The organism is Algoriphagus aquaeductus, assembly GCF_003253485.1.
Classification (GTDB): Bacteria; Bacteroidota; Bacteroidia; order Cytophagales; family Cyclobacteriaceae; genus Algoriphagus; species Algoriphagus aquaeductus.
In genome coordinates, this window is the sequence record NZ_QKTX01000001.1 from 466470 (window position 1) to 524140 (window position 57671).

General features: G+C 45.8%; 42 protein-coding genes (2 of these 42 cut by a window edge). 20 read left to right on the forward strand and 22 right to left on the reverse strand.

Features of this window, described 5'->3' with window-relative positions; translation table 11 throughout:
• Nucleotides 1-1868, forward strand: partial view of a family 20 glycosylhydrolase gene (locus CLV31_RS02025; protein WP_111391193.1) — the 3' portion only. It extends 658 nt beyond the left edge of the window; only the last 1868 of its 2526 coding nucleotides appear in the window; the start codon falls outside the window, past its left edge; the stop codon is at nucleotides 1866-1868.
• A 141-nt stretch (nucleotides 1869-2009) separates the two neighbouring features.
• Here the strand turns inward: CLV31_RS02025 and CLV31_RS02030 are convergent, their stop codons facing one another.
• Genes CLV31_RS02030 through CLV31_RS02045 form a run of 4 tightly spaced genes read right to left on the reverse strand, consistent with a single transcriptional unit; the run spans nucleotide 2010 to nucleotide 8668 of the window.
• The gene (locus CLV31_RS02030; RefSeq protein WP_111391194.1) at nucleotides 2010-2750 is read right to left on the reverse strand and encodes a sugar isomerase domain-containing protein; all 741 of its coding nucleotides are present in this window, start codon (nucleotides 2748-2750) and stop codon (nucleotides 2010-2012) included.
• A gap of 22 nt (nucleotides 2751-2772) precedes the next feature.
• A complete protein-coding gene (locus CLV31_RS02035) occupies nucleotides 2773-4887 on the reverse strand; it encodes a c-type cytochrome domain-containing protein (protein WP_111391195.1) in 2115 nt (704 codons plus the stop codon).
• A gap of 9 nt (nucleotides 4888-4896) precedes the next feature.
• Complete coding sequence (locus tag CLV31_RS02040) at nucleotides 4897-6351, reverse strand: DUF1501 domain-containing protein (RefSeq protein WP_111391196.1); 1455 nt, start codon at nucleotides 6349-6351, stop codon at nucleotides 4897-4899.
• A 1-nt stretch (nucleotide 6352) separates the two neighbouring features.
• A complete protein-coding gene (locus CLV31_RS02045) occupies nucleotides 6353-8668 on the reverse strand; it encodes a PSD1 and planctomycete cytochrome C domain-containing protein (protein ID WP_111391197.1) in 2316 nt (771 codons plus the stop codon).
• 285 nt (nucleotides 8669-8953) lie between these two features.
• Here CLV31_RS02045 and CLV31_RS02050 point away from each other — a divergent pair, with 285 nt between their 5' ends.
• From CLV31_RS02050 to CLV31_RS02065, 4 genes are all read left to right on the forward strand, one after another.
• Entirely contained in the window at nucleotides 8954-11578 is a 2625-nt protein-coding gene (locus tag CLV31_RS02050) for a TonB-dependent receptor (RefSeq protein ID WP_111391198.1), read from the forward strand.
• The gene (locus CLV31_RS02055; protein WP_111391199.1) at nucleotides 11575-12627 is read left to right on the forward strand and encodes a DUF4249 family protein; all 1053 of its coding nucleotides are present in this window, start codon (nucleotides 11575-11577) and stop codon (nucleotides 12625-12627) included. Before CLV31_RS02050 ends, CLV31_RS02055 begins: the two co-directional genes overlap by 4 nt.
• Nucleotides 12624-14537, forward strand: coding sequence for a hypothetical protein (locus tag CLV31_RS02060; RefSeq protein ID WP_111391200.1), 1914 nt, complete (start codon nucleotides 12624-12626; stop codon nucleotides 14535-14537). Before CLV31_RS02055 ends, CLV31_RS02060 begins: the two co-directional genes overlap by 4 nt.
• A gap of 190 nt (nucleotides 14538-14727) precedes the next feature.
• Nucleotides 14728-15156 (forward strand): hypothetical protein, encoded by a 429-nt coding sequence (locus CLV31_RS02065; RefSeq protein ID WP_111391201.1) that lies wholly within the window; start codon nucleotides 14728-14730, stop codon nucleotides 15154-15156.
• Nucleotides 15157-15208: 52 nt separating this feature from the next.
• Here CLV31_RS02065 and accC read toward each other — a convergent pair whose 3' ends face one another.
• The 7 genes from accC to pdxA form a co-directional block, all read right to left on the reverse strand.
• A complete protein-coding gene (gene accC / locus CLV31_RS02070; protein WP_111391202.1) occupies nucleotides 15209-16558 on the reverse strand; it encodes an acetyl-CoA carboxylase biotin carboxylase subunit in 1350 nt (449 codons plus the stop codon).
• Nucleotides 16559-16582: 24 nt separating this feature from the next.
• Nucleotides 16583-17062, reverse strand: a complete 480-nt coding sequence (gene accB, locus CLV31_RS02075) for an acetyl-CoA carboxylase biotin carboxyl carrier protein (RefSeq protein ID WP_111391271.1) — start codon at nucleotides 17060-17062, stop codon at nucleotides 16583-16585.
• Nucleotides 17063-17158: 96 nt separating this feature from the next.
• Entirely contained in the window at nucleotides 17159-17722 is a 564-nt protein-coding gene (efp, locus tag CLV31_RS02080; RefSeq protein ID WP_111391203.1) for an elongation factor P, read from the reverse strand.
• Between the two features lie 22 nt (nucleotides 17723-17744).
• Nucleotides 17745-18743, reverse strand: coding sequence for a beta-ketoacyl-ACP synthase III (locus CLV31_RS02085; protein WP_111391204.1), 999 nt, complete (start codon nucleotides 18741-18743; stop codon nucleotides 17745-17747).
• 231 nt (nucleotides 18744-18974) lie between these two features.
• The gene (gene rpmF, locus CLV31_RS02090; protein ID WP_111391205.1) at nucleotides 18975-19166 is read right to left on the reverse strand and encodes a 50S ribosomal protein L32; all 192 of its coding nucleotides are present in this window, start codon (nucleotides 19164-19166) and stop codon (nucleotides 18975-18977) included.
• A gap of 12 nt (nucleotides 19167-19178) precedes the next feature.
• Nucleotides 19179-19760, reverse strand: coding sequence for a YceD family protein (locus tag CLV31_RS02095; protein WP_111391206.1), 582 nt, complete (start codon nucleotides 19758-19760; stop codon nucleotides 19179-19181).
• 92 nt (nucleotides 19761-19852) lie between these two features.
• Nucleotides 19853-20875, reverse strand: coding sequence for a 4-hydroxythreonine-4-phosphate dehydrogenase PdxA (gene pdxA, locus CLV31_RS02100; RefSeq protein ID WP_111391207.1), 1023 nt, complete (start codon nucleotides 20873-20875; stop codon nucleotides 19853-19855).
• Nucleotides 20876-20980: 105 nt separating this feature from the next.
• Between pdxA and rsmA the strand changes: the two genes are divergently transcribed.
• The 5 genes from rsmA (at nucleotide 20981) to CLV31_RS02125 (ending at nucleotide 25132) form a co-directional block, all read left to right on the forward strand.
• Nucleotides 20981-21766, forward strand: coding sequence for a 16S rRNA (adenine(1518)-N(6)/adenine(1519)-N(6))-dimethyltransferase RsmA (gene rsmA, locus CLV31_RS02105; RefSeq protein ID WP_111391272.1), 786 nt, complete (start codon nucleotides 20981-20983; stop codon nucleotides 21764-21766).
• On the forward strand, nucleotides 21753-23120 hold the full coding sequence (gene mgtE / locus CLV31_RS02110; protein ID WP_111391208.1) for a magnesium transporter: 1368 nt from the start codon (nucleotides 21753-21755) through the stop codon (nucleotides 23118-23120). The genes rsmA and mgtE overlap by 14 nt, the downstream gene beginning before the upstream one ends.
• Nucleotides 23121-23122: 2 nt before the next feature.
• Nucleotides 23123-24052 carry an NAD(P)-dependent oxidoreductase gene (locus CLV31_RS02115; RefSeq protein ID WP_111391209.1) on the forward strand — a complete coding sequence of 310 codons (930 nt, stop codon included), beginning with the start codon at nucleotides 23123-23125 and terminating at the stop codon, nucleotides 24050-24052.
• Between the two features lie 159 nt (nucleotides 24053-24211).
• Nucleotides 24212-24685, forward strand: a complete 474-nt coding sequence (gene greA / locus CLV31_RS02120) for a transcription elongation factor GreA (RefSeq protein ID WP_111391210.1) — start codon at nucleotides 24212-24214, stop codon at nucleotides 24683-24685.
• A gap of 54 nt (nucleotides 24686-24739) precedes the next feature.
• Nucleotides 24740-25132, forward strand: a complete 393-nt coding sequence (locus CLV31_RS02125; RefSeq protein ID WP_111391211.1) for an HIT family protein — start codon at nucleotides 24740-24742, stop codon at nucleotides 25130-25132.
• Between the two features lie 89 nt (nucleotides 25133-25221).
• On the opposite strand, the gene CLV31_RS02130 is transcribed toward CLV31_RS02125, so the two are convergent.
• Nucleotides 25222-25971: a 3-keto-disaccharide hydrolase gene (locus tag CLV31_RS02130; protein WP_111391212.1), complete on the reverse strand. Its 750-nt coding sequence runs from the start codon at nucleotides 25969-25971 to the stop codon at nucleotides 25222-25224.
• Between the two features lie 92 nt (nucleotides 25972-26063).
• Here CLV31_RS02130 and ypfJ point away from each other — a divergent pair, with 92 nt between their 5' ends.
• A complete protein-coding gene (ypfJ, locus tag CLV31_RS02135) occupies nucleotides 26064-26963 on the forward strand; it encodes a KPN_02809 family neutral zinc metallopeptidase (RefSeq protein WP_111391213.1) in 900 nt (299 codons plus the stop codon).
• A gap of 14 nt (nucleotides 26964-26977) precedes the next feature.
• Here ypfJ and CLV31_RS02140 read toward each other — a convergent pair whose 3' ends face one another.
• The gene (locus tag CLV31_RS02140) at nucleotides 26978-28204 is read right to left on the reverse strand and encodes an NRAMP family divalent metal transporter (RefSeq protein WP_111391214.1); all 1227 of its coding nucleotides are present in this window, start codon (nucleotides 28202-28204) and stop codon (nucleotides 26978-26980) included.
• A 79-nt stretch (nucleotides 28205-28283) separates the two neighbouring features.
• Between CLV31_RS02140 and CLV31_RS02145 the strand changes: the two genes are divergently transcribed.
• From CLV31_RS02145 to CLV31_RS02160, 4 genes are all read left to right on the forward strand, one after another.
• Complete coding sequence (locus tag CLV31_RS02145; protein ID WP_111391215.1) at nucleotides 28284-29300, forward strand: alpha/beta fold hydrolase; 1017 nt, start codon at nucleotides 28284-28286, stop codon at nucleotides 29298-29300.
• Complete coding sequence (gene rmuC, locus CLV31_RS02150) at nucleotides 29290-30531, forward strand: DNA recombination protein RmuC (RefSeq protein ID WP_111391216.1); 1242 nt, start codon at nucleotides 29290-29292, stop codon at nucleotides 30529-30531. Before CLV31_RS02145 ends, rmuC begins: the two co-directional genes overlap by 11 nt.
• A gap of 162 nt (nucleotides 30532-30693) precedes the next feature.
• Complete coding sequence (gene trkA, locus CLV31_RS02155) at nucleotides 30694-32040, forward strand: Trk system potassium transporter TrkA (RefSeq protein ID WP_111391217.1); 1347 nt, start codon at nucleotides 30694-30696, stop codon at nucleotides 32038-32040.
• Between the two features lie 3 nt (nucleotides 32041-32043).
• The gene (locus CLV31_RS02160; protein WP_111391218.1) at nucleotides 32044-33495 is read left to right on the forward strand and encodes a TrkH family potassium uptake protein; all 1452 of its coding nucleotides are present in this window, start codon (nucleotides 32044-32046) and stop codon (nucleotides 33493-33495) included.
• On the opposite strand, the gene CLV31_RS02165 is transcribed toward CLV31_RS02160, so the two are convergent.
• Both CLV31_RS02165 and CLV31_RS02170 read right to left on the reverse strand, forming a co-directional pair.
• On the reverse strand, nucleotides 33496-35952 hold the full coding sequence (locus CLV31_RS02165; protein WP_111391219.1) for a ligase-associated DNA damage response DEXH box helicase: 2457 nt from the start codon (nucleotides 35950-35952) through the stop codon (nucleotides 33496-33498). It abuts the gene before it with no gap.
• Complete coding sequence (locus tag CLV31_RS02170; protein ID WP_111391220.1) at nucleotides 35942-37534, reverse strand: ATP-dependent DNA ligase; 1593 nt, start codon at nucleotides 37532-37534, stop codon at nucleotides 35942-35944. Before CLV31_RS02170 ends, CLV31_RS02165 begins: the two co-directional genes overlap by 11 nt.
• A 128-nt stretch (nucleotides 37535-37662) precedes the next feature.
• Here CLV31_RS02170 and CLV31_RS02175 point away from each other — a divergent pair, with 128 nt between their 5' ends.
• Complete coding sequence (locus CLV31_RS02175) at nucleotides 37663-38169, forward strand: hypothetical protein (RefSeq protein WP_111391221.1); 507 nt, start codon at nucleotides 37663-37665, stop codon at nucleotides 38167-38169.
• Nucleotides 38170-38521: 352 nt separating this feature from the next.
• Here CLV31_RS02175 and CLV31_RS02180 read toward each other — a convergent pair whose 3' ends face one another.
• From CLV31_RS02180 to CLV31_RS02205, 6 genes are all read right to left on the reverse strand, one after another.
• A complete protein-coding gene (locus tag CLV31_RS02180) occupies nucleotides 38522-39118 on the reverse strand; it encodes a hypothetical protein (RefSeq protein ID WP_111391222.1) in 597 nt (198 codons plus the stop codon).
• Nucleotides 39119-39130: 12 nt separating this feature from the next.
• Nucleotides 39131-41425, reverse strand: a complete 2295-nt coding sequence (locus CLV31_RS02185; RefSeq protein WP_111391273.1) for a TonB-dependent receptor — start codon at nucleotides 41423-41425, stop codon at nucleotides 39131-39133.
• A gap of 177 nt (nucleotides 41426-41602) precedes the next feature.
• A complete protein-coding gene (locus CLV31_RS02190) occupies nucleotides 41603-42037 on the reverse strand; it encodes a hypothetical protein (protein WP_111391223.1) in 435 nt (144 codons plus the stop codon).
• Nucleotides 42038-42106: 69 nt separating this feature from the next.
• Nucleotides 42107-43288 carry a class I SAM-dependent rRNA methyltransferase gene (locus CLV31_RS02195; RefSeq protein WP_111391224.1) on the reverse strand — a complete coding sequence of 394 codons (1182 nt, stop codon included), beginning with the start codon at nucleotides 43286-43288 and terminating at the stop codon, nucleotides 42107-42109.
• Nucleotides 43275-44672 carry a sodium:solute symporter family protein gene (locus tag CLV31_RS02200; RefSeq protein ID WP_111391225.1) on the reverse strand — a complete coding sequence of 466 codons (1398 nt, stop codon included), beginning with the start codon at nucleotides 44670-44672 and terminating at the stop codon, nucleotides 43275-43277. Before CLV31_RS02200 ends, CLV31_RS02195 begins: the two co-directional genes overlap by 14 nt.
• An 11-nt stretch (nucleotides 44673-44683) precedes the next feature.
• Entirely contained in the window at nucleotides 44684-46303 is a 1620-nt protein-coding gene (locus CLV31_RS02205; RefSeq protein WP_111391226.1) for an ABC-F family ATP-binding cassette domain-containing protein, read from the reverse strand.
• Nucleotides 46304-46546: 243 nt separating this feature from the next.
• Between CLV31_RS02205 and CLV31_RS02210 the strand changes: the two genes are divergently transcribed.
• From CLV31_RS02210 to galE, 4 genes are all read left to right on the forward strand, one after another.
• Nucleotides 46547-49606, forward strand: coding sequence for a PKD domain-containing protein (locus tag CLV31_RS02210; RefSeq protein ID WP_245943300.1), 3060 nt, complete (start codon nucleotides 46547-46549; stop codon nucleotides 49604-49606).
• Between the two features lie 111 nt (nucleotides 49607-49717).
• A complete protein-coding gene (locus CLV31_RS02215; RefSeq protein WP_181452550.1) occupies nucleotides 49718-52786 on the forward strand; it encodes a PKD domain-containing protein in 3069 nt (1022 codons plus the stop codon).
• 92 nt (nucleotides 52787-52878) lie between these two features.
• Nucleotides 52879-55956: a PKD domain-containing protein gene (locus CLV31_RS02220; RefSeq protein ID WP_181452551.1), complete on the forward strand. Its 3078-nt coding sequence runs from the start codon at nucleotides 52879-52881 to the stop codon at nucleotides 55954-55956.
• A 62-nt stretch (nucleotides 55957-56018) separates the two neighbouring features.
• Complete coding sequence (galE, locus tag CLV31_RS02225; RefSeq protein WP_111391230.1) at nucleotides 56019-57029, forward strand: UDP-glucose 4-epimerase GalE; 1011 nt, start codon at nucleotides 56019-56021, stop codon at nucleotides 57027-57029.
• Nucleotides 57030-57446: 417 nt separating this feature from the next.
• Here galE and CLV31_RS02230 read toward each other — a convergent pair whose 3' ends face one another.
• Nucleotides 57447-57671: the end of an ATP-binding protein gene (locus CLV31_RS02230; protein ID WP_111391231.1), read on the reverse strand. 984 nt of this gene lie beyond the right edge of the window; 225 of the gene's 1209 nt are visible here — the last part of the coding sequence; the start codon falls outside the window, past its right edge; the stop codon is at nucleotides 57447-57449.

Sequence of the window (57671 nt, forward strand, 5' to 3'; positions counted from 1 at the left end):
TGCTTTTATCACTTAGGAAAGGTTATAAACCCCAAGTGGATAGAAGTCAGGCTCCAATCAATATTAAAATCACCAAGGTAGAAGGCATGGCCGAAGAAGGATATTCCCTGAAAATCTCCAATCGAAGAATCGATATTCTCGCCTCCACACAGAAGGGAGCCTTTTATGGAGTTCAATCCTTTTTGGCTTTGATGAAGCCGGATTTTTGGGACCAACCCAGCAGTGAGATCACACTTCCTCAGGTGGAAATCGAGGACGAACCTGCCTTTGGATACCGGGGATTTTTCCTGGATGTAGCCCGAAATTTCCAAAGCAAGGAGCAGGTCAAGAAGACCTTGGATCTGATGGCTTTTTACAAACTGAATGTGTTTCACTTCAATTTGGCCAATGATGAGGGTTGGAGGATAGAGATTCCGGGATTGCCCGAATTGACAGAATATGGAAGTCGGCGCGGATTTTCTACGGACGAATCGGATTTTCTTTGGCCATACTATGGATCCGGGGCTTTACCTGAGAAAAGCAAAACCGGGACAGGTTACTACAGCGTCGCTGATTTTCAGGAGATTTTGGCCTATGCCAAGGAAAGGCAAATCGAGGTCATTCCTGAGTTGGGGGTTCCAGCCCATTCCCGTGCAGCGATTTTGGCGATGGAAAAAAGGTACCGAGAACTCATGAAGGCCGGCAAAACCGAACAGGCCCGGCAGTATCGCCTGGCAGATCCGGAGGACCAATCCAACTACCTCTCGGCTCAGAATTTTAAGGGAAATACCATCTGCGTCTGCCAAGAATCAACCTATGCCTTTTATGAAAAGCTAGTGGTAGAAATCCAAAAAATGTACACAGGGGCAGGTATGGAACTCAAAAACTGGCATACAGGTGGGGATGAGGTGCCTAGGGGAGTTTGGACTGAATCCCCGATTTGTAAGGGTTTTTTGGTTGAAAATCCAGAGCTAAAGGTGGAGGATTTGAATGACTACTTCAGGTATCGTGCGGATCAGATTCTGAAAAAACATGGCCTGGCAATGGGGGGATGGGAAGAAATCGGTCAAACCCATAGCGGAAACGAAGTAATTCCCAACCCGAAATTTGCCGACCAAAACTGGAGGCTCTATGCCTGGAATGCAGTAGCCGGATGGGGAGGAGAGGATATGGCCTATCGATTAGCCAATGCCGGCTATCCTGTGGTCATCTGCTCCAGTGCCAATTTTTATTTTGACTTGGCCTATGATTGGGATCCGGATGAGCGTGGACACACATGGAGTGGGGTGGTGGATATGTATCAATCCTGGAAAACAGTACCCGGAAAACTTTACCTCTCTCATGATAAAACCATCGAAGGGAACGCTTGGGATTGGTCAGAAGCTGAAAAGCGATTCACGCCACTAACTGAGTTAGGTAAAAGGAACATTTTGGGAGTTTCTGGTCAGCTCTGGACGGAAACGGTCAAGGGTCCGGAAATGATGGAATATTACCTTCTACCCAAAATGCTGGGCTATATCGAGCGGGCTTGGCAAGGAGATCCAGACTGGTCCAAGGCAGGTTCTGAGTCAGAAATGAAAGCCAAACGAGAAGTCGAATGGAATCAGTTTGTGAATTTGGTCGGGCAAAAAGAGCTGCCCCGATTGGAGTCAATTTTTGGGGGATTTAATTACAGATTACCCAGGCCGGGTGTGATGATTAAAGATGGCAGAGTTTTGGTCAATTCGGCGTTTCCTGGTCTTTTGATCCGATACACTGACAATGGTTCTGAGCCAGATGAGAATTCTCCCATCTACCGGGAACCCATACCTTATTTCTCCGGGTATTCTCCTCGGTTTAAGCTGTTCACTCAAGGCGGAAGTAGTGGAAGAAGCGCGGGATTGGAATAGAGGAAGGAGATTTAGAGATTAAGCACTAGATCGATGGTATAGGTAACTTTTCCAAAGTTTGGAACTTTGGAAAAGTTCTTAATCCGATCCTAGAGGCTAAAATACAGAAGCGGACTGGTGGAAGAAGATGACTTCTTCAGTCTAAAGAATCTTAACCTCATGCTTGTATTTGGAGAGAAGTGCTTCATTGTGAACTTCACCTGAGTCCGAATTGGAACTGATGAAAACTTCAGGTTTGATACCTTCTTCCAAAATCAGTCCCACCGCCTGCACCATAATGGCTTGAAGTAGCGCAGCGCCGATGACCGTGGAGGTGGCCCCTACTTTTCCTTCCAGCCCTTCGAATGCTATTGCGGCATCGCCGATGTCACCAAAATTGTCCAAAAAGAGATCGCAAACCTGGAAAAGCTTCATTCCGGAGGAGTGTCGAGAATCCACCGATTTGCTGTGCTGATAATTGGTGAGAACAATGACTTTTGCACCTTTTTCCTTCGCGATTTGCGCCATTTCGATACTTACCGGATTTCGGCCGGAATTGGATGATATGATAAATACATCATTTGGTCCGATGGGAAAAGGGGAAAGAAGTGTTTGGGCATAGCCTTCTCTTCGCTCCACTTCGGTGCTGCCGGAAGCGTCCTCATGCAGCATGAGTGCAGGGTCCAAAATGGGCTGAACTCTTGCAAATCCTCCTGCCCGATAGAATATTTCCTCCGCAAACATGTGCGAATGTCCTGTGCCGCTGGTGTAGATCCAGCCTTCTTTTTTTAGCGCATTAGCAATCCATTTTGCAGAAAGTAGGATTTCTTTTTCTTGTCGAAAAGCCTTTTGAAGTTTCTCAAATATGGCTTCCCGATATCGCTTGTAAGGTTCAGAATTCATCTTTAGATCTTTGGGTGATCACTTAATATAGGACAATTTCATCAACAAACACCCAGCCTTTTGCCCCGGCTCCCGGATGCCATTTGGGTAAAGAGGCTATCGGTTTGAGACGGACTCTTAGTTGGTCAATTGATCCTTCCGGTAAGCTATAGGCAAGCAAACCAAACCTTACCTCCTCAATTTTGGTAGGTGGAATAGGGGCTGGAATCTCAACCTTACTCCATTTTCCGGCTGATCCTGTCCAAATTTCAACCGACTCCGGAGGAAAAATATAGGCCCCTTCATGGAGCAACAGGCTCAATTCAACAGATTTTGGCTTTTGATTATTTTCAAGGAATATCTCGATCTCCATGGGAGAGTCAGTGAAGCCCAACCAATCTCCCGAGGTATGATTGGCTTTGCCCTTGACTCCATCAAAAAGGCTAGTGGCACCTTTCGCTTTGTATCGGTTATGCGGCTCATTTGCCAACTTGTAGGATAGGGGTTTAAGGCCTTCCTTGAAAAGCAAGGTTTTGGATTCTTCGCTGCCTATCCATCCTTGGGCAAAGGCTTTGGCTCGGATTTGAGCCGTTTTGGTCAAGGCGATCGGCTGGGAATATACTGGAGACCTGATGCTATCGGGTTCGCTTCCATCGAGGGTATAGCGGATTTCGACAGTTCGTATAGGATGAGAGAGCTTGACCTCCGCCTTCTCCTTAAACATCACTTCCTCAAAATCAATCTTTGGAGGATTAAGCGGGTAAATGATGCCTTGGTCATCAAAGCCAAAATCGATTTGGGTGTTGGGCAAAGACTTTTTTAGGCCATTTTTGGCGTCCGCACTCAGTCCGGACTGCCAGAGGTAAAGTCTTTTGACTTGGGTTAGATTTTTCAATTCCTCCATGCCGGATTCTCCCAAAGGATTGCCAGAGACCGCCAGACTTCTTAGACTTTTGATTTTGCTCAGTCCTTTGAGATGCGCTGATGTAATTCCAGTGAAGTTGAGCTGAATTTCCTCAAGATTTTGAAAATCAGATAGAAATGAAAGGTCCACTTCTTCCAGAGGCATTCGGTTCAGGTTGATTTTCACGACTTGGTCTTTTACTTTTTTCAGATCAGATAGAGCGTTGGGATCAAAAGTTGACGAACCAAAATAAGCGACTTCCAGAGCCGGTGAACCGGGGAATACCGGTTTTACTTTTCTGAAGAAATTGTTCAGTTTTTCGATTTGGTCTGAGTCTGCAGCTTCGAAGGTGTAGGCTTTTTCTGTGGAAAAACGATTGGAAGCCAACTGGAAAAGAGGTTCTTCCTGTGAAAGCTCCAATACTTTTTGCTCGAAAGAAGCACCACTCGCTACCCAAAACCTAAGGATATCCAATTCATCATCGGTGAGCTGAAGTTTGTTTTTAGGAGGCATGTGTTCCTCGTTTTCCAAAGGCAGGTGTATCCGTTGGATAAGAAGAGACTGGTCTGGATTACCTGCAAGAATAAAGGGTCCGGATTTGCCTCCTTTTTGAATTCCTTCCAGATGGTCCATACGGAGTTCACCTTTGATTTTACCCTCTTTGTGGCAGGAAATGCATTTGGTCTCGAAAATGGGCTGTACCAAATCCCGAAAGACTTCTGCATCTTCCAAGGCCACAGTTTTCACTTCTTTTGTCAAGAGTGGGGCTAGGAGGAAGTCCTCCCCATGGGTCAGATTGGCTCCGAAATGCCCTGTCAGCAACAGCATGATGGCCAACAAAGAACCGATAAGTCGGAGGGAGTTTTGTAACTTTTTGATAAAAAAATAAATCAAAACGGAGAAGCCCAGAGAGAGAACTCCCAGCCATTTGTGCCAGGAAAGCGCCTCGCCCTCATAATCTTCTGTAGCGAGAATCAAGCCTGCCACGACAGTAATTCCGGCAAAATTGGCTCCTATAAGCAGGATTATCCGCCCCATTTTTTCCCATTGGTCTTCCCCAAGCCAGAGCAGTACTACGGCCATTATTAACAGGACGATAGGGAAGTGCAAGATCAAGGGATGTAATCTTCCGGCTACCTGAAGCCAGGCAGGAACAGCTAAAGATTCCCCTCCGATTAATAAAATCAGGGTAAGGCCACACCAAAAGAAAAGCAGGTTTTCCAGCCAGGAAATACTCCGGGAAAATCGAGACATAAATCGGAATTAAGCGATGAGATCTTTGACTACGTGACCATGTACATCGGTCAGGCGATAGCGCCTACCCAAATGTTTGTAGGTGAGTTTTTCATGATCTATGCCCATGAGGTGCATGACTGTGGCTTGGAAATCGTGCACATGAACCGGGTTTTCGGTAATGTTGTATCCAAAATCATCCGTTTCGCCATAGACCATCCCTGATTTGACCCCGCCTCCGGCCATAAAAATGGAAAAGGCCCTTGGGTGATGGTCTCGGCCATAGTTTTCCGGAGCGATTTTTCCCTGACAATAATTGGTTCGGCCAAACTCTCCTCCCCAAATGACCAAGGTTTCATCCAAGAGTCCTCGTTGCTTCAAATCAGTAATCAAGGCGGCAGAGGCTTGATCCACGTCTTTGGCCTGTCCGATCATCTGATTGGGCAGGTTGTCATGCGCATCCCATCCTTGATGATAGAGTTGGACAAATCGAACGCCATTTTCCGAGAGTTTCCTGGCCAGAAGGCAATTGGCAGCGTAGGTTCCCGGTACGAGACAATCCGGTCCATAGAGCTTGACTACACTATCGGGCTCCTTGGTGACATCAGTGATCTCGGGCACCGCAGTTTGCATTCGGAAGGCCATTTCGTATTGCTGCACTTTGGTAGTGATCTGAGGATCGTTGAATTCCCGGTAATTGAGGTCATTCATGGCAGCCAGTTGATCCAGCATTTTTCTTCGCTGGTCACGGGTCATCCCGTTTGGATCGGAGAGGTAAAGAACGGGGTCTTCTGAATTGGAAAACTGGACGCCTTGATGTTTGGCATCCAAAAAACCATTGGACCAAAGTTTGGAATAAACACCCTGTCCGTTGCCTTTTCCTCGGCTCAATAGGACACAGAAAGCAGGAAGATTTTCATTTTCACTACCCAACCCATAGCTCAACCATGCTCCCATACTGGGCCGATTTCCGACCTGAGCTCCAGTTTGGAAAAAAGTGAGTGCAGGGTCATGATTGATGGCTTCGGTGTGCATGGACTTGACAATGCACAGGTCGTCGACCACACTGGCGATATGCGGAAAAAGCGAAGAAATCCAGGCTCTGCTTTGCCCGTATTGGTTGAAATCAAAGTAGGAACCTACTAATGGGAAAGAACTTTGACCTGCTGTCATCCCTGTGAGACGCTGTCCCATCCGAATAGAGTCGGGAAGTTCTTGGCCAAAGTTGGTTCTCAGGAGGGGTTTGTAATCGAATGTTTCCAACTGGGAAGGAGCGCCATTTTGGAAAAGGTAAATAATCCGTTTCGCTTTTGGAGCAAAGTGAGGCAATGCCCGCATCAAAGAATCCTCCGCTTCTTTTTTTCCGGAAAATAAATCCGGGATAAGCAGCGAACCCAAGGCTACACTGCCAATGCCCAAGCTCAGTCGGGAAAGGAATTTTCTCCGGTTATGATTTAGTCCCTGCTCTAATAGTTCCTTCTCCATATCAACTCTTGGTAATTGTTTCTTCTAAATTGTACAAACTCACGATGACTTGCATCAGGGCGGCGTTTTGAGGGGTTAAGGCCGCTTCGTTCATGGGATATTCTCCTACGTCCAAGGTTTTCTTTGCCTCCTCAGGATGGTTTTGATAGTGTTCCAATTCGCTTTTGAAATAGTCAAGCAGCAAACTCTTCTCTTTGGATTTCATTTCCCGACATACAATCCGCTTGAATGCTTCTTCAATGGCCTTTTCCGGATCTGGATGTTTTTCGGTCAGTTTGGTCGAGAGAACTCTGGAGGCTTCCAAGATCATGGGGTCATTCATCATGACCAAAGCCTGAAGTGGAGTATTGGTCCGGTTTCGGGAAATTTCACACCTATCCCGATTGCTGGAGTCGAAAATAATGGCTTTAGGAGGAGGAACAGTCAGCTTGATAAAGTTGTAAATTCCCCTTCTATACAGCTTTTCTCCGCTGTCTTGAACATAGGTTGCCAAGGTACCCCGTCCGGATGTGGCTGCTTCCCAAAGTCCTGAAGGCTGATAAGGTTTCACGCTCGGGCCACCGATTTGATTGACCAAAAGTCCGCTACTAGCCAAAACCAAATCTTGGATATTTTCAGCAGGTAGTCTCAGCCTGGGAGCTCTGGCGAGGTATAGATTATCCGGGTCGATTTCTAAATGTTTATTGGAAATCGCTGCAGATTGGCGATAAGTGGCCGAGGTCATGATCAACTTTAGCAGGCGTTTTATATCCCAACCGCTTTCCATAAAATCGGCTGCCAGCCAATTCAGCAACTCGGGATGGGTAGGAAGATCGCCTTGCATGCCAAAGTCTCCGGCTGATTTGACTATTCCTCTTCCAAACAATTCCTGCCAGATCAGATTGACAAATACCCGAGAGGTAAGCGGGTTGTCGCGGTAGGTGGTCCACTTGGCCAGTCCAAGTCTGTTTTTTTCAAAAGTTTCAGGGAATTTCAAAACCGAGGAAGGAGTGGAAGCTTCTACCGGAATGGTGGGTGCATCATACACTCCTCGGTCGAGGATATAGGTGGTTCGCTTTTCCTCCGGACCAAGTTCACCCATGACCGATACCATCAGTTTGCTGGTGTCCTGATGGTTGATAAATTTCATGATACCATCCAAATCCTCCCGCTCTATCCAAAGAATCGGGGTTTTGGCGGGCTTGGTCTGACTGATGTCGCCCTCAAAACCTTTCTCTTTGGAATTGTTGAAAAAGGCATACAGCTCAAAATACTCTTTTTGGGAGACCGGATCGTATTTGTGGTCATGGCACTGGGCACATTCCATGGTTAGGCCTAGGATACCTTTGCTAAAGGTGTTGGTTTTGTCCAGTACATATTCCACGCGATATTCCTCGGGAATTACGCCTCCCTCTTCGGTGTATTTGTGATTTCTGTTGAAAGCGGTGGCAAGAATCTGTTCTTTGGTCGCATTTGGCAAAAGGTCACCAGCCAATTGCCAAGTGAGAAATTGGTCGTAGGGTAAATTGTTGTTGAATGCGTGAATCACCCAGTCGCGGTAAGGCCATTGGCTTCGGACTTCATCATCCTGATAGCCGTAGCTGTCCGAATACCGGGAGATGTCCAGCCAGAGAATTGCCATTTTTTCCCCGTAGGAAGGCATGGCCATCAGTTCGTCCAAGAGTCTTTCATAGGAATTAGAACCGCTGAAACCCGCGTATTTGTCCAATAGCTCTGGAGAGGGGGGAAGACCTGTCAGATCCAGACTTGCCCGCTTGATCAATTCATATGAACTTGCCTCGGGATTGGGCTTGAGGCCTTTGGATCTGATTTTGGCATAGACAAAGGCATCGATTTCACCGCTTCCCCAGTCGCTTTTTGGCACATTTGGCTTATCCACTTTCATAAAAGCCCAATGCGGCTCATATTTGGCACCTTGCTCAATCCAGCGTTTAATTAATTCAATTTCTTCCGAAGTAAGCGAAAGATTAGACTCAGGAGGGGGCATCAATTCGGCTGGATCTGTGCTGATGATCCGATGGTAGACTTGAGATTCCAGCGGCTTGCCTGAGACCAAGGCGAATTTTCCCGGACTTTCTTTCAAAGCTGCAAAAGCTCCTTCCTCCGTGTCTAGTCTCAAATCAGCTTCCCGCTTATTGGCGTCGGGGCCGTGACAGGCAAAGCATTTATCCGAAAGAATAGGCCGGATATGGAAGTTGAAGCTGATTTGGTCCCCCTCAGCTAAAGAAATACGATTTGTCTCCTTGGTGGAGCAGTTTGATAAGATAAAGGCCGAAGATAAAAGTCCCCCAAAAAGAAGGAGTCTGCAAAAGGTCATTTGGGTTACGTTTTAAGCTGGAATTAAGTTATGGAAAAAATTTAAAAAAGTTGAAGTAACTTTTTTGATAAAAAGAAAGGGAATGGATTTGTTTGGTCAAGTTGGATCTAGACAGATGATCATTTTTTCTGGCGTTTCAGAAGACAGGTTTTTCCAAAAACTTCCAGGCTAAATGGGCTTGCCTTTCAAATCAATAAAAGACCAAAAAACATAAGAAACGGCTTCTTTTCACATTTCCGAACCTTCTTTGTAGCAAGTGTTGATTTTGCCTTCGTTCTGTTCCAGATGAAATATTTGATTGTTTTTTTACTCTTGGTCAGTTTTGCCACCCCGTCCCTAGCTCAGAATGAGGATTCTTTTCTTCGATTAAAACTCCAACTCGAGCAGTATACCAGTCAAACCGGAAAAAGGATCTTGATTTTAGATAAGGACATTTCCCTACTCAATCAACCGGAGCAAGTGGTGCCCATCACTTCCTTGCCAGATCAATTGATCCAAGGTACTGCCTATTCTTTTTTTGAGTTTAATCAAAAATATGTGGTCATCTATCCTTCTTCTCTGAGGGAGGATTATTTGGTGGCCCAAGAATCTGCCGCGGTCAATACGGAAAAGAAATCCTATCCGATCAATGGAATCATTCGGGACAATGAAATGAGGACGACGATAGCTGGAGCGCTTTTTTCAATCCCTCAATTGGAAACGGCTACGCAGACTGATGATAAGGGAAGATTCGAATTGACCCTTCCCGAAGGGACCTACATCGCCTATGTGAGCTCGATGGGAAAAGAGACCGAGCGGAGAATCCTAAAAGTGTACGGGGACGTCAGTTTGGATATCACTCTTTTTGAATCGGTTCGCGAACTGGATTTGGTGACTGTATCCGATCGGGCGATTGATGCCAATGTGATGAGTACGTTGCCCGGAGCTACTCGGATGCCTCTCGAAGATCTCAAACTTTTACCTCCCTTATTGGGTGAGGTCGATGTGGTCAAAAGCATCATGCTTTTACCGGGAGTTTCTACCGTTGGTGAAGGGGCCTCAGGTTTCAATGTCCGTGGGGGAGGGGTAGATCAAAATCTGATTCTTATGGATGGGGCTCCCGTTTTCAATTCCTCCCACATGTTTGGATTCTTCAGCATCTTCAATCAGGACGCGATCAAGGATGCAGAACTTTTCAAAGGAGACATTCCTGCCCAGTACGGGGGAAGGATGAGTTCGGTTTTGGCCATCAATACCAGAGCCGGAGATACCGAAACTTGGTATTTCGGCGGAGGGATTGGCTTTTTATCCAGCAGATTGGGGGCTCATGGGCCGATCGGAGAGCGTACTCAGCTGATGCTCACTGCGCGGGCCGCTTATCCCAACTGGATTTTGCAGCGCATTCCTAACCCGCAGATAGTAAATAGTAAGACTGAATTTCAGGACGCCAATCTTAGAATAGATCATCGGATCAATGATCGGAATACTGTGATGCTCAGCCTGTATTCCAGTTCGGATTATTTCCGATTTGGAGCTGATACCGCCTACTCTTGGCGTACCAACTTGGCTAGTTTGAAATGGAATAGCTATTTCGGAGAAAAAATCGGCAGTGAACTGACCATGGCCTACTCCGGATATCGCAACTCGATTTTGGGAGAGGCTTTAAACAACGAGTTTGACCTTCGGTCATCCATCAATTACCTAAGCATCCAGCAGCAATTGAGCTGGGAGGGAGAAAAATGGGAAGGAATCGAAGCGGGTTACCAGATCAACCATTATCGCATGGGAATGGGAGATTTGATTCCCCTCAGGGAGGAAACGCTAATCAACCCCGTGACGATTCCCGATGAGCAAGGAATCGAAGGAGCTGCATATCTTCAGGTTCCATTGAAATTCAGTGAAAAACTTCAAGGACAGGCAGGGCTCCGATATTCTCATTTTGCAGCGATTGGGCCTAGATCCGTGTATCAATATGAAGAAGGAGAACCCAGAACACCGGGTAGTCTGGTGGACACCTTGCAGTTTTCCAGCGGGGAAGTGATTCGACAATATGGAGGATTCGAACCACGCTTGGCGCTGAGGTATGCTTTTTCGGATGAGTTTTCGATCAAGGGCTCGGTCAACCGGAACCTTCAGTACCTCCACCTGCTGACCAATAATTTCGCCTCCGCCCCCGTGGATTTGTGGAAGCTGAGCGATTCTTACCTTGGACCTCAGGAATCTTGGCAATATGCCATGGGGCTTTATCGCAATTTGAAGCAAAATACAATCGAAGCCTCCTTGGAGCTGTATTACAAGGATATGCCCAGAATTGTGGAATATCGGGAAGGAGCCAAGTTGTTTTTGAATCCTACTTTGGAAACTGATTTGGTGATGGGTGAGGGCTATGCATATGGTTCTGAATTTTTACTCAGAAAGAATACAGGCAAGCTGAATGGGTGGGTTTCCTATACATTTTCGCGATCCTATCGCAAAGTGGATTCACAATCCGGAACAGAAATCAATCAGGGAAATTACTTTCCTTCCAATTGGGATCAGCCGCATGACTTGACCATCGTGAGTAGTTACCAGCCTATTCGAAGAGTTTCCTTCAATGCTACATTCAATTACAGAACTGGACGTCCGATCACCTTACCAAGTGGTATTTACGATGTAGGAGGAAATTTGGTGATTGATTACCAAGAGCGAAATCAAGCTCGCATTCCCGATTATCACCGCATGGATTTGGGAATGACCTACTATTTCTACCAGAAGAAAAACAGCAAGTACAAAAGCCATGTGACCTTTTCTGTCTATAATGTCTATGCGAGGAGAAATGCCTTTTCTTGGTTTTTCCAACCCAGTCCTGAAAGCGGAATTCCCAAGTCTTACCGATTGGCAGTGATTGGCACGGCCATCCCTTCTGTCACTTATAATTTTTCTTTCAGATGAAGCGACTAAACCAACTTTCGATCCTTTGCCTCTTCGCTTGGTCGATGCTTTCCTGTGTCGATGAGATCAATTTGAACTTGCCCAATTCCAATGAAATCCTCGTGGTGGATGCTTGGGTGGGCAATCTTACTTCAGATACCTACATCCGGGTTTATCGGGCGAGACCCTTTGTCTCATTTTCTCCCTCCGGCAGCGAACCCCAGGTAAAACTCCAAGAGTTGGTGGTAGAGCGGAAAGACGGGACCTTATTCCCCTTCCAATTACTGAATGAAACCATCTATTCCCCTGTCCGGAGATTCAATTTGATGGAGGGAGAGGAATACCGATTGAGGTTTACCACCTTGGAAGGGAAGAAGTTTGAAAGCAGTTGGGAAAAGGTACCTCCCAAAGTAGAGCCGTTGGATTGGAATACGAAAGCGTTTGAACGGCAAATATTGGTTCGAACGGGTACCACCTCATTCTTCCAGCCCGGTACTTTTGCCGATATTAATTTGAAAATCAAAGATCCGGGAAAAGGTCCGATTGGCTATTTGATCAAAACTTCAGGGATTTCAGAACAATTTACCACCTCTGAAAGAGATAATTGTGAATGTGTCTGTTATTTGCCGGACCCGAATATTTTTCCTGGAATGAACATCCGATCCAATGAAGCCTTTGAAGGCAAAGAGATTGATTTAAAGGTTGGGGAAATCCCACTTAGTTCATTGGGGAGATATCTTGCCATGACGGAAGTAATTACCCTTACTGAGTTTGGGCAGCAATACCTCAGTCAGGTCGACCTTCAACAGCGAAATACCGGGAGTATTTTTGATCCTGCGCCTTTTCGAATCAAAGGAAACATCCAATCCGTCGATTCTGAAGAAACCGTTCTGGGCGGCTTTTTCCTTTTTCAAAAAACAGCAACAGAAAAATTGTTTTTCAGAACCCAAATCCGAAATGAATCCAGAGAGCTCAATCATTACTTCGAGCCTTTAGTCATGGTAGGAGGAACCTGCCGGACCTATTACACCGATGCTTTGCCTACCATTCCCAATTCTTTCAGACCATGAGAAAAGTATTTTTGATTTTGTGGATGGCAGCTTGGAGTAGTGAGTTAGTCGCTCAGGAACCGAAACACGAGCGGGAATTGGAAAATTTTGTAATTCTTACCGATCAGGATTTTTATCTGTCGGGCGATCGCTTATGGTTTGGAGCCAAGCTGCTCAAAAACCATGAATCCTATCGATACAGCAAGCTGGCATATCTGACTTTATTGGATCACCAAGGCAAGGAGGTTCATTCGGAAAAGATGCTGCTCAGTGGCCAGGACATGGTTTTTGGAGATATATTTCTGCCAGAAAATGCCTCTACAGGTGTTTATTCTTTGCTCTTGTACACCAAATGGATGTCAAGCTACAGGGATTTTCCCATAGCGCGACGGGATTTTTTGGTCGTCAACTCAAGGGCTCCTCAGGCCCCAGGCCAACCCAAGCTTTGGATGCAAAAGACTCCCTTTGAAAAACTTCCCGTAGCCCTGTTTCATACTTCCTCTGAGCCGGAACTGATTGAGGTCCAAGACCTGCAGGGCAAGACTCTGGAAGTTTTGGAGCGGGTGCCTCCTTTTGAAAAATTTCTGATCAATGTAGACCATTCTCAGCGCTATCAAGTGATTTTTAGAAATGAAGTATTTCAGGCATCTCCCTCTCCCTGGCTTTGGGATCCTTCAGATTTTAGTATCCAAAGTCAACAAGAATCAGTCTCTGGCCATAAAGTTCTAGTCCATACAGATTGGGAGATTTTAGAAGAGCTAAAACCTGTCGGCGGTAGAGTAGAACTGGACAGGACTCGCTATCAAGGGATTTCCTATTTTGACATCACATCACTTGATCCAGAAGGAAATGTTTCCTGGTCTTATCGAGTAAATAATCCGGCCCACTTACAGGGTAATTGGTCGATCAACTCCAAAGCTAGGGTGGGAGAACCACTCAAGCTGGATTTTACGGGGTTTCCAGTAACCGTTCAGAATGGGTTTGTTTTAGCAAAATCGCTGGAACAATCACTCATTTCGGATTGGATTGCCTCCTTAAATGATCCGAATTGGGAGGAAATGGGATCTGGGAAAAAATCGAGTAAACTGCCCGAATCACTCCGGAATCTGGTCCTTGAGACTCCAATTCTCAAGGATTATAGTCCCATGTTTTCTTATAAGCCCTATTCGATTGATGGGCCAGGCCTATTCCCGGGTTCCTTTCAGCCCAAGGACTATTCTTTTTCTTTGCCCTTATCCATTTTGGAGACTAAAGTTAACCGGAAAATGTACCAGGAGCATTTTGGACTGGAAGAGGAGGTCATGGAGTTGGAATCTCCGTTTGTAGCTGATAAAATATATTACCTGGAAGATTACGATGAGTTTCCGGATTTCGAAAGCTTTGTCAGGCAGATTATCCCCCAGGTGAAATTGAAAAAATCCAAAGGATCGTCCGATAAGCAGATACTATTGGCCAATACGGACAATGAACAGGTGCGATTCAACAAAATTCCGGTGGTCTTGGTGGATTTTTATCGGGTTGAAGATCTCGCAGAGATTTGGAGTTTGGATATGGTTTCCTTAGATCGGGTAGAAGTGTATTACCACCGGGAAACTGTTCAAAAGACCAATTTGGGAGAGGAAGTTGGAGATGGATTGATCGTGATCTACACCAAAAACAATGAATATGCTTTGAAGAAGAATATTCCGAAAAGCAGGTATTTTCTTTCCGATGTCCAAGTTCCCCGAAAGCCGGATTATGGAAAAAATCTGACTGCGAATGTTACGGCCAATCCCCTTCAATTTTTGGATCCCGGGTTCGCGTTTTTAAGGGGTAGGGCAAGGATTAACGCCCTGGTTTTTGATACGGCGGGCGACTGGAGAGTGGAAAGCTGGATATTTGGAAATGGAAATTTCCATCGATTTGAAAAAAACATCTCCATCGGGCATTGAGGAATTAGGGTTAAGAATCGTTTTTTGAATGGTCTTAACTGGTGCTGAAACGGTTCCATTTGTTTTGGAATGATGGGGAAATTGGAATTTCCCAAAATATTCCAAGGGAGTTGCAAAATCCTCTAATCTTACTAAAGGGTTTATTTTCAACCCAATCAGGAAGTCAATAGCTTTCATAAAAGCCCAGTTTATGAAAAACCTACACCTGATTTTCATTTTTGCCATGCTTTCCTCTTTGGTTTCCTGCAAGGCATATCGGAATGTTGAAAATTTGGAGCCTAAATCCTCCAAAGAGGTAAAAGCCGGTCCGTTTGACCGGAGTTCGCTGACCAAATTGGTTCCCGGTGATAAGATCAAAATAGTGACCGTATCAGGTTTCACCTATTCCATGACTTTCATGAATTGGACTGGAGATCATGTGAAAGGAACTGTCCGGAAAGTGAACTCAAGTCACGTTTTGGAGGGAGAGGTAAAGGAAATTAGGATTGATGAAATTGAAAATTTGTATGTGCGAAGGTTTAGCGCAGGAGCTACAGTTCCAGTTGTTGCGGTTGGAGCTGTAGCATTGGGTTTTTTAGTCTTGATAGCAGCCTTTGCCTTATCTGATCCATGGTGGTAAAACAAAAAAGCCACTCGGTCGAGTGGCTTTCGCATGATGGATTAGATCAGATTTATTTTTTGATCACCGAGAAATCAAAAGTTTCCAAAAACTTCGTGGTGAAGTTTCCAGCTTTGAATTGCTCGTTTTCCAAAAGGGCAATATGGAAAGGAATAGTTGTCTTGATGCCATCGATGACAAATTCTTCCAAGGCACGTTTCATTCTCACGATCACTTCCTCTCTGGATTGTCCGCTGACAATCAGCTTGGCGATCATGGAGTCATAATTTGGCGGAATCACATAGCCCGCGTACACATGGGAATCTACCCGCACCCCACGTCCACCGGGAATGTGGAGATTGTTGATTTTTCCCGGGCTAGGTCGGAAGCCGTTGGCAGGATCTTCTGCGTTGATTCTGCATTCCATCGCGTAGAGTTTTGGGAAATAGTTTCTCCCTGAGATGGTCTCGCCGGCAGCTACTTTGATCTGTTCTTTGATCAGGTCAAAGTCGGTCACTTCCTCTGTAATCGGATGTTCCACCTGAATTCGGGTGTTCATCTCCATAAAGTAGAAGTTGCGGTGCTTGTCGACCAAAAACTCGATGGTTCCTGCACCTTCGTAAGCAATGGCCTCAGCGCCCTTGATGGCAGCTTTACCCATCGCCTCCCGAAGTTCATCGGTGATGAATGGGGAAGGAGTTTCTTCGACGAGCTTCTGATGTCTTCTTTGAATAGAGCAATCTCTTTCAGATAGATGACAGGCTTTTCCGGTTTTGTCACCCACTACCTGAATCTCAATATGCCGTGGTTCTTCCACAAACTTTTCGAGGTAAAGACCGTCGTTTCCAAATGCTGCACCGGATTCCATTTTCGCGTCATCCCATGCTTTTTTGAATTCTTTGGCTTCTTTTACGATTCGCATCCCCCGTCCGCCGCCTCCGGCAGTAGCCTTGAGGATGACTGGGTAGCCCATTTCTTCGGCTATTTTCAGCCCTTGTTCGATGGAGTCAAGCAATCCATCGGAACCTGGAATAGTCGGTACGCCTGCGGCTTTCATGGTAGCTTTAGCCGTAGCTTTGTCTCCCATTTTGGCAATCATATCCGGAGAAGCTCCAATGAATTTGATGCCATATTCTTCACAGATTCTCGAGAACTCAGCATTCTCGGAAAGAAAACCATATCCCGGGTGAATCGCATCCGCATTGGTAATTTCCGCTGCGGCGATGATCCTTGGGATGTTCAGATATGATTCACGGCTAGGAGCAGGACCGATACAGACTGCTTCATCCGCAAAGCGTACATGGAGGCTGTCTTTGTCAGCCGTGGAATATACGGCCACGGTTTTGATCCCCATTTCCTTGCAGGTTCGGATGACCCTTAGGGCGATTTCACCGCGGTTGGCAATTAATATTTTTTTAAACACGCTCTTTTTGATTTAGTGGAAAAATCAACCGGCAGGATCAACAAGGAACAAAGGCTGATCATATTCCACCGGAGTGGCATTGGAAACCAGGATTTTCACAATTTTCCCGGAAATCTCAGATTCGATCTCGTTGAACAGCTTCATGGCCTCAATAATACAAACCGTTTGACCGGCTTTGATGGAAGCGCCTTCGGTGACGAATGGAGCAGAATCCGGATTGGGTGTCAAGTAGAATGTACCGATCATTGGGGATTTGATCTCTACCAAATTGGACGGAGTAGAAGCCGGCGCTGCTGCAGGAGCAGGGGCAGCAGCAGGTGCTGGAGCCGCAGCTACTGGTGCAGGGGCAGGGGCGGGCATCATCATCTGAGGAGCAGGAGCTACCGCGGCTGATTCCGCATATTTTTTGATGGAAAGTTCGAACTCTTCGGTTTTGATTTTGACCTCTGCCAGGCCTGAATTGGAGATGTAATCAATCAACTCCTGAATCTCTTTCGCTTTCATAGGGTTCTTTTTTTGTTCAATGTCTTTGGACATCTTGGGGTTGGGTTAAAAACAATAAAGCTGTGTAATTTACAGAAATCACACAGCCAATTACAATTATTTTACTCTTTCCGAGTACGATCCGTCTCTGGTATCTACTTTGATCAGAGTGTCTTGTTCTACAAATAGAGGTACCATTACCGTAGCACCGGTTTCGACCGTAGCGGGCTTTAGGGCGTTGGTAGCCGTATCCCCTTTGATTCCCGGTTCGGTGTAGGTAATCATCAATTCCACAAAAGGAGGCAGTTCGACAGAAAGTGGGGTTTCTGTTTCGGCATGAACCAAGATGTCCACATTTTGTCCGTCCTTCAATAATTTGGGTCTTTCGATAAGTCTTTCCTCCAAAGAAATTTGTTCGAAGGTCTCCGTATCCATGAAGTTGTAACCCATATCATCGGCATAAAGAAACTGATGAGGTCTTTTTTCAACTCTTGCGGTAGTTACTTTTTCGCCCGCGTTAAAAGTTTTATCCAGGGTTTTGCCTGTTCTTAAACTTTTTAGCTTGGTACGAACAAAAGCGGCTCCTTTCCCTGGTTTAACGTGCTGAAACTCGACGATTGAGAAAATATCGTTGTTCATTTCCAGACAGAGACCATTCTTAAAATCTGCAGTACTTGCCATAGGTTAGTTTATATGCTGTTTATTATTTCGGATCTAAAGCCCATTTGAGATAAATCGCTCCCCATGTAAAACCACCTCCAAAAGCAGCAAGGATTAAATTATCTCCTTTTTTTAGTTGATTTTCATATTCCCAAAGGCACAAGGGAATCGTCGCTGCGGTGGTATTTCCATAGCGCTCGATATTCATCATGACTTTTTCAGGACCTACACCCATTCGGTTAGCTGTGGCATCGATGATTCGCTTATTGGCCTGATGAGGAACAAGCCAAGCGATATCTTCGCCCTTGAGGCCATTTCGTTCCATCACCTCTGCGCTCACGTCAGCCATATTGGTCACTGCAAATTTGAATACGGTTGCACCTTCCTGATAGGCAAAATGTTCGCGATTTGCCAAGGTTTCTGCTGTGGCGGGTTTGCGGCTGCCGCCGGCTTTCATGTGTAGAAACGGTTCACCGGATCCATCCGCTTTGAGAATAGCATCCATGATGCCAAGCTCCTCGGTGGTAGCCTCAAGAAGCACCGCCCCAGCACCATCGCCGAATAAGATACAAGTGGTTCGGTCTTGGTAGTCAACGATCGAGGACATCTTGTCTGCGCCGACTACCACTACTTTTTTATGGGTGCCAGCTTGGATAAATTGTGCTCCCAGCTGAAGAGCATACAAAAAGCCTGAACATGCAGCACCGACATCAAATGAAAATGAATTTTTTGCTCCCACCTTATCTGCAATGATGTTGGCTGTAGCCGGAAAAGGCATGTCAGGGGTTACTGTAGCACAAATGATCAATTCGATATCCAGCGGATTGGTACCTGTTTTTTCCAGAAGACCTTTTACCGCCTCGATTCCCATGACTGAGGTTCCTTGGTTTTCTCCTTTGAGGATCCTTCTTTCTTTGATTCCTGTGCGGGAGGTAATCCATTCGTCATTGGTGTCCACCAATGCTTCGAGTTCTTTGTTGGTCAATCGGTATTCTGGGACGTATCCTTGGATACCTGTAATCATGGCTCTTATTTTGTCCATTTTGCAAGGTTTGATAGGGAGAAATTGGTTATAAATTTCTCAAGCTGGGCTGTTTGTTGATCAGGAATTTCCTGAGGAGGGTCAAAAATAGTACAATGGCCCCTGACCACCAAAACCAAACCTTCTTCCGGTCATTAAGTAATTGCAATTCAGTTGGTTTGAGTTTGTGGAAATAAAAAAATCCACCCTGATTAGGAGGGTGGATTCTATAAATTCAGCCTTAATTGGAAATTAAGCTCTGATTTCTTTTTCGATGATTACTTGTCCTTTGTAGTACAATTTACCATCAAGCCAGAAGGCTCTGTGAGGAAGGTGCATTTCACCGGTTGTTGGGCATTTTGCCATTCCTGGAGCTTCCAATTTATAGTGAGTTCTTCTCTTATCTCTTCTGGTTTTCGAAATTTTGCGTTTAGGATGTGCCATTTTATGCGTGGTTTATGATTGCTCTTTGTTTTTCAGTTTTAATAATTGTTCCCAGCGGGGATCTACTGGTTTGGAGATGTTTTCGTCTTCTTGATTTTCTTTCTCTTCATTTTCATCTTCCTCCTGATCAAAATAGATAAAACCACCTTCTGTCGCGAAATCCTCGTCATCATCCAGATCATTTCTATAATCCGGATGGATTTTTTTAGCCGGTAGTGCAAGAAGAATGAATTCATAGATCAGTTGTGCCACATTGATGGAAGGGGTATCCCTTGTAATCATGCAGACATTTTCATCTATTTCCCGCTCTTCAGAACCATATTTATAGATCATCTTTTCGGTGATATCCAGCGGATGATCAAATACTTCAAGGCTACGGTCGCAGGTGAGTTCTACTTCTCCTTTGATCAAAAAGGTCAGCTCTATGACATTGGCCCCCTTTTCCATGATGACCCGTACGGTCAACTTTCCCTTATTCAGAATTTCGTTGTCTTCAAAGTTCTGAAAGAACTTATCATCGATTTCGAAGTCAATTTCATGTTGTCCTTCTTTGAACTTAATGACTTCAATATCAAAGGTTTTCCAGAATTTCACGATTCTTCCTCCTGATTTAAGACCGCAAATGTAGGTAATATTTTAAATTAGCTGAAACAGATTTTGAAATAAAATTTGGTTTTTCTCAATTTTTAGGCTTCTACTTCTTCTGCTTCATGTTGACTGACGATGTCTGAGGCCAAATGCAATGCAGCCCTCATGGAGCCCTCATCTGCCATGTTTTTGCCTGCGATATTGTAGGCCGTACCATGGTCTGGAGAGGTTCGGACTATCGGCAGTCCGGCTGTGAAATTTACTCCGGTGCTGAAAGCCATCGATTTGAAAGGGATCAATCCTTGGTCATGGTATATGGCAAGAACTCCATCGAATCGTTTTTGGTGCATCATTCCAAAGAAACCGTCCGCAGGATATGGCCCGAAGACATAGTGGTTTTTGTCTTTCATTTCCCGAATGGCTGGTTTCAAAATTTCCTCTTCCTCGCTTCCCAGCAGTCCTTCTTCTCCGGCATGGGGATTGACTCCGAGAATGGCAATTTTTGGCTTATCTATGCCGAAATCCTCCTTTAGGCTCTTTAGAAAAATGTTGGTTTTTTGAAGTACTCGCTCTTTGGTCAGCGCTTCTGTAACTTTAGCCAAGGGGATATGGCCGGTGACTAATCCTACGCGAAGATCATCACTTACCATCATCATCAAGCTGTCTTTTGCGCCTACAGCTTGGGTGATAAATTCCGTATGGCCGACAAAAGGCAATTCCGCTGTGTTGATGTTGTTTTTGTTGACAGGGGCGGTGACCAATCCATGGATTTTGCCGAACTTCAGATCCTCCACGGCGGACCTGAGTGCTTCCAATGCAAGCTTGCCGGCCTCTTGGGTTTCTACGCCCGGAATAATCTCAGGACATTCCTCGGTTACATTGATCACGTTGATTTTTCGGTGCTGAATCTCTTCGACGGATCGGATCTGCGTAAAATTGAAATCCTCCAGGTTCATCAATTTCCGATAAAAAATCAACGCTTTTCCATGACCATAGATCAATGGGGTAAATGACTTATACACTCTGGCATCTGCCAAAGCCTTGAGCGTGACCTCCACACCAATTCCGTTGATATCTCCGATACTGATTCCGACGATGGGTTTATGTTTTCTTGCGTTCATGGTAGTTATCTTTCCTCAGGGGTGATTGGACAATTTTCCAAGGCATTTTGGAATATTCCCGTAATTTTAGGCCTGCAATTTATAAAAATTTATCAGAGCCGAAGGATGGAAAAAGTCAAACCTAAAAAGCACCTAGGGCAGCATTTTTTGACCGATTTGAGTATTGCCGAGCGAATCGCACAGGCGGTCAAAGGTCATGGAGGTGTAAGCAAAGTGCTGGAAATAGGCCCGGGGATGGGGGTTTTGACGGACTTCCTTCTGAAAGGGAACTTGAACCTTTATCTGATTGATATTGATAAAGAAAGCATTGCCTACCTGCATCAGAAATACCCTCAGCTTGAGGATAAAATCATCGATGGAGATTTTCTGAAGTTCGATTTTTCAACAATATTTCCGGAGCCTTACGCCATTGCCGGCAACTTTCCTTACAACATTTCCTCCCAGATTTTCTTCAAAGTGCTGGAGGATAAAGACCGGGTGACCGAAGTGGTCTGTATGTTACAAAAGGAGGTGGCACAGCGGATTGCTTCTCCTAAAGGAAACAAAGATTACGGCATTCTTTCCGTTTTGCTTCAGGCCTGGTATGATATCGAATACCTCTTTTCCGTGCCTCCGGGGGTTTTTAATCCGCCTCCAAAAGTAAATTCAGGAGTAATCAGATTGACTAGAAATCAAACACAAAAACTGGATTGCGATGAAAAGTTGTTTAAGCAGGTGGTGAAGGCAGGATTTGGGAATCGAAGAAAAACCCTTCGGAACTCTCTAAAATCCTTTCAACTTACCGAAGAATTCAAATCCAATCCTATCTTGGACAAGCGCGCCGAGCAATTGGATGTGGCGGAATTTGTGTTTTTGACCCAACAAATCGAAAAAGGTCGTGGAGCCCATTAAGCAATTTGAGCTATCAAAAGAGTACCTCGAAAGTCTCCAACTGGGGATCGAAGAGGGAAATATTGACTTTATCCTCGAGTCACTCGACGGAGTCAATGTAGCGGATATTGCGGCTTTGCTGGACGAATTGTCCATGCAGGAGTCCATCTATGTACTTCGTCTCTTGGAAAAGCAGCTGGCAGCGGATATTCTGATCGAGTTGGATGAGGATACCCTGTCTAAGGTTCTACCCGAACTGGAGATAGCCGAAATCGCCTCTTGGATCGAGCTGATGGACTCGGATGACGGGGCGGATATTCTGAGTTTTTTTTCGGAAAAAGAGCGGGAAGAGATCATCGCTGAAATTCAGGACCGGGTCAAGCTGGATCAAATCCTCGAACTCCTCCGCTATGAGGAAGATTCTGCAGGTGGGATTATGGCCAAGGAATTTATCCGGGCCAACAAAAACTGGAATGTAGTCCAGACCATCAATGAGATCCGCAGACAAGCAGAGAACGTGGAGAAAATTTACTCCATCTATGTGGTCAATAATAAACAGCAGCTATTAGGCCGGGTGTCTTTAAAGAAAATCATCCTTGCATCCGCTGAAACGAAGATTGAAGATATTTTTGATGAGGATGTGATTTCTGTGCCGGTTCACATGGATCAGGAGGAGGTCGCCTCCATTATGCGAAAGTATGACTTGGAATCGGTGCCAGTCATCAATGCCAAGAATAAATTGGTCGGACGAATTACCGTCGATGATATCTTGGACGTCGTGCAGGAAGAGGCCGACGAAGATATCCAAGCCATGGCTGGGGTCTCTGCGGATATTGAGGAGTCTGACTCCGTGTTTACAATTTCCAAGGCCCGTCTGCCTTGGCTGTTGATCGGTGTGATCGGAGGGTTGATGGGGGCAAAGATCATCGGATTTTTTGAAGATGGTCTGAGTAAATATTTGGCTCTTGCTTCCTTCATTCCCCTGGTGGCGGCCACAGGAGGAAATGTCGGGATTCAGGCATCTTCTCTGATTGTCCAGTCATTGGCTTCCAAATCTGCTTTTGATGATACCCCTTGGCAGCGATTTCTGAAAGGCTTGTTTGTCGCGCTATTAAACGGATTCGTTTTGGGAGGCTTTGTTTTTCTGGTGGTGGTATTTCTGTATGGCTTTGATCCGATTTTTGGAGTTACGGTAGGTGCAGCCCTATTCTGCGTGGTGCTGTTGGCCTCTTTTATGGGTACGGTCACGCCTTTGGTCCTCAATCGCTTTGGGATCAATCCGGCGATTGCCTCAGGACCATTTATAACTACTACAAATGACCTTCTTGGACTAGCCGTTTATTTTGGCGTAGCCATGCTGTTGCTTAAATTATAATGATGAAGATTTTAATCATCGACGAGATGCACCTGAGCATCCTCGACATGTTGGAGAGAGAAGGCTTTCAAGTCACCTATTCCCCAAAAATCACCCGGGCAGAAATCATCGATCAAGTCAGCGAATACGAGGGATTGATCATCCGTTCCAAAACCCCTATGGACCGGGAATTATTGGAAAAAGCCACTCGACTGAAGTTTATTGGAAGGGCAGGGGCAGGCCTGGACCAGATTGATTTGGATTACCTCGCTGATCGGGGAGTAAAGCTTTTTCATGCAGCAAAAGGGAATAGGGATGCCGTGGCTGAGCATGCACTTGGAGGTCTTTTGGCCCTGCTTAATCATATCCCAAAGGCCGATCAGGAAGTACGAAAGGGAATCTGGGATCGGGAAGGCAACCGCGGACATGAGTTGATGGGCAAGACCGTAGGGATATTTGGGTATGGAAATATGGGGAAGGCCTTTGCCCGGAGGTTAAGGGGCTTCGGAGTGCAGATCTTGGCCTTTGATAAATATAAGGTGGATTTTGGATCCGCTAAGGTGCAGGAGGTGATCTGGGAAAAGCTCAAGGCTGAAGCGGATGTCTTGAGTATTCATGTGCCTTTGACTTCGGAAACCCGCGATTTTTTTACTTTGCAGGAGTTGAAGAGCTTTGCCAAGCCTATTTGGTTAATAAATACAGCAAGAGGAGAGGTGATTAGTTTTCGGACACTCAATGCGGCTTTGGATCAGGGAATTCTACGTGGAGCGGTGTTGGATGTGTTGGAAAATGAGAAATTCCAGAAGTTCTCCGCTGATCAAAAAGCCGAATTCGAGCGCTTGGCTCAGCGGGAAAATGTGATTTTTTCTCCCCATGTAGCCGGTTGGACATTTGAGTCTTATGAAAAAATCAATCGTGTGCTCGTGAAGCAAATTAAAAAGGCTTTTAATTAACAAAAGCCCCAAAACTGACCTGTTTAAGTGTTTTTTAATGGCTTGCTTTGTCAGAATGCTTTCCTATCTTTGCAAAGTACATAAAGGAAAAAACAAAGTAACGGTCTCCGACAAGTGACCGTTACTTTGTTTTTGGTCCTGTCCGAAAAATTGTTAGCTATGTCAAAAGTACAGTATTACACCGAAGAAGGGCTGAAGCGTTTGAAAGACGAACTTCAGGAATTGAAGACCAAAGGAAGAGCGGATATTGCCCGTCAGATCGCTGAGGCGAGAGACAAGGGCGATCTCAGTGAAAATGCCGAGTATGATGCAGCTAAAGATGCACAGGGACTTCTGGAGCTTAAAATAGCCAAATTGGAAGCTGTAGTCGGCAACGCCCGCGTATTGGACAATTCTCAGATGGATACTTCCAAAGTGGGAATTCTCAGTACCGTGAAAATCAAAAATGTAAAAAACGGCATGACCGTGAGTTACAAATTGGTTTCTGAGGAAGAAGCCGACCTGAAAGCCGGCAAGATTTCTTTGGCATCTCCGTTTGGAAAAGGCTTGGTGGGCAAAACAGTAGGCGAAATTGCTGAAATCAATGCGCCTGCCGGAACCCTTCAATTCGAAATTCTCGACATCACCTATTAATTCTCTCATCGAATCCCGGTAGTTTGATCGGGATTTTTTTAATTCTAATCAATTATGGCCAGCATCTTCACCAAAATTATCAACCGTGAAATTCCCGCCCAAATCATAGCGGAAGACGAGCAGCATATTGCATTTTTGGACATCATGCCTTTGGTCAAGGGTCACGTTTTGGTCGTGCCCAAGCGAGAGGTCAATTATATTTTTGACATGGAGCCAGAGGAACTGGCGGCCCTCCACCTTTTTGCTCAAAATGTGGCTAAAGCCATGGACAAGACTATCAAATGTACCCGAATCGGAGTGGCCGTGATCGGTCTGGAAGTGCCTCATGTACACATCCACTTGGTTCCCTTGAGAACCATGGATGATATTAATTTTACGAGGCCGAAATTGAAATTAAGTCCAGAGGAATTGGCTGAAGTAGCCGAGGTGATCAGAGGGGGATTTTAGGTTTGATTTGTAAGTGGTTAGTTGTGAGTAGTAAGTTGGTTTGGAAAACCTTTTACCACTTACAATTAACCACTTACCGGTTATAAAAGTCACTTCACCTCCTTAATCCAAATATTCCTGTACAGTACATCATGGCCTTCAGCCTGAAGTTTTAGCCCGCCGGGAGTGTCGGTAATGCCTTTTCCTCCGTCATTTCCTCCGTCGATTCCGGAGTTGGGACCACCCCAAACCTGCTGAATTTCCACATTGTCGTGGATTTTTACGCCATTGAAGAAGACAGTGACACGGGCTTTTTCGGTCAGTTTTCCGTTTTCAAATCGGGCCGCTCGAAACTGAATATCATACGCATTCCATTTGCCCACTCCGTTGTATGCTTTTTGGGTAGGCAGGTGTTCATTGATTACAGCGGCCATTCCGTGAAGGCCATAGTCACCGTCAAGAATTTGGATTTCGTATCGATTTTGGAGATATACCCCACTGTTGCCTTTTTCATTAAGAACTAAAAATTCCACATGGGCTTCAAAATCTCGAAACTCATCTTTGGTTACGATATCTGCTGCTCCATATTTGCCTCCGGCTCCTGCAGGGTCGTTGGCTGAAATGGCTTTTTTTCCATCCACGGGATCAGTGACTTCCGGCCATTTGATGGGCATTTCTGAAGAAAAGCGCGGGCCTTCCCAGTATTTCCAGTTTTTGTGAAGAGATTCCTTGGTGCCATCGAGATACACTTTGGCTCCTTTGGGAGGTTTGGTGCCGAGGTAGTCGGCTTTTTGTGCCAGTGTTGTAGTGCAAGTCAGAAGACAGAGAGCCAATGCTCCGGTCAGGGAGGATAGATTCATAGGTTTAGGGTTTATTTTTTCTATTCGGGTTTAAACCGATTTTATTCATCCTCAATTTGGCTAATTTTATCTTAAATCAAACTTTTTAACAGATGAAGTGGCAAGGTAGAAGACAAAGCTCCAATATCGATGATAGACGGGGCAAAGGCGGTCCGAAGATGGGAGCAGGAGGATTTAATCCCATGCTCCTTGGACCTCTGTTGAAGATTTTATTTTCCAAAGTCGGTTTGGTCATTATCGGTTTGTTTTTAGCCGTTTCTTTTTTGACCGGCAATAACCCACTTTCCCTTTTAAGTAACCTTCTTGGAGGCGGAGGGATGGGAATCGCTACCCAGTCTAATTATGCTCCAACAGCCGAAGAGGAGGAGTTGGCCGAGTTTTCGGCCACCATTTTGGCAGATACGGAGGACGTTTGGAACCGCCTTCTTCAAGATTACAGAGAACCCACTTTGGTGCTTTTTACCGGATCCGTTTCGTCTGCCTGTGGTTCTGCAAGCAGCGCCACGGGACCGTTTTATTGCCCGGCTGATGAAAAGTTGTACATCGATTTGAGTTTTTTTGAAGATATGGAGACCAAACTTCGGGCAGGTGGGGACTTTGCCTATGCGTATGTGATCGCGCATGAGGTCGGTCACCACCTACAGAAGATCATGGGTATTACAGACAAGGTGCATAATCTGAGAGGCAAAGTCAGCGAAAAAGAATACAATCTGAATTCTGTCCGGTTGGAGCTTCAGGCTGATTTTTTAGCGGGTGTTTGGGCGCACCATAGCCAGAAAATATCAGGGATGATGGAGGAAGGTGACCTGGAAGAGGCCCTGAATGCAGCCAACGCCATCGGAGATGACCGACTCCAAAAACAGGCAACAGGTCAGGTAGTTCCAGATTCGTTTACCCATGGCACCTCAGCCCAACGGATGAAGTGGTTTAAAAAAGGTTTTGAGACTGGGGATCTTGCTCAGGGAGATACATTCAGCGCGAGGGACTTATGAGTAGGTCTTTTTGGCTAAAACCAACCCAAAACACTCCCCACACTCTTGATACCAAGGACCAACGTGATCAGCCAAATCAAAATCCCAAACGCGATTACTTTTTTGCTCAGGGAGTTTTTGCCAAGCAATGATTGCTGACTTGCCGCCCAGATCAACCAGCCACTGATGACGGGAAGTAAAACACCATTGGCCAGTTGGGCCAGCGTAATTAAGGTGACGGGTTTGATTCCGAAGGAGGAAAAAATAATCCCCAAGACTAAAATCGCCCCCATGCTGCTTCTCATTGCAGAGGATTTGATCTCCTGATCCCATCCCAAAATCCCGCATATTACCAATCCCCCAGCCAGAGGAGCGGTGAGCGAGGAAGTCAAGCCCGCTGAAAGCAGCCCAAATCCCATCAGGTAGGTGCCAAAACTTCCAAAAACGCCACTCAGGCCATGGGCAATATCCTGTGCCGTTTCCAGATTTTCAGAAGGATTTGCCACTCCTACAATTAAAATCCCCATAGACACCAATCCTCCCAAAATTACCGAAACCCAAATATCCCTTTTCATCAGAGGGAGTTCGGTCTGATTTTTCCATTGCTTTTTCACCAAACTGGCATAGAGAAAAAGATTGTACGGAACAACCGTCGTGCCTATCAATGCTACGATGGTGGGGAATTTTTCGGATGAAAAGGTAGGGACAAAGCCATGAATCAATTGACTAAAATCCGGTTGGGTAAGTATTGAAGTGGTCAAAAAAGCGAAGGACATCAACAGGACTAATCCCACAAGGATCAACTCGAGCCGTTTGTAATTACCTGTCCAAAGGAGTAGAAAAGCAAAAACTCCGATCAGGAGATTTCCCGATAGCACCTTAAAAGGTCCAAATTCCCAAGTAGGAAACACTACAAAAATCCCCAGCCCCATGTTTGCCCCGGAGATATTTCCACTTTGGTAGGCCGCATTTCCCAATCCAATGGCTAGAAGGATCAAAACCATAATCAAAAATCTAAAAAACCGGTTTCCTGATTGATTTCGGACCAATTCGCTGAGATCCTTTTGGGTGACAATCCCCAGCCTTCCCGATAGCTCCTGAAGAAAAACAGTAGCCACAATACTAAGTCCCAATGCCCACAAGAGCGTAAAATCAAACCTGATCCCTGCAAGCGTACAGACGGTGACCGTGCCCGGACCGATAAAGGCAGCAGTAATCAATGGGCCGGGCCCAAGGGAAGTAAGAATTTTTTTTAGGCTCACTAAAGTAAGTTTTCGGGAAAATAGAGATTTGGGAAGATTTTTTGTAGGTTTTGTTTCCTACTTAGAAAATTAAAAAAGCATGCGCTGGATAAGTAAGATTTTGAAAATACTCGCTTTGTTGGTTCTTTCCTTGGTGTTTTTTCTGGCGCTGTTGTTCCGTAGCGATCTTCCTGAAGAGGAGGTGGTTGAAAAATACAGTACGCCCCAATCCCACTTTATTGAGGTGGACGGAGTCAAAGTTCATGTTCGGTTTTTAGGAGAAGGTGAGCCTATTTTTCTTTTGCACGGTAGTTTTAGCTCTCTCCATACTTGGGATGTCTGGCAGCAGGAGTTAAGTCCTTATTACATGACCATTTCATTGGACTTCCCGGGGCATGGATTGACCGGTCCCGACGAAAAGAAACGCTATAGTATTGAAGACTACAGTCAGCTGGTATTTGATCTTGCTGAAAAATTAAATCTCCCAAAATTCCATCTGGCAGGCAATTCTATGGGAGGGGCAGTAGCTTTGCAGATGGCTTCGCAAAGGCCGGACAAGGTGCTTTCTCTGAACTTGATCGACGCCTCTGGAGCACCTAGAAGAGAAGTTAGGAGTCTGGACTCCACCCAATCCCAGGCAAGAGGAGGTGGTGCCTGGATTTTCCGATTGGCTTCCCATCCGTTTTTTTCCAAAATTCTCTTGAAATGCACTCCAAAATTCCTTTTTATCATGAATATGAAAGAGGTGTATGGCGATCAATCCAAAATATCCGAGGAGGCGGTCACCCGATATTACGAATTGATGCTCCGGGAGGGGAATCGAAGGGCAACCCTGGATCGACTTACTCAGCCCCGCAATACTTCGATTCATTTTGATCGACTGACCATGCCGACCTTGATCCTTTGGGGAGCCAAAGATACCTGGATTCCTTTATCCCAAGGTGAGGCATTGGAAAAGGCCATTTCCGGATCCAATTTGATTGTCTTTGAAGGAGTAGGTCATGTGCCTATGGAAGAAATTCCGACGGAATCTGTCGCAGAATACCTTAGCTTTTTAGGGGTAGAAGTGAGAAAAAACTACCTTCAGCCACCCAAACACGTGGCTTATGCAGATTGAATGGTTGATTTATCTCCTTTTGGCTTTTCAAGTCCTTTTTTTCATTGGTTTCTTTTTGGATAGAAAAAGTGGCAAAGCCAATCAAATCATACAGGACCAACTCCAGCAGATCAATCGCGACCTCAATCAGGCTTTGACTGATGGGCGAAAAGAGTCTGCAGATAATCTGATCCGACAATTCCAACTTGTTTTTGAAAATCAACGCAGTGGCGCTAAAGACCAAAATGAAGCACTCAGACAGTTTGGAGAAACTGTCAGGCAATCGATGCTGGATCTGAGCAATCTACAGCGGGAAAAGCTCTCCGAACTCAGCCGGCGTCAGGAGGAGCTGGTCAGAAATACGGAGGAAAGGCTGGAGAAAATTCGGGAAACGGTCGACGAAAAACTTCAAAAAACGCTCGAAACCCGGTTGGGGCAGTCTTTTGAGTTGGTCAGCAACCAACTTCAGGCTGTCCAAAAAGGATTGGGAGAAATGCAAAGCCTCGCCAATGGTGTAGGAGATCTCAAGCGGGTCTTAACCAATGTCAAAAGCCGGGGAGTGTTGGGAGAATACCAGTTGCAGGCAATTTTGGAAAACCTGCTTTCACCGGAGCAATACCTAGTGAACGCTTCTGTCAACGGAACCCGGGAACGGGTGGAGTTTGCTGTAAAGATGCCCGGACAAGACGAGGCTGTTCTATTGCCGATTGATTCCAAATTTCCCCAAGAATCTTACCTGCGTCTGGTGGATGCATACGAGGCCAATGAAAAGTCATCGATTGATTTTTGCAGAGCAGAGTTGATCAAAGCAGTCAAAAAATCAGCCTTGGATATTCAGTCCAAATACATTCATCCTCCGGGGACGACCGATTTTGCCATTCTTTTTCTCCCGGTGGAGAGTCTGTATGCGGAGATTCTTCGCGAACCCGGACTCGCGCAACAGATTCAACAGGACTTCAAAGTGATAGTCACAGGTCCGACTACCTTATCCGCAATATTGAACTCACTCCAAATGGGTTTCAGAACACTTGCTATTCAGAAGAGAAGTGCAGAAGTGTGGCAAGTCTTGGGGGCGATCAAAACAGAGTTTGGCAAGTTTGGGGAGATGCTGGAAAAAACTCAGAAGAAGCTCACGGAGGCAAACACTGAATTAGACAAATTGGTGGGAGTACGAACCCGGGTGATCCAGCGTAAGCTGAAGGAGATCCAACAACTCCCGGAATCACAAAGCCGCGATTTGCTTGATGACTAGAGACTTGAGTAAGATTCGGTAAAAAAAAGACCGGGAATAGTCCAACACATTGACGGTTTACTTACCTTTTCGGTCATTTTGAAAAACAAAGTGGCTTAAATCCTGAAAACCATTGGTAAAGGATTTAATTTTGTCGCTTCTCAGATCACTTCAAATACCTCTATGGGAATGAGTATTGTGATCGCAGGCGCAGGGGATATGGGTTATCACCTGGCTGAGCGATTGAGTTTTGATAACAAGGATATCACCCTGATTGATACCGAGCGAGATGTGTTGGATTATGCTGCCTCCAAGCTGGATGTACTCACGATCCAGGGGGATGCTACCTCTCTCGATGTCCTGCAACAGGCCAATGTGGACCAGGCACATATGGTTTTGGCTGTCACCACTTCAGAAAAGACCAATCTGGTTACCGCAGTCCTTGCCAAGCAATTAGGCGCCAAGCGGGTGATGGCGAGGGTTCGTAACCATACCTATCTCAAGCAGGAAAACGTTCCCTATTTCAATAATTTAGGAATCGACAACCTGATCTCTCCAACCATGCTTTGCTCCAGAGAGATCTTCAATATGATCGAAAACTCCAACTTTACCGAGGTTTTTGACTTTGGGGGAGGGAAACTCAATATCGTAGGAGTCACGTTGGACCAATACAATCCGCTGGTCAACCAACGGATCATGGATACCAAATCCAATCCAATTTATGAGGATATCCGGATTATTGCTATAGTCAGGGACCAAAAGACGATTATCCCAAGAGGAAATACGATCATGCGCAATAATGACCATGCGTATTTTATTTCCTATAAGAAAAACTCCGAATCTATCATTGAAGCCTTGGGCCAGGAAAAGGTCAAGATCAAAAACATTATGATCATCGGAGGTGATGATATGGCTGTGACCACGGCAATAAAGCTTCAGGATAAATACCGGGTGACCTTGGTCAACAAAGAAAAAGAGCGATGCAAATGGCTGGCCGAGCACCTGCCCAATACGCTGGTGATCAATGGAGATTATAAAAACATCGAGATGCTGGTTGAGGAAGGACTCGAGCAAATGGATGCTTTTTTGGCCTTGACCGAATCTTCAGAAACCAATATTATTACCAGTCTTTCGGCCAAAAATCATGGAGTCTACAAGACGATTGCCCATGTGGATACCCGGGAATATATCCATATTTCCCATAGCATCGGGGTCGATTCTCTGATCAATAAAAAATTGGTAGCGGCCAATGAAATCTCCAGGTATCTCAAAAAAGGCACCGTGGATGCTGTATCAGGTATCTATGGTGTGGACGCAGAATTTATCCAATACAGCGTTTGTAAAACCAACCGACTGACCAAGCATCCGATCCGGGAGCTACATTTTCCGGAGACTGCCTTGGTTGCCGGAGTGATTCGAGGGGAGGAAGTATATATTCCCGATGGAGATTTCAGACTCCAAATCGGGGATAAGGCTATCGTTTTTGCTTTACCGGAGGCCAAAATTTCATTGGAAAAGCTTTTTCATTGATTCATGATTCACCTGAAGGCTATCGGAAAAATCATGGGAGCCCTCCTTTTTTTGATAGGAGTGCTGATGTTGCCTGCGGCGGCAATTTCATGGTTGTACAGCGAAAACTCCAATCCCATCATGATTTCTGCTGCCATCTCCCTCTTTATCGGGATGGTATTGTTTTTTTCATTTTCCAAGCAGGATGAATTTGTCCGGAAAAGAGAAGGATACCTCATCGTAGCCTTGAGTTGGATCTTTATGACAGGATTTGGAATGCTTCCGTTTTTGCTTTCCAAGGAAATTGTCAGTGTATCGGATGCAATCTTTGAAACCATGTCCGGTTTGACCACGACTGGTGCGTCCATTCTGACTGACATTGAGGTAATGCCCAAAGGGTTATTATTCTGGAGAAGTATGACCCAGTGGATTGGAGGCTTGGGAATCATCGTTCTCACGGTAGCTATTTTCCCGCTTTTGGGTATCGGAGGGATTGAACTGTTTGTGGCAGAATCCCCGGGACCAACATCAGATAAAGTGCATCCCAGAATATCGGAAACAGCCAAGCGTCTTTGGTATGTGTATGTTGGACTTACTTTGCTTGCATCCCTTTTATACTGGGCAGGAGGGATGACGCTCTATGATGCTGTCAATCATGGACTGACGACTATGGCTACAGGAGGTTTTTCAACCAAAAATGCTTCCATGGCCTACTACGACGCTTATCCATTTATCCAATACACAGCTGTCGTATTTATGTTTTTGGCAGGTACCAATTTCACCTTGATTTACTTTGGATTGATTGGCAAGTTTCATAGGATTTTGAAGAGTGATGAATTTAAGTCTTATGCACTGGCCGTGGGGATGCTTACCTTGATTTTATTTATTCCTATCGTTTCTCAATCAGATTATGGCTGGGAGTTTTCATTTAGAAAAGCCATTTTTCAGGTGGTTTCCTTGATCACTACTACCGGATTTGTTACAGATGATTACACCCAGTATGGACAGGGAGTTACGTTTATTTGTTTTATGCTTTTGTTTTTGGGAGCGTCTGCCGGTTCTACCGCGGGAGGAATCAAATTTGTCCGACACGCAACCTTCTTGAAAAACACCTGGCTGGAATTTAAGCGTATCGTGCACCCAAGAGCCATTGTCCCCTTGATTATCAACGGAGAGCGAGTCACGGGAAGGATCATCAACAATATCATGAACTTCCTGTTGATTTACCTGATTACTTTTGTTGGAGGATCATTGGTGATTTCCTTAATGGGTTACGATTTTGCCACTTCTTTGGGAGCGGTAGCCACTTGCCTGGGGAATGTCGGGCCTGCGATTGGGGATGTGGGTCCTGTAGATAATTTTTCCTTTTTTTCTCCGGAGGCTAAGCTCATGCTTTCATTTTTGATGCTGTTGGGTCGACTGGAATTGTTTACCATTTTGATCCTATTTACTCCATTCTTTTGGAGAGCCAATTGATCAGTCGATTTCCAGTTGGGCCAAAATTTTAGCGACTTTATCTTCCACACTTTCTGAGGAAATGTTGGTGCGGCTGAGTCGGTCCACCATGATAGGGAAGGAGAAAGGAGTGAACTGAGTGGGATGTCTGACGACAATTTCCAGCTGATTTAGCTTTTTCATGGCCTGAATAAACATCTCCTGTTCCATCTGCTGATTCAGAGCTTCTTCCCGTGCTTGCTTCAACAACAAATTGTCCGGGTCGTATTGCTCAAATACCTGGAAAAGCAAACTGGAATTGGCCTGGATATGCTTGAAAGAAGTGGGTTTTCCGGGATAGCCCTGAAAGACCAAACCGGCAATGCTGGCAATTTCCCGGAATTTCCGTCGGGACATTTCACTTTCATTAACACAGTGTAGGATGTCATTTTCAATATTTTTCAGGCTAAAAATATCTTCTTCCAGAATCTCCTCGGCAGAAATCGGGACATCCGAAAGGATTTCAAAACCATAATCATTCATGGCCATATTGAGTGATACCGGGTAGCTTTGAGCAATCCGATACGAAATCAGTGCGCTCATGAGTTCATGCATCATACGCCCTTCGAAAGGATAGAAAAACAAATGATATCCATCGCGACTTTGCAGGGATTCGATGAGGAAGGTGGATTCATCCGGGACAATGGATAGCTTACTCTGCAAATCCAGAATCGGCAATACTTTGCGGACCTCTTCTGAACGGATGATTCCCCGATTGTATTCTCGGAAAATCTCCCGGATCTTGTGTGATAGCATAGAGGAAAGGGACATTCTAGCGCCCATCCAACTCACCACATTGCTGGTTTTCTTTTCGGTTACCTTGACAAAGACATCCATTCCTTTGACTTGAAGCAGCTCCAGATTTCTTCCGGCAAAGAAAAATCGGTCTCCGGTTTTCAGTTTGGAAATGAAGTATTCCTCGACAGTGCCAAGGTAAGTTCCGTTTTTGAACTTCACTTTAAGCGATACATCGCTCACGATGGTCCCCATGCTGAGGCGGTGCTTCATGGCGATTTTCTTGCTTTTAACCCGATACTTGCCGTCCTCATCCTTCACTACTTTGAGAAAATCCTCATAACTGCCCAAGGAGGCTCCGCCTTTGGTAATAAAATCCATTACCCACTGGATTTCCTCATCGGAAAGATTTCCAAAAGAAGCTGTTTTTTTCACCATTGGGAAAATCTCCGAGGGGTCAAATCCATCGCCCACCGCCAAAGTCACCAAAAACTGGATCAGGACATCAAAAGGGAGTACAGGGGTGAATTGCGACTCCATTTCCTCCTGTTGGATCGCATTCCGAAGTGCGGCTGCCTCGATGAGTTCGAGTGAATTGGTGGGAACAAAGTAGATCTCCGAAGGCAGCCCCGGTTGATGTCCTGCCCGGCCTGCCCGCTGCACAAATCGGGAAACTCCTTTGGGACTTCCCACCTGAATCACCCGATCTACCGGCCTGAAATCTACCCCCAAATCCAAACTCGAGGTACACACGACCAATTTCAGCACACCTTCATGCAGGGCATTTTCTACCCAAGTTCTTACCGAGGTATCGAGTGAACCGTGATGCATGGCGATCCAACCGGCCCAGTCTGGCCGGGCTTCCAGGATTTTCTGGTACCAAATCTCGGTTTGGGAGCGGGTATTGGTAAAAAGCAGTACCGATCGGCCGCCTTCGATGATCTCGATTACCTGATCCATCAGGCGGATCCCCAAGTGCCCTGACCAAGGGTATTTCTCGATTTCCTCCGGAAATACAGCGTGAATCACAATCTCCTTATCCACTTTTGCCTTGACAATGTGGATGGGAAGCTCACTCCCCAAAAGGGTTTGGGCCGCTTGGCTAAGGTTACCGATCGTAGCAGAAACTGCCCATCGTTTGAATCTGTGAGGATTGAGACTTTGGATATATTCGAGTGCCAACTGTACCTGCACGCCTCGCTTATTTCCTACCAACTCATGCCATTCATCCACCACAACCGCGCTAAGCGATTGGAACAGTTCGTGGTGATCTTTTTGGGAAATCAGGATGTGAAGGGTCTCAGGCGTAGTAATCAGGCATTCCGGAGGCCTTTTCTTCATCGCTGAGCGCGTTTTTGCATCAGTGTCTCCGTTTCTTACCACTACTTGCCAAGGCAGACCAATCGCTTGGCAAACTTCCTGCATGGCTTTTTGGAGATCCTGTGCCAAAGCCCTGAGCGGAGTCACCCAAATCAGCTGAATTCCGTTGGTTTGAGGGTTTTTCCAAGTGTCGGGATGATTTTGGATGTATTCCAAAAGTGCTGGAAACCAAAGGGCAAAAGTCTTTCCTGAACCCGTAGGGGCGTTGAGCAAACCGGATTTTCCGTCCAAAAAATCTTTCCAGGCCTGAATCTGAAAAGGGAAGGGCGTCCAGCCTTTCTTACGGAAGTACTCCAGTCCGATTTCCAGTCGCTTATCCTCCATATTGCTTGAGCAAGGCTTTGAGGTCATCCAGGGTATTGGCTTCCTCCTTGGGTTTGTCTTTTCTCCAGCGTGAAATTCGGGGAAATCTCAGTGCTATCCCACTCTTGTGACGGGGACTGTCCTGGATTCCTTCAAAGGCTATTTCAAAGACCAATTCTGCTTTGACGGTTCGTACAGGACCAAATCGTTCTCGTGTATTTTTCTTTACGAAGGCATCTACTTCACGAATTTCTGCGTCGGTCAGGCCCGAATAGGCTTTGGCAAAAGGAACCAATTGCTCCCCGTCCCACACTGCCAAGGTGTAGTCCGTATATAAATCAGCGCGACGGCCATGTCCCTTTTGGGCGTAAATCATGACTCCGTCGATGGTCAGTGGTTCGATTTTCCACTTCCACCAGCTTCCCCGCTTTCGTCCTGTTTCATAGGGAGATTCTGCCTTTTTCAGCATGAGTCCTTCCGCAAGATTCGTTCGGGATGACTGCCGGATATGTGCAAGTTTTTCCCAAGATGGAGCATCCACTCGTTGGGAAAGTTCAAATCGGGGATGGGGGTGGGATTGATGCAGGGTTTCTAAATGTGCTCTTCGTCGGTGCAGTGGCCAATCCCGAATGTCTTGGCCTTCCCATTCCAAGAGGTCGTAGGCAATGAAGCTCACCGGAGCTTCCTGAAGCTGTTTTTTACTGATTGTTTTTCTTCCGATCCGGGTTTGGAGGAGCGAAAAAGAAAGTGGCATTCCATCTTTGAAGGCAATGATTTCACCATCCAGCACGGTGCCATCGGGAAGGTTTCCCACCAAATTTAGAATTTCCGGAAATTTTTCATTGACCAGTTCTTCTCCGCGGCTCCAGATAAACGACTGATTTCCTCTTTGGATCAGTTGACCTCGTATTCCGTCCCATTTCCATTCGGCAATCCAATCTTCGATTTGGCCCAAATCGGAAACAGGATTCTCCAATGGATGGGCGAGGAAAAAAGGGTAGGGTTTGGAGATGTCTTTGGTCATGCCAACCGGTGATGCCAGTGTCTCCATTTTGGTCCGTTCTGGATCCCAATTGCCCATCAAGGCGTGTGCAATTTGGGATTTATCTTTGCCCAGATGCTTGGCCAAAGCCTGGATGATCAGGTTTTGACTTACTCCGATTCGGAAACCACCCGTAATGAGCTTGTTGAATACAAATCGCTCAGTCCTGTTCAGTCTGTCCCATGCGGAAAGGATAAAATTCTTTTTTGCCTCCTCCTCCTGATTTTCAAGTGCCTTCAATTCACTGATCCATTGAGAAAGACTATTTTGGTGTTCAGCCTGTGGAGGAGGAAGCAAAAGTGCGATGGTCTCGGCAAGATCACCCACGGATTGATAGCATTCTTCAAATAACCAGTCCGGAATTCCGGCTTTCTCCTGACACCAAGTTCTTAGCTGTCGGGTATTGACTTGCCTTTTGGGTCTTCGATGAGAAAAAATGGCAATCCCCCAAATTTGATCCTGGGAAGATGCATTGTGAAAAAAGGAGGACAAAGCATCCAGTTTATCTCCGGTTTTGTTGGACTGATCGAGACGGGTAATAAGCTCCGCAAAATGTTTCATCGAAAAAGAGGCGTATCTTTTGGGGTTTGGAGACCTTTGATAGTTTCGATCTGAGCGAATTTGATAATTTTAATTCAAAATCAAACAGGTCTAAGGTTCTGTTCGTTTTAGCTGAAAACATACAATCCATGAAAAAGTTACTTCTTGTATTCATCATCGCCTTTTTATGTTGGTCATGCTCCGAAAGGGAAGACGAAAAATACACCGGAAACCAGGTTGAGTTTCCGCTTTTCCAGTCCAGTACCTATGATTTTACCGGAAAATTGACCATAAGAGAGTTGATTGGAGGAAGTTTGGAGTTGACACTGAGAATGGACGGATTGAAATCAAACACTGACTACGCTTATCCTGCCCACTTACATTTTGGGAGCTACGATCAAAAAGACAGCCCCATTGCTTTTTTGCTCAATCCTGTTGCTGCGAGAAACCTTGAGTCGGTGACTGTTTTGGGAGCCTTATCTGATGGTTCTACGTTGGATTTTGAAGCCGCGAGATCCTTTGACGGACATGTCAAAATCCATTTGGCCAATGAAGGGCCTGATTACGGAGTGATTTTAGTAGCAGGAAATGTAGGACCAAAGTCATCCCTGGGCTTTGAGATGGAGCAAATGGCTGTGTGCGGGAATAATTATTAATTGATTGAGAGAAAGTACAAAAATACCTTTGAGCCTAGGTTCAGAGGTATTTTTTATGGTCCTTTTTTGAAGAGTCCTTGGGCTAGAGCAGAATTCCTATTTTCTGGTGTTTAATTGGGTTGAATTGCCAATACCTTCAAGAGTTGGAAAAAAGGCAAACTCGATTTTTTGTAGACTTTAGCCCGCACCTTTTTTTAGATTGATAAGGGAGGAAAGAGGATTTTTACATTTCAAAAAATGCATAGGCCTGGTTTCTAAATATCGATTTGGAAAAAACTTAGATCCAAAGAAGGGGAAATAAAAAAGGCGCGAATTCTGGAAGAATCGCGCCTTTTATGTATTTAGGGGAAATTTAATTGATTACCACTGGGAAGGTGATATCCAAATCAGTCTCACCACCTGCCTGAACAAAGTTTTCAAAGTTTGGATTGGAAGCGCCAGAGAAGCTCTTATTCAAGTCATGTCTCAATACTACTCTCATCGTTGTATTGTTGGTACCTGGAGAGGAGGAAACAGTGACCAAATTTCTCAGTCCCAATGCAATTCCACCCGCATCAGCGTAGGCAATAGTCATGATATTGTTGGTAAATGCAGGGCCCAAGAAGAAGAATTGATGCTCGTCCGCTTCTTCGAGGATCTCCTCAGTGATATCCTCGTTTTCGATGGAGTTAAATACCTCAATCGTCATGATATATCTTTTGCCTCTGGTAATATTGACAGGCTGAATAGTCGGTGAAGACCCTACCTCGATTCCTTGGGGATCACTTGCCTTGAATGAAACCGGAGAACCGACCGGATTATTGGAAGCATCTACTTCCTGGAAGTTCAGGGTTACGTCTGTGATTACCTCGCCGTCATTCTCTTCCTCAGGATTTTCACTTTCGCAAGAGGCAAATCCCATAGCTAGAACTGCAAAAAGGTAAAGGGGTAGCTTTCGTAGGTTTTTCATAATAATTGATAGTTAGAATTGGTAATTGAGTTTAAGTAAAATATTCCTTCCCATGTCGGCCGAGAAATACCGAAATCGGTTCATGTATTCTTTGTATTCTGTATTAAATAAGTTGTTTGCCTGAATTCCTACATTTAGTTGATTTTCAGCTATTTTAACTTTCAGATTATAACCAAGGTTGAATAAGGCATAAGCGGGTGGGGCAGGTGCCAGATCAAACTCCGGCTCACGGGATTGTCTGGCCACAAGGACATTGCTCAGGGTAACTCGATGGGTCTCTTTTCCAAATGAGTAGGCAAGTCCCCAGTCCATCCGATCCGAGGGAATGAAAGGAAAATAGGTTTGCGTTTCGGTGTTTTTGGCCCGAATGATGGAACCTTTGAAATACCCGTTGAGCTGGTCTGTGAACGCGTAGGTTCCTGAAAGGTCCAAACCGTAAAACAGAGCGTTTGCCTGCAGGTATTCATAGACGTTGAAGGTGCCCCGCAAGCTGACGAAAGTCTCCCCGGTTGGATTCAGATAGATGTATTCCCTGATCTGATTGGCATATGCGGTGAGTTCTACACCACCCCTTTTCCCTTCATATTCCAGGCTATTGACCCATTTGAGAGATTTTTCTGAATTCAAATCCGGATCACCGATTTCTACGGCAGCTGCTCCGTGATGCAAGCCTTGGCTGAAAAGCTCATTCACATTGGGAGGTCTCCAAGCTGTCCCAAGGTTGGAGCTAAAAGAGAAATACGGACTTAGCTGGTATAATCCACCGATAAAAGCCGAGAAATTTTGATAGTCCAAATCGGCCTCCTGAAGTTCTCCTCCAATAAACCTTGCCGCACTGACGGTTCGGTAATCATACCTCAAGCCAGCCTCGATTTCCAATGGTCCTTTTAGATATTTTTCAATAAGATAGACTCCCCCGTTGATCATATCATAATTGGGTATCAAAGGGGTTACCCCGGTGCCTGGAACGTTGCTATTCGCCTGTTGGATAATATTGATCCCTAATGAACCACTCCAATTGGAATTTCGGCTATGGTCAAGAAATAGGTCCAAGGTGTTGGTATACAGCTGCAGATCCAGGCTAGGGCGAGCATTGAGATCCCCACGTCTGCGGTCAAACTCCTGTCGCTCATTGAGTTGAAACCCGTATTGGAAATTGAGCTTGTAGGCTGGACTGAGATGGTAGTGGGCCTTTACTTTTGCCAAATGATGGGCAACCACCTGTCGTGGGTTATTGATCTGGAAGGTAAAATCAGGCTTGTTGAAAGGTTCTCCGTTTGCTATGATTTCTACCAGATCGGAAAGGTTGCCGGTATGTGAATCTCTCAGAATTCCGATTTCGGTATTGAAAAAGCTGTAGTACCCTTCGATTCCCAATTTTTTGGAACTATATCCTATCGAACCGGAAAAATTATACTCTGACATTCCGGTATTGTCTTGGAAATATCGGGGTGATTGGACATTTCCTGCTCTTTTTACAGAGCCTTGAACTCTATATCCTAATCCTGCAATTTTGCCGGAACCTCCCGAATGCGAGGCGGCAAAATTTCCCATCCTGCCATTGGAAGCGCCCAAAAGATTGATTTCCGTACTGTGCTTTTTACTTACCGGTAGGGAAGGAGGATTGACTAAAATTACACCTCCCATGGCCTCAGGACCGAATCTTACCGTTTCCGCCCCTTTGATCACCGTAATTTCATCTGCTAAGAACGGATCAATTTCCGGAGCGTGCTCGGCTCCCCACTGTTGGCCTTCCAGCCGGATTCCATTATTGAGGATCATGATCCGATTGCTGTGCATCCCGTGGATCACCGGTTTAGAAATCGTGTTTCCGGTGGAAAAAGTCGTCACTCCTGCTATTCTTTTCAAGCTTTCCCCAAGACTCTCTCCTCTTGATTGCAACAGGGCCTCTCCATAAAGTGAGGTAACTGCTGTGGTAGTCTGAACGGATTCCCGGTGTCCATGAACTTCTACTCCTGAGAGGGCTACTGACTCTTCCTCCATTTTGAAAGTTTGATTGGTTGTGCTTCCGCTCAGATTAATGGTTTGCCTGATTTCTTTATGACCTAAATATTGAACAGTGACCGTGTAGGTTCCGGGGCAGAGTTCCCGAATGATGAAGTTTCCGTTTTGATCGGTGACGGCCCCGGTTCTTGTCTCCAAAATCCATACATAAGCTGCTTCAATCGGTTGATCGTTCTCCTGATGCAATACTTTTCCTCTGAGGACCAATTCACATTTTTGCGCCACCACATTCACTAGGGGAAGTAAAAGAATCATGAAAAGCAAAACGGCTTTTTGAATCATAGTTGCAAAAGTAGTCGTAGAATTTTTATAAATCCAATGTTTTTGAAACAAAGTTGCAGAAGATACTAAAAGGTGATTTGAGTGGATATAATGTGTGATGAACCTACCCAAACAAACACTGGCCGAAAACAAAAAATCCGGCATAAAGCCGGATTTGGGATCAGTGAAATGGGATCATCAACCTAACCAGGCAGACCATGGAATTCGGCTGAGGATTAAAACCAATCCCACCGCATACATCATGTAGATGCTTCTGAACTTGGCGCGGGATGTGGTCAATTTTTTGGCTCTGCTGTAGCCAATGGTGATCAGGACAATTGCCACAATATTGATCAGGGGGTGTTCCAGTGCAGTCAACCGCGCGGCTGAGTCAGACATTGCACCTCCGCCGGTCAGCAGGGAGAATCCCACCGGGCTGACAAAATAGAGAATCAGACCCAGCAAGAGCTGGACATGGGATAGAATAAAGCCAATGAATGCGATTTTACGGTCTTTTTCCTGAAACTCCCTTCCGGAAAGTGAACCGAAAAGTGCCCAGAAAATGACGACTACCAAGGCTAAAAGTGCCAAGTAGGCCAAACCGGAATGTGCATGCTGAAGTCCTGTATACATAGCGTTTCGTTTTTGATTGGGTGAAATTAGCAGAAAAGAAGGAAGAGAAGCAGACAATCTTCCTGAAACTTATTCTACAAACAGCACCAATCCTTTGAGGTATTCAGTTTCAGGGTGGAAAATATTGATCGGGTGATCGGCAGGCTGCGAGAGTTGGTGTAGGATTCTGACCTTTCGCTTACTCTCCAGGGCAGCCGCTGTGATCGTATGGGTAAATAAGCTTTTGTCCACGACTTGACTGCAGGAGAAAGTGAACAAAATTCCTCCCGGCTTGATTTTGCGAAGTGCCTCAGCATTCAGTCGCTTGTAAGCCTGAACCGCATTGTGTCGGGCTTTGAGATTTTTAGCAAAGGCAGGCGGATCTAAAATGATCAGATCAAAATCGTCCCCGATCTCCCGGATGTACTTGACCACGTCGGCGACGATGGATTCGTGCTTTCCTGAGAAGCCCGAATTCAAGCGAACGTTTTCCTCGGTCAGCTCGATGGCTTTAGCGGATATGTCAACCGAATGCACCTCGGAAGCTCCTTCCTGAAGCGCCAAAACAGAAAATCCCCCTGAATAGCAGAAGGTGTTGAGTACTTTTTTGCCTTTTGAATAGGTAGAGACCAGTTTTCGGTTTTCCCTCTGATCGATAAAAAAGCCCGTTTTTTGGCCTTTTTCCCAATCGATTCGATACGTTGCTCCGTATTCTTTGACCAAATCAGTTTCCGCTTTCCCCCAGATCCACTCCTTGGATTCGATGCCCAGATTTTTGGGAAGCGTTTCGGCACTTTTGTCGTAGACACCTTTTAGGCTCTCCCCATAGACGCTCCTCAATGCTTCCGCAATCTCCTGTGTATGACGGTGCATGCCCACATGATGTGCCTGTATGACGGCTTTGCCATGGTAGTAATCTATGATCAATCCCGGCAGTCCGTCCCCTTCTCCATGAACCAATCGATAGACATTAGTTTCCTGATTTTCAGTAAGTCCCAAAGCTTTTCTTACTGCAAAAGCTGAAGAGATTTTTTCCTTCCAAAACTGCTGATCGATGGCTCTTTCTTCGAAAGAAATGATCCTGACCATGATCGATCCTGGTGAAAAATGCCCGATACCGAGGAAGTCATTTTTGGAAGAATAAACGGCGACCAAATCCCCGTTTTCCACTCCGGAATCAGTCTTGGCTATTGCTCCCGAAAAGACCCAACGGTGTCTTCTCAGCAATGAAACTTCTTTTCCTTTTTGTAAAATCAGCTTAGGATAGTTCATAAGTTGGGTTGGTTTTGTCCGGAAACAGGAGGCTGCCGATGATCATGGAAAGCCCACTGCCCAGGAGGCCAATAAGATGTGATTCCTCCGTGTAAAGGTAATTTTCTGAAGCAAGGTAAACGATCATTCCGAATACCATGGACATCAAAGCGCCCATTTTGGAAACTTTTTTCCAATAAAGTCCAGCAGTAAGTGGGACAAATAAAGAAACCAGCATGAGGATGGAAGCGCCGGCTACCAATTCATAGATGTTGGATTTCCAGCTCGCCATCAGGATCGCAATTATGGCCACCGCGACCACATTGAATCTGAGAATCCACAGAAAATGACTTTCCTTCAATTTTTTTCCAAAATAGGGACGAATCAGGTTTTCAGAGATAATTGCCGCAGGTGCCAGCAATCCCGAACTCGTTGTGCTCATGATTGCGGAAATCAAAGCACCGAAAAAGACGATTTGCACCGGCATTCCTCCATGCTGAAGCACCATGGAGGGCAATAGCATTTGCTTATTTTCGAGGTACAGTTCAGGATAAAGCACTTTTGCCCCCAAAGCGATAAAAAGTGGAAGCAATCCAAAGCTTAAGTAAAAAGCGCCGGCCAGATAGGTGGATCTGACGGCTACTTTTTCCGATTTGGAGGACATCACCCGCTGATAAATATCCTGGGAGGGAATACTTCCCAAACCTAAAATGATCCAAGCCCCGATGTATTTGGTCCAACCGGAAAAGGTGGCCTCAGGAAAAAACTGAAAGCTCTCGGGAGGAGCTTTTTCGAAAATTGCTCCAACTCCACCGGCCTCTCTGGCTACCATTACGGCCACCCAAAGCAAGCCCACTACAATCATGGTAGTCTGAATAAAATCGGTGATGGAAATCGCCCACATTCCTCCCAAAAAGGTATAAAACACAACTATCCCGGCAGAAATTAAAATCCCCTGTGTCATGCTAAGATCAGTCACCGCTCCCAATACAAGACTCAAGGCGACCAGTTGTGCAGCCACATAACCAAAGTAAGCGGGGATCATAAAGATAGAGGCGAAAAACTCAATTCGCTTCCCGAAGATCTTTTTAAACACGTCTCCTATGGTCAGCACATTCATCCGATACATCGGACGCAGGTAAAACATCCCAAACAGGACCAGACATAGCGCTCCCCCAAAAGGATCCTCGATTACTCCCAGGAGGCCTTCTTCCAGATACACCGAGGAAGCTCCAAAGATGGTTTCGGAACCAAACCAGGTTGCAAACAGGGCAGAGGCTGAAAGAAAAAGAGGCAGGGATCGCCCTGCCAATACGAAGTCGTTGGAATTTTTGACCAACGTGGAAGACCAAGCTCCTACAGCTACAGTCAATGCTAGATAAAGAATGATCGCAGTGAGCAGCAAGGTGGTGCAACTTAGCTTTTCCCGTACATCTTTTCACGAAGTGCCTTGATCTCAGCACTTGCCAAATAATCATCGTAAGGCATTCTTCGGTCAATCGTGCCGTTTGGAGTGAATTCCACGATACGGTTACATGAAGACTGCACAAAGGTGTGGTCATAGGAGGACATCAACACCGTACCGTTGAACTCGATGATGGCATTGTTGAAAGCCGTGATCGATTCCAAATCCAAGTGGTTGGTCGGTTCGTCCATGACCAAGAGGTTTGGGTTTTGAAGCATCATTTTGGAAATCATGCAGCGGACTTTTTCTCCTCCGGAGAGTACCGTACATTTCTTGAGGGTTTCCTCCCCGGTGAAAAGCATTCTTCCCAAGAAAGTCCTCACGTAAGCTTCTTCCTGATTGGCGGAGTATTGTCTCAGCCAGTCGATCAGATTCAGGTCAGTTTGAAAGTATGCGGAGTTATCGTTTGGCAAATAGGCCTTGTTGATGGTGACTCCCCACTTCAGGTTGCCTTTAGTAGGTTTGATTTCTTCCATGATGGTTTGGAAGAATTTGTTCACAGCCTGTTTGGTTTTGGAGATGAAAGCGATTTTGTCGCCTTTGTCCACCATCAGATTCACATCAGTGAAATAAGTTACGCCATCTGCTTTGAGCTCCAGATTTTCGGTCATGAAGATCTGATCCCCCGCTTCGCGCTCCGGTTTGAATATGATGCCCGGATATTTTCTACTCGATGGCTCGATCTCGTCCACGTTGAGTTTTTCAAGCATCTTTTTCCTTGCCGTAGCCTGCCGGGATTTGGCCACGTTGGCGGAGAATCGGGCGATGAAGTCCTGAAGTTCTTTTCGCTTTTCGTCAGCCTTCTTATTTTGATCCGAACGCTGTTTGAGAGCGAGCTGTGAGGATTCGTACCAGAAGGTATAGTTACCGGAGTAGATTTTGATTTTGCCAAAGTCAATATCCACCACGTGTGTAGATACGGTATCCAGGAAGTGACGGTCGTGGGAAACGACGATCACGAGGTTTTTGAAATCGATCAGGAAGTCTTCCAGCCATACGATGGTTTCGGCATCCAGGTCGTTGGTAGGTTCGTCAAGAATCAGGATGTCCGGATTACCAAAAAGTGCCTGCGCCAACAGGACCCGTACTTTCTGATTACCGGCCAGGTCTTTCATCTGACTGTAATGGATGTCTTCCGAAATGCCCAATCCTGAAAGAAGCGCCGCGGCGTCTGATTCTGCATTCCAGCCGTCCATTTCTGCAAATTCAGCTTCCAGTTCAGAAGCGCGGATACCATCAGCTTCGGTAAAATCTTCTTTGAGGTAAATGGCATCTTTCTCACTCATGATGGCATACAGCTTCTTATGTCCCATCAAGACCGTTTTGAGCACTTCCACTTCGTCAAATTCGAAATGATTTTGCTTCAAAACCGCCATTCGCTGACCCGGAGTGATGTTGATCGAACCAGAGGTAGAGTCTATTTCTCCGGAAAGAATCTTCAAAAAAGTGGATTTTCCCGCTCCGTTGGCACCTATCACCCCGTAGCAATTGCCGGGTGTGAACTTGAGGTTGACATCTTCGAAAAGTGTCCGTTTGCCAAACTTGAGCGATAAATTATCTACTGAAATCATGAGTGTGTTCTGTTTTTGAGAGGCGCAAAGATAGAGAATTATATTTTTTTGACTGGGTAAAATTGCCTTCATCCTACTCTTATAATTTCAAGCTTGTGGAATTTTTAGACAATAAGTTTGAAGTGTTTTTTATATTGACAGGTTGAATGATCTCTAATGCGTGTTGGGCTACTAAAAATATTCCTTTACTCTATTTTGCTTCAGCTGTTTTGGCTTGGAAAAGTGTTTCCAGTCAAAGCACAAATGTCAACCATAGGCAAAGAATTTTGGGTGGGTTTTATGGAAAATAACCGGGTATTGCCAAGCCTTAACAACGCTGGAGCACCTGATTATTGGATCATCTTAATCACTGCCAGCGAAAATGCCACCGGAGTCATCGAATATGCCGGAAATTCCACTGCATTCTCTTTGACCCAGGGGCAGCAATTCACCCTGAGAGTGGGTGGATTGGAATTGGATATGATTCATCGCACCTCTGGAATCATCGAAAACAAAGGGATTCATATAACTTCCTCCGGTAAAGTTGCAGTTCATGCGTTCAATGAGCGTTTTCGAAGCGCGGATGGGACGGTGGTCCTTCCAGTCGGGGCCCTGGGAAAAGATCATTACATCACTTCTCATTTTGAAACCAATCCATTAGGCAATCTCAACCAAAGCAACGAAAGTACGCTTTTGGTAGTGGCTTCTGAAGAAAATACCCGGGTGGAAATTACACTCGCTGAAGCCTCAGTGTCCGGAGATCCCAAAGGCACTCCTTATGAAATCACGCTAAATCGTGGACAAAGCTACCAGATTAAAGCTCGGGGAGACTTGACGGGTTCGCGGGTAAGAGTAGTGGGAGACAATGCCGATGACTGTAAAAAAATCGCAGTTTTTGGGGGGAACAAGTGGACTTCCGTAGGTTCTTGTGGCAATGCCAACGACCACCTTTTCCAGCAAACCTATCCAGTAAATACCTGGGGAAACTCTTTTATTCATGTGGCTTTGGCAGGGAGGAGTTCAGGGGAACTGGTCAAGGTGCTGGCCTCCGAAGACAATACTGAGGTAAGTGTCAATGGAAATTCAATTGGGGTGCTCAATCGAGGACAGTGGATGCCGATAGAATTTGAAGCCAATGAATCAGCCAAGATAGCCACCACTAAACCTTCCTCGGTCACGGTTTTTTCCAAAAGCCAGGCATGCAATCAGCCGAATGCGCCCAATTCTGATTTTGGAGACCCCTTTATGATCAGCTATAGTCCGGTGGAGCAGTTTTTGACCCAACTCACCTTCAATGCCATCAACCTGCCTTCGATTGTCAATCACTATGTAAACATCGTTGTAAAATCCGGTGACCAAGCCCAAACCCGATTGGATGGGCAAAGCATAGGCAGCAGTTTCTCGCCTCTTCCCGGTGACCCTAATTTTCAGATTGCCCGGGTGTCCATTTTTCAAGGCGTCCATACCTTAACCAATCCTTCAGGTTTTGCGGCGTATGTGTATGGTTTTGGAGAAATCGAATCCTATGGATATGCCGCAGGCGCGGCCCTGAACAACCTGAATTTTCAGACCGAGAATAAATATGAGTTTGAGGTGACCGGCGACAAAGTAGCTTGTCTGAATCAACCGGGTGATTGGACCATCAACCCGCAAAACCCCAACTTCACCTATTTTGTCTGGGACTTTGGAGATGAAAGTGAATCCAAAACCGGGAAAGTGGTTTCCCATAAATTCCTTAATCCCGGTACCTATGAAGTAAAAGTGGTCGCTTCTTTGAGTCCAAACTCCTGCGATGAGCAGGAGGAAATTGCATTTGAAGTTCAGGTGTTGGAAACTGATGCGGAAATCATCGGCGAGCAATCCGTTTGTCCTGAAGTCGAGCAGGTCATGTACCGACTCAAAAACAAGCAGAAAATTGGGAAAACCGTCTTTGAAGTAGAAGGAGGGACAATTTTGGAATCTTTTGGTGATTCTGTTTTGGTCAATTGGGGACCTGCCAATCCCAATGCCATCCTGCGGATGATTCCATACACAGAAAATGGTTGTCCCGGGGAGCCCATTGAATTGAATGTGGTGATCAATCAGCGAATCGAGGTCACTGAAGCTACGGGGGTGTTGGAGGTCTGTTTTGACCCAGCTGTTCGACATACCTATACCGCTCCCAATGCACAGCCCGGTCGGGGTTATGAATGGGTCATTACCGGTGGAACTTTGGTCAGTACCCAGGGATCACCACAAGCAGAAGTGGTCTGGGACCAACCGGGAATAACCGGAACAATAGCTTATACCGCATACAGTTTGGTGGACAATTCCTGCGAAGGCAAATCTCCAGCAATCGAAGTAAAAGTTGCTCCAGACTTTCAGGCAGAGGTCGCTTCGGTAACCTCAGTCCTCTGCTTCGGAGAATCCACCGGACAGATCAGATTGACCGTGACGGGTGGCCAAGCACCCTATAAATTTGAATGGTCTCATCAATCTACGCTCAATGCACCGGAAGCAACTAATCTGAAAGCAGGCATCTATTCAGTCAAAATCATTGACCAATTGGGTTGCGAAAAGTTTCTGGAGGATATTGCGATTACCGAGCCTGACCAACTCAACCTGATTCAGGCCAAACCTCAAGCGACTTCCTGCTATGGTAAAAGTGACGGAGAGGTGTTGATTCAAATCGAAGGAGGAATTTCACCCTACAGCTTGGTTTATGATGGCCTCAAAAGCTTTTCTTCCGATCTCAAAATCCAGGATTTAGCTGCAGGATCTTACAATTGGGAGGTTACGGATTCCAATGGGTGTAAAATCCCGGTCAGTTTTGAAATTACGTCTCCAGCAGCCGTGCTGGTAGATGTCAGATTGGAGAAACCTGCCTGTCCGGGTGGTTCCAATGGAGAGTTGTTTGTGGTACCCTCCGGCAATTCCGGGCCTTTTTTGTATCAGTGGAGTGATCCCGTACTCAGTGGACAATGGGTGTCCGGGCTTTCTGTCGGAGATTACTCGGTGGAAGTGACTGATTCTTTTGGCTGTGTTTCGATTGGGAAAGGTACGGTCAGTGAAGCCAAACCTCAATTCAGGATGCCGACAGGATTCGATTCCAGACAGGCGCCAGGGATTTATCAAGGGGTTTCAAACTGTGATACCGAATTTCAGTTGTCTGTATATAACCGCTGGGGACAGTTGATTTATTTCGGAAAAGAGGGCTGGGATGGCACGATTTCTGGAGAGTTAGCGCCTGGCGGAACGTATTCGTATTCAGTGAATTATTATTACCAATTGGAAGGAAAATCAGAAGTGACTAATATTAGAGGCTCTTTCATCCTGATCAGATAATCAAACCCAAAAAACAAACAACTTGAGACATCCTTACTACTAAAAATGGCGCAACACAAAAAGCTCACCCTCTTTTTTGTGTGCATGTCATTTTTACTGAGCCTCTCATCGATGGCTCAAAGCACCGTTGGTAAAGAATTTATTGTCGGCTTTATGGAAAATAACCGTAAACCCACCCAAGCCGACAAAGCTGTAATAGTTATTACAGCTCAGGAAAATGCGACCGGTAGCATCAGCTATCAGGGTCAGTCGATATCTTTTTCCCTGACCAAAGGCCAATCCATGGAGCAGGAATTTCTTTCCACATCCCAGGATGTGATGCACAGAGATTCCGAAGTGGTGGGATCTCAATCCATTTCCATCAGTTCCAGCGGAAATATATCCGTCTACGCATACAATTCCCGACAAAACAGCTCTGATGGTACCTTGGTGCTCCCGCTCACACTCCTTGGCAGTGAGTATTTTTTGACCGCCCACTTTAGTCCTTTAGCAAATGGGCCTGACAATTCGGAGAGCACAGCGTTGATCATTGCCACTGAGGATAATACACAGGTAGAAATCACGCCATCAGTTGCCACCCTAAATGGTAAAGCAGCCAAAGTTCCTTTCACCATCACCCTCAATCAAGGCCAATCCTATCAAATCAAAGCTTTGGGAGACCTGACTGGGACTCGTGTTCGGGTACTCAATCCTTCGGAGGGGAATTGTAAAAAACTGGCTGTTTTCGGAGGAAATAAGATGACCAGTGTCGGTGCCTGCGGAAAAACAGGAGATCACTTGTTCCAGCAAGCCATTCCGGTTGAGTTTTGGGGGAAATCCTATATCCACGTACCCTTGCGAAATCGAACTTCAGGAGAGGTTTTGAAAATTCTGGCAGCTCAAAATGGGACTCAAGTATCGGTCAATGGAGAAAACAAGGGGGAGTTGAATGCCGGAGAATTTATGACGCTGGAGTTTGGGGTAAACGATCTGGGAGTCATAGAGACCTCTCAGCCTGCCTCCGTTAGCCTTTTGGCAAAAAGTCAGGATTGCAATACCCTGGCGAATAATATTGGAGACCCCTTTTTGCTGACCTATCAGAGCAATGAGCAGCGGATCAAGGAATTGCAGTTTTACTCTGTCAATGAGTTTTACAACAATGCCAATATCATCGCACCAAGCGCTTCGGTCAGTCAAATCCGGTTGAATGGAACTGCCATAACCACTCAGTTTAAGCCCGTGCCCGGCAAACCTGAATTTTCCTATGCCCAGGTCAATGTGAAAGACTTTGATAATACTTTTTCAAGCCCTGAGGGTGCAATAATTTATGTGTATGGTTCTGGACAGCGATCCTCGTACGGATATTCGGCAGGATTTAATCTTTCGGGAGGAGGAAGTGCTACCGAAGAGCCCGTTTATGAATTTGAAAAGGAGGGTAAGGAAATCGTATGTCTTGGTATGGAGGAGTCTTGGGAGATTTTGCCAAAAGATGATCGGTTCAAATTTTTTAAGTGGAACTTTGGAGATGACACTCCCTTAAAAGATGGCCGGAACATAAGTCACACCTATTCCCAATCCGGCGTTTTCCAAGTGACTGTTCTCGCAAGTTCTGGATCGGGTCCTTGTGATATTTCCGCTGAATACGAATTTGAAATTGAGGTTATTCCTGAGGTAACCGCCACGGTGTCCGGGCCGGAAAATGCCTGTGCCAACGTGGAGGTAACTTATCTTTTAGAGAGTGAGCTTTCGTTCATCAAAGGCGAATGGATAGAGGTACTGGGCGGGGAGAAGATTTCGGAGACCGAAAACTCAATCACCGTCAAATGGAATGAAAATACCACAGAGGGGCTGATTCGGGTTGTCCCAATTTCAGAATCCGGGTGTTTGGGCAAAGAAATCGTTTTTAAGGTAGGAATCGGAGAAGGTGAATTGCTGGAAGCTCCGATCGGGCTTGCTTCGATTTGTGGCACATTGGAAGCGCCGATAGTTTACCGTGCTTCTACCACCGCAGCTTCTACCACCTTTGAATGGACGATTAAAGGTGGTCAGATTATATCAGGGGCAAATACTTCGGAAGTGAAGGTGACTTGGGATGCCAATGCCGCCTCAAGAGAACTGTCCTATCAAATCAGCCCAGGTGAATCCAAAACCTGTTCTACCACATCGGAGTTATTGAAGGTGGAGTCTATCGAGCCCCTTCGGGTAGTGTCTGCTGAGAAAAAACTGCCCAGCTGTCCCGGAGAATCAGATGGTGGGGTGGTTTTGGAGGTTTCCGGAGGATCGGGAAGCTATACGTTTGCTTGGTCCCATGACAAGGCGCTCAGTGCATCCACTGCGACCAACCTTAAAGCTGGCACGTATTGGGTCACGATTTCAGATCAAAGTGGCTGCGGAATTCTCACCTATGAACTAGTACTCAACGATCCACCGGCCATGCGGCTGACTCGGGAATTGCAGGTAGTAGCTTCGTCTTGCGAAGGGGTGTCTGATGGTGGTTTTAAGGCTAGAATCAGTGGAGGAGTACCGCCTTATACCGTTGAGGGCATCAATTCCACCTGGAATGGAGAAGAGTTGGAAGTGAAAAACTTGGCTTCTGGACCATTTTCCTTGTTTGTATTGGATTCCAAGGGGTGTTCCTTGCCTATTTCAGGGACCATTCCCGGCAATAAGCCCATGATTTTATCCTTTACCGAAGTTTCGCCCGGCTGCCCGGGTGGAGGCAATGGGGCGCTTACCGTAAATATCAGTGGTGGACAGCCTCCCTATGCTATCCAATGGTCAGAAGATCAAGGCGGAATAGGGATTATGGCCGCTTCCAATAAGTTTTTCAATTATTCCGGACAAACGCTGAGTGCTGTTTCCTCAGGATTTTACACCGTTTCAGTCACCGATGCCAGCGGATGTGTGGTGACCGCTTTGGGACGTGTCAGAGAAACAGCTCCGCAGGTCAGAATGCCTACCGGCTTTATGCCTAAAGATGGATGGTATGGACCGGTGTCCAATTGTACTCCGTCATTTATGCTTCAAGTTTGGGATAGATGGGGTCAGGTGATTTATTTGGGTAGTGAAGGCTGGGATGGAATGGTCAAAGGCAAAGAAGCGCCGATTGGAAATTACACCTACCAACTCACTTATTCTTACACGATTGAGGGGGTGACAGAACAAGTGACGAGCCGCGGAGTTTTCACCTTAATCAGGTAAATTCAGACGAATGATGGAGGGGCAGCGGCATGAATTCATTTTTACAATTTTCTAAGACATTCGTATTCGTTTTGCTTTTTTGGGGAAAAGCGATGGATTCTTTTGCCCAGTTAAATACGTTGGGGAAGGAGTTTTACGTGGGCTTTATGGAGAATAATGCCACGTCTTTTTTGCCGGTGACGGGGTCAGTGATTATCACTGCCGAGGAAAAGACGACCGGATACCTGGAGTATAATTCCCAAAAAACTTTTTTTACTCTTGAGCCCGGACAGCAGTTTATCAAAGACTACGAAGAGGCCCGAGATTTTATTCTTCACAGGAATTCGGGGATAGTGGAGGAAAAGGCCATCTACATCAATTCCAGTGGGAATGTCGCAGTCCATGCCTTCAACAAGCGACAGGCAAGCGCCGATGGTACGGTAGTTCTCCCTTTGACAGCTTTGGGGAAGGATTACTTCATTACTTCCCACTATGATGAATTTGAACCCGGACTGGATATCGCTCCGACCAACCGGAATTTTGAAAGTACCTTGCTGATCATCGCCGTAGAAGATGATACCGATGTGGAAATCAATCCTTCAACTCGGGTAGATTTCAATGGTAATCCCATTCCGGCCGTCGCACCGATTCAGATCAAATTGAATGCAGGAGAATCTTTTCAACTGAAAGCCATCACGGGTGACCTGACTGGAACACGGGTTCGGGTCGTGAATGGGGCTGAAGGGGATTGCAAAAACATCGCAGTATTCGGGGGAAACAAAATGACGAGTGCCGGAGAGAATTGTGCCACTTCCGGAGACCACCTGTTTCAGCAAGCCTATCCAGTCAATACCTGGGGCAAATCCTTTATTCATATTCCTTTGGCAGACCGAACTTCCGGGGAGATTATCAAAGTGGTTGCGTCACAAGATAATACTCAGGTGAAAATCAACGGTCAGGTCAGAGGAACCGTGAATCAAGGCAAGTTTTTGACTTTTGAGTTTGGAAGAAATGATATCGTATCGATCGAGACTTCCAAGCCCACCGCGGTATCCATGATCGCGAAAAGCGGCAATTGCAATGATCAGAACGACAGTTATTCCCGCTACGGAGATCCTTCTTTGGTCACACTTAGTCCCGTAAATCAAATGATGAGGGACATGGTTTTTTCTGCTGTGAAAATCACCTGGATTCGCGCTCACCTGGTCAATGTGGTGGTCAAACGGGGAACAGCCGGTCAGACGATTTTGAATGGGCAGCCGGTAGGGAATCAGTTTAAACCAGTGCCTGCCAATCCGTCCTTTGAATATGCCACTTTCTCAGTCAATGAAGGGGCAAACCGACTCCAAAACCCGGAGGGATTTATAGCCTATGTGTACGGTTCGGGTTCGGTAGAATCCTATGCCTATCCCGTAGGGGCAACCTTAGAAGCTATCCAATTTGAGACAGAGACTACCTATGCCTTTGAGGTAGAAGGAGACAAGGTGGCCTGTCTCGGTGAAGAGGGACTTTGGGAGATTTTTCCTGATTTTCCGGGTTTTAAGGATTTTACCTGGAGTTTTGGTGATGGATCTCCGGTCAAAGAGGGGAAAAAAGTCGGTCATACCTATGAGAAGTCCGGGAAATTTGAGGTGACTGTTTTGGCATCCACCGGAGAAGGCAAGTGTGATAGTGAAGAGACTTTGCGATTTCAAGTAGACGTATTAGAAGTCTCCGGGACCATCGATGGACCGACATCTGTGTGCCCGCTGATTGATGAGTTTGTCTATACTTTTAAAAATGAGGGGCAATTGGGCGAGCTGCAATGGGAAATAACCGGGGGAAGTATCTTGGAAGAAAAAGACAATCAGGTTAAGGTAAACTGGGGACCTTCTGGAGAGACTGCCCAGCTGAAAGTCCTTCCATTTACTTTGGCAGGTTGTCCGGGTGAGGAAGTGGTCTTGGATATTACCATCAGCGAAACGCTGGAACCAGCCTTGCCAAAAGGAAGCTCGGGACTTTGCGGGCCCAATTCCATTTTGGTTTATGAAGTGCCTTTTGCGACTTCTGGCCGATCTTATCAATGGGAGATCAGTGGAGGGCAGCTGGTTAGCGGACAAAATTCTCCCAAGGTTGAGGTGCTTTGGGATTTGAATGCTCCGGTAAGGACCTTGTTCTACGAGGAAAGCAGTACTGTCAACGGCTCCTGCGCCGGTGTATCCGAAGTCTTGGAAGTGAAAATATATCCAGCCTTTAGGGTGGAGGTAGCCCAACTTTTGGATCCGGCCTGTGAGGGACAAGCCAATGGCAGCATCCGGTTGAATGCATCAGGTGGATCAGGTAATTATTCCTATGAATGGTCTCACGATTCCAAACTTCAATCTGAAACTGCCACCGGTCTTGAAGTAGGAAGTTATGAAGTGGTGGTCCGGGATGCGTCGGGTTGTGCTTCGGAGCGTCTGAGTTTTGAACTGAAGAATCCTGAGCCCTTGCGATTGGTCGGGGCAGTGGAGGTTCAGCCTACGTCTTGTTTTGGTGGGTCAGATGGAGCATTGCGAATGAGAATCCAAGGAGGAACACCTCCTTATCGGGTTCTTGGTTTCGAGTCGAATTGGGATGGAGAGCTTTTGGAGGTTTTTGGTGTCGGAGAGGGCAATTACCTGGTAAGTGTACAGGACAGCAGAAATTGTGTGCTTCCTGTGGAGGCCGCGCTGATCGGTCCCGAGGAGATCAAAGCGGAAGTATTGGTGGTCAAACCGGGTTGCGAGGGAAGTTTGGATGGAGCATTGGAAGTTCAGCTGAGCGGGGGATATCCACCCTATGAGATATTGTGGTCCAATGGAGCGACAGGCAACAAGATCACTGACTTGCCACCGGGAGAATTTGGCTATACCGTTACAGATGCCAAGGGTTGCGTAGTCGTGGGCTTGGCGTCTCTGAGGCAGGCTGTACCTCAACTCAGAATGCCAACAGGCTTTAACCCAAAATCAGGTTTATTCCAACCGGTTTCCAACTGTCGGATTTCCTATCTATTGGTGATTTGGGACCGATGGGGTGAGCTGATCTATGCCGGATCTGAGGGCTGGGATGGGGCTATAAAAGGCGTGGAGGCTCCCGCAGGCACCTATTCATTTATGATCCGATACGATTACCTGCTGGAAGGCATTCCGACCCTCTCGGAGAAAACCGGAACCTTTACCCTAATTCGATAGGCCATTTTATTTGCTAATTCGGGGATTTGAATAGCTTTGCCCATTCAAATTTTTCCCAGATCATGAAAAAAATCTTGATAACCGGTGGTGCCGGCTATATTGGATCCCACACTGCTGTAGAATTGTGGAATGCCGGCATGGAGCCGATTATTTTAGACGACTTGTCCAATTCAAACGAAGAAGTCTTAAACCGACTCCGGGAGATTACCGGTAAGGAGTTCGTTTTTTACAAAGGGGATTGCAATGACTCTTCTCTGTTAAAGAAAATATGTTCCGAGCATCAGATCGAAGGAGTGATTCATTTTGCCGCATTTAAGGCTGTAGGGGAGAGTACCCAAGTCCCTTTGAAGTATTACCGGAATAATGTCGGCTCGCTTCTCATCCTATTGGAAGTGATGAAAGAAAAGGGAATTCGTGACCTGGTGTTCTCCTCTTCCTGCACCGTCTACGGTCAGCCGGATATTTTACCTGTAACTGAGGCCACGCCGAGAAAAGATGCCGAAAGCCCTTATGGCAATACCAAGAAAATCTGTGAGGATATTTTGGTAGACTATGTGAAAAGCAAACCGGGAATACGGGTGATCTCCTTACGCTATTTCAATCCGGTGGGCGCACATCCTAGCAGTAAAATCGGGGAATTACCCATCGGTACGCCTCAAAACCTCGTGCCTTTTATCACCCAAACGGCAGCAGGTATCCGAGAGAAACTCACCGTATTTGGCAATGACTATGATACCCCGGATGGCAGCTGCGTGCGGGATTATATCCATGTGGTCGACTTGGCCGATGCGCATGTGAAGGCTTTTCAATACCTGGCTGAACAAGGCTCAGATTTTTATGAGGTTTTCAATGTGGGTACTGGAAATGGCAATACTGTACTGGAGGTGATCCATGCCTTTGAAAAAGTAAGTGGAGAAAAGCTCAACTACGTGATCGGTCCACGCCGTCCCGGAGATGTGGTCAAGACTTGGGCTGATACCACCAAAATCAATCAGGTACTGGGCTGGTATCCAAAATTTTCCCTGGAAGACTCCATGCGGGATAGCTGGAATTGGCAGAAGAGTTTGGGGTAAAAGAAGCAGGTTAAAGCCCGCTTTTTTGCTTGCTTTACCTTCGAGGGTTGGAAATTCAATACCCCTAACTATCGGATTTAAAATCTGCGGATAAGACCTCCAAATTTCAAATTTGGAGGAGCTAAGCTTTGAGCTAAAGCCCGGAAATAATGATCGATCCTTCTTTTCTCCACCTAAAGGTGGAGGCAATTCACAGTCTGGAATAAGGTATTTTTTGAATAGGAATGCGGCTTCAGCCCATTCTAAACAGATTTAGGAATATATCCACGGGCTTTAGCCCAAATTTTAACCCCGCCGCTTGCCCGTCTTTCCTTGACTCAGAAGCGCAGATATAGACTTTGTGACCTTATCGTAGAAGATAGCTTGGTTGTCCTTATTTAACTCGATGTTTTCCCAGCTTCTTGGCGCATTTACTTTTTAGGAAGAAAGCTTGTGAAATGGGATTACGTTTATCAGATATCCGTGTTGTTCGAAGCTGTCTTCCTGCCCAAGTGTAACCAGCAGTCCTTCTTTTTTGTCAAAAAACTTCATGGCTTCCCATAAGCCATCCAATTCCCTTTTGAGATTTTCAGGGTTTAATTCGTAGCAGACTTGTACTAACTCCACCAGACCCTGCCTTCCGAAGATGACCAAATCACATTC

Bases quoted from the DNA above. Each gene is read 5' to 3' on its own strand.
- CLV31_RS02165 (WP_111391219.1), bottom strand. From the start codon at position 35,952: ATGGAGGATAAGCGACTGGAAATCGGACTGGAGTACTTCCGTAAGAAA.
- CLV31_RS02145 (WP_111391215.1), top strand. From the start codon at position 28,284: ATGCGCTGGATAAGTAAGATTTTGAAAATACTCGCTTTGTTGGTTCTT.
- CLV31_RS02170 (WP_111391220.1), bottom strand. From the start codon at position 37,534: ATGAAACATTTTGCGGAGCTTATTACCCGTCTCGATCAGTCCAACAAA.
- CLV31_RS02220 (WP_181452551.1), top strand. From the start codon at position 52,879: ATGGATTCTTTTGCCCAGTTAAATACGTTGGGGAAGGAGTTTTACGTG.
- CLV31_RS02115 (WP_111391209.1), top strand. From the start codon at position 23,123: ATGAAGATTTTAATCATCGACGAGATGCACCTGAGCATCCTCGACATG.
- CLV31_RS02050 (WP_111391198.1), top strand. From the start codon at position 8,954: ATGAAATATTTGATTGTTTTTTTACTCTTGGTCAGTTTTGCCACCCCG.
- CLV31_RS02060 (WP_111391200.1), top strand. From the start codon at position 12,624: ATGAGAAAAGTATTTTTGATTTTGTGGATGGCAGCTTGGAGTAGTGAG.
- pdxA (WP_111391207.1), bottom strand. From the start codon at position 20,875: ATGAACGCAAGAAAACATAAACCCATCGTCGGAATCAGTATCGGAGAT.
- CLV31_RS02055 (WP_111391199.1), top strand. From the start codon at position 11,575: ATGAAGCGACTAAACCAACTTTCGATCCTTTGCCTCTTCGCTTGGTCG.
- CLV31_RS02045 (WP_111391197.1), bottom strand. From the start codon at position 8,668: ATGACCTTTTGCAGACTCCTTCTTTTTGGGGGACTTTTATCTTCGGCC.
- accB (WP_111391271.1), bottom strand. From the start codon at position 17,062: ATGAAAGCGAAAGAGATTCAGGAGTTGATTGATTACATCTCCAATTCA.
- CLV31_RS02190 (WP_111391223.1), bottom strand. From the start codon at position 42,037: ATGTATACAGGACTTCAGCATGCACATTCCGGTTTGGCCTACTTGGCA.
- CLV31_RS02065 (WP_111391201.1), top strand. From the start codon at position 14,728: ATGAAAAACCTACACCTGATTTTCATTTTTGCCATGCTTTCCTCTTTG.
- CLV31_RS02175 (WP_111391221.1), top strand. From the start codon at position 37,663: ATGAAAAAGTTACTTCTTGTATTCATCATCGCCTTTTTATGTTGGTCA.
- ypfJ (WP_111391213.1), top strand. From the start codon at position 26,064: ATGAAGTGGCAAGGTAGAAGACAAAGCTCCAATATCGATGATAGACGG.
- greA (WP_111391210.1), top strand. From the start codon at position 24,212: ATGTCAAAAGTACAGTATTACACCGAAGAAGGGCTGAAGCGTTTGAAA.
- trkA (WP_111391217.1), top strand. From the start codon at position 30,694: ATGGGAATGAGTATTGTGATCGCAGGCGCAGGGGATATGGGTTATCAC.
- CLV31_RS02185 (WP_111391273.1), bottom strand. From the start codon at position 41,425: ATGATTCAAAAAGCCGTTTTGCTTTTCATGATTCTTTTACTTCCCCTA.
- CLV31_RS02210 (WP_245943300.1), top strand. From the start codon at position 46,547: ATGTCAACCATAGGCAAAGAATTTTGGGTGGGTTTTATGGAAAATAAC.
- CLV31_RS02160 (WP_111391218.1), top strand. From the start codon at position 32,044: ATGATTCACCTGAAGGCTATCGGAAAAATCATGGGAGCCCTCCTTTTT.
- CLV31_RS02130 (WP_111391212.1), bottom strand. From the start codon at position 25,971: ATGAATCTATCCTCCCTGACCGGAGCATTGGCTCTCTGTCTTCTGACT.
- CLV31_RS02195 (WP_111391224.1), bottom strand. From the start codon at position 43,288: ATGAACTATCCTAAGCTGATTTTACAAAAAGGAAAAGAAGTTTCATTG.
- CLV31_RS02030 (WP_111391194.1), bottom strand. From the start codon at position 2,750: ATGAATTCTGAACCTTACAAGCGATATCGGGAAGCCATATTTGAGAAA.
- rmuC (WP_111391216.1), top strand. From the start codon at position 29,290: ATGCAGATTGAATGGTTGATTTATCTCCTTTTGGCTTTTCAAGTCCTT.
- galE (WP_111391230.1), top strand. From the start codon at position 56,019: ATGAAAAAAATCTTGATAACCGGTGGTGCCGGCTATATTGGATCCCAC.
- CLV31_RS02040 (WP_111391196.1), bottom strand. From the start codon at position 6,351: ATGGAGAAGGAACTATTAGAGCAGGGACTAAATCATAACCGGAGAAAA.
- efp (WP_111391203.1), bottom strand. From the start codon at position 17,722: ATGGCAAGTACTGCAGATTTTAAGAATGGTCTCTGTCTGGAAATGAAC.
- CLV31_RS02035 (WP_111391195.1), bottom strand. From the start codon at position 4,887: ATGTCTCGATTTTCCCGGAGTATTTCCTGGCTGGAAAACCTGCTTTTC.
- CLV31_RS02085 (WP_111391204.1), bottom strand. From the start codon at position 18,743: ATGGACAAAATAAGAGCCATGATTACAGGTATCCAAGGATACGTCCCA.
- CLV31_RS02205 (WP_111391226.1), bottom strand. From the start codon at position 46,303: ATGATTTCAGTAGATAATTTATCGCTCAAGTTTGGCAAACGGACACTT.
- rpmF (WP_111391205.1), bottom strand. From the start codon at position 19,166: ATGGCACATCCTAAACGCAAAATTTCGAAAACCAGAAGAGATAAGAGA.
- CLV31_RS02180 (WP_111391222.1), bottom strand. From the start codon at position 39,118: ATGAAAAACCTACGAAAGCTACCCCTTTACCTTTTTGCAGTTCTAGCT.
- rsmA (WP_111391272.1), top strand. From the start codon at position 20,981: ATGGAAAAAGTCAAACCTAAAAAGCACCTAGGGCAGCATTTTTTGACC.
- CLV31_RS02215 (WP_181452550.1), top strand. From the start codon at position 49,718: ATGGCTCAAAGCACCGTTGGTAAAGAATTTATTGTCGGCTTTATGGAA.
- CLV31_RS02125 (WP_111391211.1), top strand. From the start codon at position 24,740: ATGGCCAGCATCTTCACCAAAATTATCAACCGTGAAATTCCCGCCCAA.